Source organism: Microbacterium oleivorans, assembly GCF_001644225.1.
Taxonomy (GTDB): domain Bacteria; phylum Actinomycetota; class Actinomycetes; order Actinomycetales; family Microbacteriaceae; genus Microbacterium; species Microbacterium gawkjiense.
Genome location: NZ_LSTV01000005.1, coordinates 512,713 through 568,712, shown reverse-complemented (window position 1 = coordinate 568,712; position 56,000 = coordinate 512,713). Strand labels below are relative to the sequence as shown.

54 protein-coding genes (1 of these 54 running past the window's edge) are annotated in these 56,000 nt (G+C 71.8%); 22 read left to right on the top strand and 32 right to left on the bottom strand.

Going from position 1 to position 56,000, the window contains the following annotated elements; translation table 11 throughout:
• Positions 1 to 31 precede the first annotated feature (31 nt).
• Complete coding sequence (locus AYL44_RS14255; RefSeq protein ID WP_064003926.1) at positions 32 to 445, top strand: hypothetical protein; 414 nt, start codon at positions 32 to 34, stop codon at positions 443 to 445.
• Between the two features lie 7 nt (positions 446 to 452).
• On the opposite strand, the gene AYL44_RS14250 is transcribed toward AYL44_RS14255, so the two are convergent.
• Positions 453 to 1,208, bottom strand: coding sequence for a hypothetical protein (locus AYL44_RS14250; protein ID WP_157532705.1), 756 nt, complete (start codon positions 1,206 to 1,208; stop codon positions 453 to 455).
• A gap of 2 nt (positions 1,209 to 1,210) precedes the next feature.
• Complete coding sequence (locus AYL44_RS14245; protein ID WP_157532693.1) at positions 1,211 to 1,999, bottom strand: hypothetical protein; 789 nt, start codon at positions 1,997 to 1,999, stop codon at positions 1,211 to 1,213.
• Positions 2,000 to 2,043: 44 nt separating this feature from the next.
• Between AYL44_RS14245 and AYL44_RS14240 the strand changes: the two genes are divergently transcribed.
• On the top strand, positions 2,044 to 2,937 hold the full coding sequence (locus AYL44_RS14240; RefSeq protein WP_064003924.1) for a zinc-ribbon domain-containing protein: 894 nt from the start codon (positions 2,044 to 2,046) through the stop codon (positions 2,935 to 2,937).
• Position 2,938: 1 nt separating this feature from the next.
• Here AYL44_RS14240 and AYL44_RS14235 read toward each other — a convergent pair whose 3' ends face one another.
• The 4 genes from AYL44_RS14235 to AYL44_RS14220 all read right to left on the bottom strand — a co-directional run bounded on the left by AYL44_RS14235 (position 2,939) and on the right by AYL44_RS14220 (position 6,540).
• Positions 2,939 to 3,484, bottom strand: coding sequence for a hypothetical protein (locus AYL44_RS14235; protein ID WP_064003923.1), 546 nt, complete (start codon positions 3,482 to 3,484; stop codon positions 2,939 to 2,941).
• On the bottom strand, positions 3,481 to 3,900 hold the full coding sequence (locus AYL44_RS14230; protein WP_064003922.1) for a hypothetical protein: 420 nt from the start codon (positions 3,898 to 3,900) through the stop codon (positions 3,481 to 3,483). Before AYL44_RS14230 ends, AYL44_RS14235 begins: the two co-directional genes overlap by 4 nt.
• A gap of 43 nt (positions 3,901 to 3,943) precedes the next feature.
• A complete protein-coding gene (locus AYL44_RS14225; protein ID WP_064003921.1) occupies positions 3,944 to 5,455 on the bottom strand; it encodes an alpha-N-arabinofuranosidase in 1,512 nt (503 codons plus the stop codon).
• A gap of 83 nt (positions 5,456 to 5,538) precedes the next feature.
• Positions 5,539 to 6,540: a LacI family DNA-binding transcriptional regulator gene (locus tag AYL44_RS14220; protein ID WP_064003920.1), complete on the bottom strand. Its 1,002-nt coding sequence runs from the start codon at positions 6,538 to 6,540 to the stop codon at positions 5,539 to 5,541.
• Between the two features lie 75 nt (positions 6,541 to 6,615).
• Here AYL44_RS14220 and AYL44_RS14215 point away from each other — a divergent pair, with 75 nt between their 5' ends.
• The gene (locus AYL44_RS14215) at positions 6,616 to 7,428 is read left to right on the top strand and encodes a DUF1206 domain-containing protein (RefSeq protein WP_064003919.1); all 813 of its coding nucleotides are present in this window, start codon (positions 6,616 to 6,618) and stop codon (positions 7,426 to 7,428) included.
• 4 nt (positions 7,429 to 7,432) lie between these two features.
• Here the strand turns inward: AYL44_RS14215 and metH are convergent, their stop codons facing one another.
• Entirely contained in the window at positions 7,433 to 11,059 is a 3,627-nt protein-coding gene (metH, locus tag AYL44_RS14210) for a methionine synthase (protein WP_064003918.1), read from the bottom strand.
• An 86-nt stretch (positions 11,060 to 11,145) separates the two neighbouring features.
• Here metH and AYL44_RS14205 point away from each other — a divergent pair, with 86 nt between their 5' ends.
• Positions 11,146 to 12,153, top strand: a complete 1,008-nt coding sequence (locus AYL44_RS14205; RefSeq protein ID WP_064003917.1) for an o-succinylbenzoate synthase — start codon at positions 11,146 to 11,148, stop codon at positions 12,151 to 12,153.
• On the opposite strand, the gene AYL44_RS14200 is transcribed toward AYL44_RS14205, so the two are convergent.
• A complete protein-coding gene (locus AYL44_RS14200; RefSeq protein WP_064003916.1) occupies positions 12,133 to 12,729 on the bottom strand; it encodes a TetR/AcrR family transcriptional regulator in 597 nt (198 codons plus the stop codon). The genes AYL44_RS14205 and AYL44_RS14200 overlap by 21 nt on opposite strands.
• A gap of 106 nt (positions 12,730 to 12,835) precedes the next feature.
• Between AYL44_RS14200 and AYL44_RS14195 the strand changes: the two genes are divergently transcribed.
• Together AYL44_RS14195 and AYL44_RS14190 are read left to right on the top strand one after the other, a co-directional pair.
• Entirely contained in the window at positions 12,836 to 15,700 is a 2,865-nt protein-coding gene (locus tag AYL44_RS14195; RefSeq protein WP_064003915.1) for an MMPL family transporter, read from the top strand.
• Positions 15,697 to 17,790, top strand: a complete 2,094-nt coding sequence (locus tag AYL44_RS14190) for a YhgE/Pip domain-containing protein (RefSeq protein WP_064003914.1) — start codon at positions 15,697 to 15,699, stop codon at positions 17,788 to 17,790. Before AYL44_RS14195 ends, AYL44_RS14190 begins: the two co-directional genes overlap by 4 nt.
• Positions 17,791 to 18,012: 222 nt before the next feature.
• Here the strand turns inward: AYL44_RS14190 and AYL44_RS14185 are convergent, their stop codons facing one another.
• Genes AYL44_RS14185 through AYL44_RS14155 form a run of 7 tightly spaced genes read right to left on the bottom strand, consistent with a single transcriptional unit; the run spans position 18,013 to position 24,414 of the window.
• On the bottom strand, positions 18,013 to 18,882 hold the full coding sequence (locus tag AYL44_RS14185) for a hypothetical protein (protein ID WP_064003913.1): 870 nt from the start codon (positions 18,880 to 18,882) through the stop codon (positions 18,013 to 18,015).
• A 4-nt stretch (positions 18,883 to 18,886) separates the two neighbouring features.
• Complete coding sequence (gene ccsB, locus AYL44_RS14180) at positions 18,887 to 19,915, bottom strand: c-type cytochrome biogenesis protein CcsB (RefSeq protein ID WP_064003912.1); 1,029 nt, start codon at positions 19,913 to 19,915, stop codon at positions 18,887 to 18,889.
• A 27-nt stretch (positions 19,916 to 19,942) separates the two neighbouring features.
• Entirely contained in the window at positions 19,943 to 21,691 is a 1,749-nt protein-coding gene (gene resB / locus AYL44_RS14175; protein WP_064003911.1) for a cytochrome c biogenesis protein ResB, read from the bottom strand.
• Positions 21,672 to 22,487: a cytochrome c biogenesis CcdA family protein gene (locus AYL44_RS14170; protein ID WP_064003910.1), complete on the bottom strand. Its 816-nt coding sequence runs from the start codon at positions 22,485 to 22,487 to the stop codon at positions 21,672 to 21,674. The genes resB and AYL44_RS14170 overlap by 20 nt, the downstream gene beginning before the upstream one ends.
• A complete protein-coding gene (locus AYL44_RS14165; protein ID WP_064003909.1) occupies positions 22,484 to 23,083 on the bottom strand; it encodes a TlpA family protein disulfide reductase in 600 nt (199 codons plus the stop codon). Before AYL44_RS14165 ends, AYL44_RS14170 begins: the two co-directional genes overlap by 4 nt.
• Positions 23,080 to 23,709 carry a histidine phosphatase family protein gene (locus AYL44_RS14160; RefSeq protein ID WP_064003908.1) on the bottom strand — a complete coding sequence of 210 codons (630 nt, stop codon included), beginning with the start codon at positions 23,707 to 23,709 and terminating at the stop codon, positions 23,080 to 23,082. Before AYL44_RS14160 ends, AYL44_RS14165 begins: the two co-directional genes overlap by 4 nt.
• Positions 23,710 to 23,733: 24 nt before the next feature.
• Positions 23,734 to 24,414, bottom strand: a complete 681-nt coding sequence (locus tag AYL44_RS14155; protein WP_064003907.1) for a DedA family protein — start codon at positions 24,412 to 24,414, stop codon at positions 23,734 to 23,736.
• 111 nt (positions 24,415 to 24,525) lie between these two features.
• On the opposite strand from AYL44_RS14155, the gene aspS reads away from it, so the two are divergent.
• Both aspS and AYL44_RS14145 read left to right on the top strand, forming a co-directional pair.
• Complete coding sequence (aspS, locus tag AYL44_RS14150) at positions 24,526 to 25,866, top strand: aspartate--tRNA(Asn) ligase (RefSeq protein WP_064003906.1); 1,341 nt, start codon at positions 24,526 to 24,528, stop codon at positions 25,864 to 25,866.
• A gap of 87 nt (positions 25,867 to 25,953) precedes the next feature.
• On the top strand, positions 25,954 to 27,117 hold the full coding sequence (locus tag AYL44_RS14145; protein WP_064003905.1) for a mechanosensitive ion channel family protein: 1,164 nt from the start codon (positions 25,954 to 25,956) through the stop codon (positions 27,115 to 27,117).
• A 5-nt stretch (positions 27,118 to 27,122) separates the two neighbouring features.
• On the opposite strand, the gene AYL44_RS14140 is transcribed toward AYL44_RS14145, so the two are convergent.
• From AYL44_RS14140 to AYL44_RS14125, 5 genes are all read right to left on the bottom strand, one after another.
• Entirely contained in the window at positions 27,123 to 27,422 is a 300-nt protein-coding gene (locus AYL44_RS14140) for a Dabb family protein (RefSeq protein ID WP_064003904.1), read from the bottom strand.
• Positions 27,419 to 27,676: a glutaredoxin family protein gene (locus AYL44_RS14135; protein WP_197471660.1), complete on the bottom strand. Its 258-nt coding sequence runs from the start codon at positions 27,674 to 27,676 to the stop codon at positions 27,419 to 27,421. The genes AYL44_RS14140 and AYL44_RS14135 overlap by 4 nt, the downstream gene beginning before the upstream one ends.
• A gap of 96 nt (positions 27,677 to 27,772) precedes the next feature.
• Positions 27,773 to 27,871 carry a 30S ribosomal protein bS22 gene (locus AYL44_RS14480; protein ID WP_003792170.1) on the bottom strand — a complete coding sequence of 33 codons (99 nt, stop codon included), beginning with the start codon at positions 27,869 to 27,871 and terminating at the stop codon, positions 27,773 to 27,775.
• Positions 27,872 to 27,952: 81 nt separating this feature from the next.
• Positions 27,953 to 28,144: a helix-turn-helix domain-containing protein gene (locus tag AYL44_RS14130; protein WP_018186843.1), complete on the bottom strand. Its 192-nt coding sequence runs from the start codon at positions 28,142 to 28,144 to the stop codon at positions 27,953 to 27,955.
• Between the two features lie 99 nt (positions 28,145 to 28,243).
• Positions 28,244 to 28,648 carry an ArsR/SmtB family transcription factor gene (locus AYL44_RS14125; RefSeq protein ID WP_064003902.1) on the bottom strand — a complete coding sequence of 135 codons (405 nt, stop codon included), beginning with the start codon at positions 28,646 to 28,648 and terminating at the stop codon, positions 28,244 to 28,246.
• 67 nt (positions 28,649 to 28,715) lie between these two features.
• On the opposite strand from AYL44_RS14125, the gene AYL44_RS14120 reads away from it, so the two are divergent.
• The 3 genes from AYL44_RS14120 to AYL44_RS14110 are packed head-to-tail and all read left to right on the top strand — an operon-like array spanning position 28,716 to position 31,952.
• Positions 28,716 to 30,158, top strand: coding sequence for a TrkH family potassium uptake protein (locus tag AYL44_RS14120; protein ID WP_064003901.1), 1,443 nt, complete (start codon positions 28,716 to 28,718; stop codon positions 30,156 to 30,158).
• Positions 30,151 to 30,822 carry a potassium channel family protein gene (locus tag AYL44_RS14115; RefSeq protein ID WP_064003900.1) on the top strand — a complete coding sequence of 224 codons (672 nt, stop codon included), beginning with the start codon at positions 30,151 to 30,153 and terminating at the stop codon, positions 30,820 to 30,822. The genes AYL44_RS14120 and AYL44_RS14115 overlap by 8 nt, the downstream gene beginning before the upstream one ends.
• 29 nt (positions 30,823 to 30,851) lie before the next feature.
• The gene (locus AYL44_RS14110) at positions 30,852 to 31,952 is read left to right on the top strand and encodes an ECF transporter S component (RefSeq protein ID WP_064003899.1); all 1,101 of its coding nucleotides are present in this window, start codon (positions 30,852 to 30,854) and stop codon (positions 31,950 to 31,952) included.
• A gap of 28 nt (positions 31,953 to 31,980) precedes the next feature.
• On the opposite strand, the gene AYL44_RS14105 is transcribed toward AYL44_RS14110, so the two are convergent.
• Positions 31,981 to 32,478 carry a MarR family winged helix-turn-helix transcriptional regulator gene (locus AYL44_RS14105; protein ID WP_064003898.1) on the bottom strand — a complete coding sequence of 166 codons (498 nt, stop codon included), beginning with the start codon at positions 32,476 to 32,478 and terminating at the stop codon, positions 31,981 to 31,983.
• Positions 32,479 to 32,542: 64 nt separating this feature from the next.
• Between AYL44_RS14105 and AYL44_RS14100 the strand changes: the two genes are divergently transcribed.
• A complete protein-coding gene (locus AYL44_RS14100) occupies positions 32,543 to 33,805 on the top strand; it encodes an MFS transporter (RefSeq protein WP_064003897.1) in 1,263 nt (420 codons plus the stop codon).
• Positions 33,806 to 33,814: 9 nt separating this feature from the next.
• Here AYL44_RS14100 and proC read toward each other — a convergent pair whose 3' ends face one another.
• Positions 33,815 to 34,648, bottom strand: coding sequence for a pyrroline-5-carboxylate reductase (proC, locus tag AYL44_RS14095; protein ID WP_064003896.1), 834 nt, complete (start codon positions 34,646 to 34,648; stop codon positions 33,815 to 33,817).
• A gap of 42 nt (positions 34,649 to 34,690) precedes the next feature.
• Here proC and AYL44_RS14090 point away from each other — a divergent pair, with 42 nt between their 5' ends.
• A complete protein-coding gene (locus AYL44_RS14090; protein ID WP_064003895.1) occupies positions 34,691 to 35,803 on the top strand; it encodes an alpha/beta fold hydrolase in 1,113 nt (370 codons plus the stop codon).
• A gap of 15 nt (positions 35,804 to 35,818) precedes the next feature.
• Here AYL44_RS14090 and AYL44_RS14085 read toward each other — a convergent pair whose 3' ends face one another.
• Positions 35,819 to 36,247 (bottom strand): nucleoside deaminase, encoded by a 429-nt coding sequence (locus AYL44_RS14085; RefSeq protein WP_064003988.1) that lies wholly within the window; start codon positions 36,245 to 36,247, stop codon positions 35,819 to 35,821.
• Between the two features lie 67 nt (positions 36,248 to 36,314).
• Between AYL44_RS14085 and upp the strand changes: the two genes are divergently transcribed.
• Complete coding sequence (gene upp / locus AYL44_RS14080; RefSeq protein WP_064003894.1) at positions 36,315 to 36,947, top strand: uracil phosphoribosyltransferase; 633 nt, start codon at positions 36,315 to 36,317, stop codon at positions 36,945 to 36,947.
• A gap of 11 nt (positions 36,948 to 36,958) precedes the next feature.
• Here the strand turns inward: upp and AYL44_RS14075 are convergent, their stop codons facing one another.
• Complete coding sequence (locus AYL44_RS14075) at positions 36,959 to 40,462, bottom strand: TM0106 family RecB-like putative nuclease (RefSeq protein WP_064003893.1); 3,504 nt, start codon at positions 40,460 to 40,462, stop codon at positions 36,959 to 36,961.
• A 100-nt stretch (positions 40,463 to 40,562) separates the two neighbouring features.
• On the opposite strand from AYL44_RS14075, the gene AYL44_RS14070 reads away from it, so the two are divergent.
• Positions 40,563 to 42,629: an NAD(+) synthase gene (locus AYL44_RS14070; protein ID WP_064003892.1), complete on the top strand. Its 2,067-nt coding sequence runs from the start codon at positions 40,563 to 40,565 to the stop codon at positions 42,627 to 42,629.
• Positions 42,630 to 42,652: 23 nt separating this feature from the next.
• A complete protein-coding gene (locus tag AYL44_RS14065; protein WP_064003891.1) occupies positions 42,653 to 43,210 on the top strand; it encodes a nucleosidase in 558 nt (185 codons plus the stop codon).
• Positions 43,211 to 43,222: 12 nt separating this feature from the next.
• On the opposite strand, the gene AYL44_RS14060 is transcribed toward AYL44_RS14065, so the two are convergent.
• Genes AYL44_RS14060 through AYL44_RS14035 form a run of 6 tightly spaced genes read right to left on the bottom strand, consistent with a single transcriptional unit; the run spans position 43,223 to position 49,773 of the window.
• Positions 43,223 to 43,402, bottom strand: a complete 180-nt coding sequence (locus AYL44_RS14060) for a hypothetical protein (RefSeq protein WP_064003890.1) — start codon at positions 43,400 to 43,402, stop codon at positions 43,223 to 43,225.
• 25 nt (positions 43,403 to 43,427) lie between these two features.
• On the bottom strand, positions 43,428 to 46,430 hold the full coding sequence (locus tag AYL44_RS14055; RefSeq protein WP_064003889.1) for an AAA family ATPase: 3,003 nt from the start codon (positions 46,428 to 46,430) through the stop codon (positions 43,428 to 43,430).
• Entirely contained in the window at positions 46,427 to 47,575 is a 1,149-nt protein-coding gene (locus AYL44_RS14050; protein WP_064003987.1) for an exonuclease SbcCD subunit D, read from the bottom strand. The genes AYL44_RS14055 and AYL44_RS14050 overlap by 4 nt, the downstream gene beginning before the upstream one ends.
• A gap of 55 nt (positions 47,576 to 47,630) precedes the next feature.
• Positions 47,631 to 49,112 (bottom strand): MFS transporter, encoded by a 1,482-nt coding sequence (locus tag AYL44_RS14045; RefSeq protein ID WP_064003888.1) that lies wholly within the window; start codon positions 49,110 to 49,112, stop codon positions 47,631 to 47,633.
• Positions 49,113 to 49,158: 46 nt separating this feature from the next.
• On the bottom strand, positions 49,159 to 49,476 hold the full coding sequence (locus AYL44_RS14040) for a DUF2277 domain-containing protein (protein ID WP_064003986.1): 318 nt from the start codon (positions 49,474 to 49,476) through the stop codon (positions 49,159 to 49,161).
• A gap of 39 nt (positions 49,477 to 49,515) precedes the next feature.
• Positions 49,516 to 49,773, bottom strand: coding sequence for a hypothetical protein (locus tag AYL44_RS14035; protein WP_064003985.1), 258 nt, complete (start codon positions 49,771 to 49,773; stop codon positions 49,516 to 49,518).
• Between the two features lie 118 nt (positions 49,774 to 49,891).
• Between AYL44_RS14035 and AYL44_RS14030 the strand changes: the two genes are divergently transcribed.
• Positions 49,892 to 50,224 carry a hypothetical protein gene (locus tag AYL44_RS14030; protein WP_064003887.1) on the top strand — a complete coding sequence of 111 codons (333 nt, stop codon included), beginning with the start codon at positions 49,892 to 49,894 and terminating at the stop codon, positions 50,222 to 50,224.
• Between the two features lie 5 nt (positions 50,225 to 50,229).
• Here the strand turns inward: AYL44_RS14030 and AYL44_RS14025 are convergent, their stop codons facing one another.
• Positions 50,230 to 50,529 carry a GNAT family N-acetyltransferase gene (locus tag AYL44_RS14025; RefSeq protein ID WP_064003886.1) on the bottom strand — a complete coding sequence of 100 codons (300 nt, stop codon included), beginning with the start codon at positions 50,527 to 50,529 and terminating at the stop codon, positions 50,230 to 50,232.
• A 423-nt stretch (positions 50,530 to 50,952) separates the two neighbouring features.
• On the opposite strand from AYL44_RS14025, the gene AYL44_RS14020 reads away from it, so the two are divergent.
• The 4 genes from AYL44_RS14020 to AYL44_RS14000 all read left to right on the top strand — a co-directional run bounded on the left by AYL44_RS14020 (position 50,953) and on the right by AYL44_RS14000 (position 54,610).
• On the top strand, positions 50,953 to 51,678 hold the full coding sequence (locus AYL44_RS14020) for a winged helix-turn-helix domain-containing protein (RefSeq protein WP_064003885.1): 726 nt from the start codon (positions 50,953 to 50,955) through the stop codon (positions 51,676 to 51,678).
• Between the two features lie 70 nt (positions 51,679 to 51,748).
• Positions 51,749 to 52,684 (top strand): DNA-3-methyladenine glycosylase family protein, encoded by a 936-nt coding sequence (locus tag AYL44_RS14015; protein WP_064003884.1) that lies wholly within the window; start codon positions 51,749 to 51,751, stop codon positions 52,682 to 52,684.
• A 23-nt stretch (positions 52,685 to 52,707) separates the two neighbouring features.
• Positions 52,708 to 52,920 (top strand): hypothetical protein, encoded by a 213-nt coding sequence (locus AYL44_RS14010; RefSeq protein WP_064003883.1) that lies wholly within the window; start codon positions 52,708 to 52,710, stop codon positions 52,918 to 52,920.
• A gap of 520 nt (positions 52,921 to 53,440) precedes the next feature.
• On the top strand, positions 53,441 to 54,610 hold the full coding sequence (locus AYL44_RS14000; protein WP_064003881.1) for an RtcB family protein: 1,170 nt from the start codon (positions 53,441 to 53,443) through the stop codon (positions 54,608 to 54,610).
• Positions 54,611 to 54,636: 26 nt separating this feature from the next.
• On the opposite strand, the gene AYL44_RS13995 is transcribed toward AYL44_RS14000, so the two are convergent.
• A complete protein-coding gene (locus AYL44_RS13995) occupies positions 54,637 to 55,467 on the bottom strand; it encodes an aldo/keto reductase (protein WP_064003880.1) in 831 nt (276 codons plus the stop codon).
• A 103-nt stretch (positions 55,468 to 55,570) separates the two neighbouring features.
• On the opposite strand from AYL44_RS13995, the gene AYL44_RS13990 reads away from it, so the two are divergent.
• On the top strand, positions 55,571 to 56,000 hold the beginning of the coding sequence (locus AYL44_RS13990) for a sensor histidine kinase (RefSeq protein ID WP_064003879.1). 842 nt of this gene lie beyond the right edge of the window; the window shows 430 of its 1,272 coding nt (coding positions 1-430); its start codon is at positions 55,571 to 55,573; its stop codon lies off the right edge, out of view.

The following is a 56,000-nucleotide window of genomic DNA, read 5'->3' as shown; positions in this document are numbered from 1 at the left end:
ACCCCCGACGAGCGCCGCGGAGGGACCCCGCATGAAGATCACGAGATCCTCCGATTGGCGGGACGCTCTTCCGTTCGAGACGCCCGTCCTCGCCGCCGACGCGGTGCCCGGCGAACCGACCCGCTGCGTGAGCTGCCCCGCCGGCAGCGAGCCGCGCGAGCGCACCGAACTGTGGGTCGTCAAGCACCGGCATCCGAACAATCACGCCGGCTTCGTGCGGTACTACTGCGCCGAGCACGCCCCGAAGACCGCCCCGCCGCCCCCGCCGTCGGTCGCCCGGCCCGGCAAGGCGCGCGGCACCGCCCCGAAGCCGCGCCCCGAGCGCACCGTCGCCCCGAAGCGCCCCGCGGCCTCGCTCGACGTCGTGCGCGCGATGTGCCCGGACTGCTTCGTCGAGGTCTCCGCGACCGGCGTCTGCGGAATGTGCGGCCAGCAGGTCGCCTGAGCCCGGGTCAGGGCTCGCCGGGCGCGGTGTTCGACAGCCACCACTCCTCGAGGTCGTCGACCGCCGCGAGCGACAGCAGACCCGAGCGGGTGGACGGGAGACCGATGATCTCACCCTCCTCGCCCTCGGCGGCGACGGAGAGGCTCCGGAACAGCAGGACGTCGGCGCCGTCGACGGTCAGTCGGAGGTGCGGCTCGTCGCCGTCGTACAGCTCCCATCGGCGACGGTCGTCGTCCGTCGATGTGGCGACGTCGTCGCACGCGGCGATCAGGCCCACGAACGGTGCAGCAGCGGCATCCGCCGCCGAGGGGAACCGCCAGGTCGACGCGGCATAGGCGAACTCCGCGCCGGTCGTCATGTCGACCCGCACGCGAGCCGAGGTCTGGCGGAGCGCCCCCGCCGCGAACATGTCATCGAGAGGTGCCGACAACGCCGGGGAGTCCCCGATCACGGGCGAGCAGACGGTCGTCGCGCTCTCTGAGGTCCCCTCCGGGACACACGCTCCCTCACCTCGCTCGTATCCCGCCAGGCTCCACTCCATCGACGCCACCTCATCGACGCCCGGCAACCCGTCCGTCGAGTCCGCGACCGGGAGATCGACGCTGCGTTCGCGCGTGCAGGATGCGGGCTCCGCGGGCGGGCGGTCGATCGTCCGTGTCGGCGTCGGCGACGTCTCGGATTCCAGCTCCGCCGTCGAGACGCACCCGGTGAAAGCGAGGAGGGCGACGGCGGCGATGACGGACAGCCCCCGGAACGGCCGCATGGTCACCCTCGAGGCTCGCGGCTCAACGCTGCGGCAGCCTGCGCCTGCCACCACTCCTCGGCCGCGTTCACGCTCGCTTCGGGGAGCAGCGACGATTCCGTGGCCGTCAGCCCCGCGTCCTCGCCCTCCGTGGTGACCGGCCGCGCGCTGCGGACGACGAAGACATCCCGGCCTTCGACCGACGCCACGACCGCAGGCTCGGCCCCTTCGAACACCCGCACGCGACCGTCGCCGGCCTGCGAGCCGTCGCACGCGGCGAGCGCGTCGAGGATCGGCGCTGCCTGAGCGTCTGCGGGCGTCGCGAACCGCCACGCCTGCATCCCGAGGATCATGTACTCCCCATCGGCCGTGCGCCCTTCGACATAGCCCGCGATCTGGCGCTCCGCTTCGGCGGCGAACATGTACTCGACGGGAGCGCTGGAGACGGCCCGCGACACGTCGTCGAGCGGGGCATCCGGCGCGGTGCAGGTCTCGACGGTGCCGACCGGCTGCGTGGAAACCGGCGCGCACGCGCCCTCACCCCTCACGAGGTCGTCGCCGCCCGCGAGCCACCCCGCCATCGGGTCCGCCGGCTCGATCACACCGAGCACCTCGTCGAGGTTGATGAGCATCGTCGTGTCGCCGGCCCACTCCGCGCACCGCGGCGGCTCGGCGACCTCCTCCGCCGCCGCGGCGGGTGTCCGCTCAGCGGTGGGCGCCGGGGTCTGCTCCGACTCGAGGCTCGAGGTGGAGACGCACCCGGTGAGCGCGACCGAGGCGAGCAGCACGAGCGCGAGGCGAAGGGGACGCATCCTCGCAGTATGCCGTGTCCGAGCCCCCGCCTACCGTCGGCACGGTGACGGAACCGGTGCGGTGGTGGTGGCAGCGCCGCCAGTTCTCGCGCGGCGTCGAGGTGCCCTACCCCGTCGGCACCTACCGGTCGGCGTGGGCCGCGTACCCCGAGCTCGTGCGGCAGTACCACCCCGACCTCAACGAGGGGATCTCGCTGTCCCAGATCCCGCCGGCGGCCGACGTGCTGCTGTGCTGGGAGTGTTCGGCCGGCCACCGGTTCGCGGCGACACCCACCGAGCAGCGCGAGCGGCCGGGACGCATCCGGCGGAGGTCGGCCTGGTGCCCGGAGTGCTCGGCCCTCGCGGCGCCGCGACCGGTCAAGGTCGTCGAGCGCGTCGATGCTGCTCAGGTGCTGGCCGCCGTGGAGCGCGCCAAGGCGGTGCGGATGCCGGTGGCCCCGGCTTCGGCGCCGCGTCCGAAGCGTGCGGTGCCGACCGTTTGCGAGAAGACCCCCGACCTGCCCGTGGGCGAGCCGTTCGTCAGCGCGTGCGCGCCGCGACCGGCATCCGCTGCCGAAGGGCGACTGCGCCTGCAGCTCACCAAAGCCCTGCTCTTCACCGAGGGGATGACGGCGGTGCGGGTGGGGCGGCCGTTCTTCCGGCACCGCGAGGTGTGGCCCGACATCCTGCTGCCCGAACTGCGAGTCGCGATCGAGTACGACACCCCGGGGCGCCACGGGCTCGAGCACGTGGGGAAGCGGGAGGCATCCGACCGGCGCAAGGATGCGCTGCTGCGCGCCGCCGGCTGGGAGGTCGTGCGGGTCCGCACCGGCGGGCTCGAGCCCCTGGGTCCGCACGACCTCGTCCTGCGGACCGCCGGCGCGAAGACGGTGCCGGCGATCCTCGACGCGCTGCGGGGGATCCGCGGCGACCTCGTCGTCGACGCCTACCGGCGGTGACTCAGATCGGCTGCTCCCAGCCGATCACCTGCGCGTTGCCGAGCGGCACCGCGCCCGGCGCGAGCACGTGCGGGATGCCGTGGAACCACGCTCCGCTCACGCCGCGCCGCACCATCTCCTCGAGCCACGCCCGGTTGGCCGCGGGGGCCTCGGTCGCCGTGACGAATGATGCCGGGTGGAACGCCGCCACCTCCGACGCGTCGATCGGATCCCCCGTCGAAGTGACCGTCCGATCGAGGGCGACGGTGCCCGCGGGCAGGTCGTCGACCGGAATCGCCCAGAACTCCGCGCGCGGAAGCTCCTTGCCGCGGACCTCCCGCCACGCCCGCCAGATCGCGTGCGGGTGCACCGGGCTGAGGAACACGACCTCGGTCCACGTGCGCGCGAGCCCCGGGATCTCCGTCGCCCGCAGCCGCTGCCGCTCCGGAGTGTCGTCGTACTTCGCCATCGCTCGCGCATACCCCGCCGGGTCGAGCGCAGCCAGATCGGATGCCGGGACGAGCGCGTCCCCGACGAGGTCGACCCGCTGGTGGAAGACGAACTTCACGACGCGGGGCGCACGCCGTCGAAGGGCGACAGAGTGATCCACTGGTCGTGGTCGAAGCTCAGATACAGGCAGAGAGGCGCGTCCTGGAGCATCGGGTCCCCCTCTGCATAGACCGGCGACGCGCAGTTGTCCGCGGTCGAGGCGACCCGGAGCTCTGACCCGTCGGTGAGGTCGCCCTTGATGACGGTCAACCCCGACACGAGGTACGCGTTGGCGGGGTATCCGTAGACGGCGCTGGTTCCGTCCGGCCGGACCGACTCGACCTCGACGACAAGGTCAGCGGCTTCGAGCCGGTCCTCGTCGGACGCGTAGGTCGCCCACGACACGCAGGTGACCGACTGTTCATCGCTCGGCGCGCACCCCGCGACGCCCGCCGCGAGTGCAACGAGCCCGACGACCGCCACCGCACGCCTCATGCCGACCCCCTCACCCGAGAGTTTCGCACCTGCGGCATCCGTCTCAGCCCAGCGCGACCGCCGTCCACGACACCGGGGGCAGCGTGATCGTAAGCGTGCCGCCGTCGAGGACGGCGGACTCGTTGGCGCGCGGCGCGACGCGCTCGCGATCGGCGAGCGTGTTCTTCGCGTAGACGTCGTCGTCCGAGAGCGTGTGCGTCTCGGCGATCGAGGTGGCCCCGAGGCCCGACACGTCGACGGTGACCTCGATCGACTCGGTCGTGCTGCGGTTGACGAGGAACACGGCGCTCCGGCCCGTGGCGTCGTCGTGCGTGGCGACGGCGTCGACGAGCGGCACCTCGCCGAACACGGCGGTCTCGTACGACGGCGCGTCGACGAGCACCCGCATCGCCTCGCCCTGCGCGAGGCGCGACGTGAGCGAGAACGGGAAGAACGTCGTCTGGCGCCAGGCCGGTCCGCCGGGCTCGGTCATGATCGGCGCAATGACGTTCACGAGCTGCGCGAGCGACGCGCTCGCGACGCGGTCGGCGTGCTTGAGCAGCGAGATCATGAGGCTGCCGAACACCACGGCATCCACCACCGAGTAGACGTCCTCGAGCAGTCGCGGCGCGACCGGCCAGTTGTCGATGCCGTCGATCTTCTCGACGTTCTCCCACCGCGAGAGGTACCAGACGTTCCACTCGTCGAACGAGATGTCGATCTTCTTCGACGACCGCTTGACGGCCGCGACGTGGTCGGCGGTCGCGACGACCGTCTCGATGAAGCGGTCCATGTCGACCGCCGAGGCGAGGAAGCTGCCGATGTCGCCGTCCTTCTCCTCGTAGTAGGCGTGGCACGAGATCAGGTCGACGTCGTCGTACGTGTGGGTGAGGACGACCCGCTCCCATTCGCCGAACGTCGGCATCGTCGCACCCGACGAGCCGCAGACGACGAGCTGGATCGACGGGTCGAGCTGCCGCATCCCCTTCGCCGTCCGCGACGCGAGCTTTCCGTAGTCCTCCGCGGAGCGGTGACCCAGCTGCCACGGGCCGTCCATCTCGTTGCCGAGGCACCACATGCGCACGTCGAAGGGCTCGGTCGCGCCGTTCGCGACGCGCTGGTCGCTGAGGGTCGTGCCCGAGCGGACGTTGCAGTACTCGAGCAGGTCGATCGCCTCGAGCGTGCCGCGCGTGCCGAGGTTCACGGCCATCATCAGGTCGCTGCCGACCTTGTCGAGCCACGACGAGAACTCGTGCAGGCCGACCTCGTTGGTCTCGGTCGAGTGCCAGGCCAGGTCGAGGCGGCGCGGGCGCTCGGTGACGGGACCGACCGAGTCCTCCCAGCGGAAGCCCGACACGAAGTTGCCGCCCGGGTAGCGGATCGTGTCGACCCCGAGCTCCTTGACGAGGTCGATGACGTCGGTGCGGAACCCCTCGGCATCCGCCGTCTCATGACCCGGCTCGAAGATGCCGTCGTAGATGTGCCGGCCGAGGTGCTCGACGAAGCCGCCGAAGATCTTGCGGCGGACCTCGCCGATGGGGGCTGCGGCGTCGACGATGAGGCGTGCGGAGGTCATGTAGGACTTTCTTGGTCAGACCGGTAAACGTTGTAATTCATGATGGCGGCGCGGATGCCGGGCGTCAAGGTCTCAGCCGGTCGTCAGCGCCTCGGCGCCGACTCCCGCACGCGCACCTCGAAGGGTGCCGACACCACGCGCGCCTCGCCCGCGGCATCCCCCACCCGGCCCAGCAGCGTGTCGACCGCGGTCTGCGCGATCCACCGCCGACCCGGGTCGATCGTCGTGAGCGACGGGATCGCGTACGCCGCCTCGTCGAGGTCGTCGAACCCGACGACGGCCACCTCGTCGGGCACGCGTCGCCCCGCTTCCTGCAGCGCGCGGATCGCGCCGAGCGCGAGGGTGTCGTTCAGCCCGAACACCGCGTCGAAGTCCACGCCGCGCGCGAGGAGCCCCCGGACGGCGTCTGCGCCGCCCGCACGGTCCCAGAACCGCGTCGCGACGATCAGGTCCGGATCGTGAGCGACGCCCGCGTCGGCGAGCGCGACGCGGTGGCCCCGCAGGCGCAGCCCTGCCGCGCCGTCGCCGTCGTGCGCGCCGAGGACGGCGATGCGCCGGCGTCCGGCCGCGAGCAGATGCTCCGTCGCGGCCCGCGCCGCGTCGACGTTCTGCATCGTCACGTGGTCGACGGGCGCGTCGTACACCCGCTCGCCGAGCAGCACCGTCGGATACGTCCGCGGGCGGTCGGCGAGGTCGGATGCCTCCAGGCCCAGCGGACTGAGGATGAGGCCGTCGGTCAGCCCGAGCCGGGGACTGCGCAGCAGCTCGCGTTCCCGATCGCGCTCTCCGCCGGTCTGCTCGACGAGCACGACGACACCGCGCTCCTCGGCGCGGGCGATGACCATTCCGGCGAGCTCGGCGAAGTAACTGAACGACAGATCCGGCACAGCCAGCGCGATCACCCCGGTCCGCCCGTTGCGCAGGTTCCGCGCCGTCAGGTTCGGGGTGTACCCGAGCGCCGCGATCGCCTGCTGCACCTTCTCCCGCGTCGACGCCCGCACGTGCGGGTGGCCGTTGATGACGTTCGACACCGTCTTGATCGAGACGCCGGCCAGCCGCGCCACGTCGTGCACCGTCGGTGTCATCCGCCCTCCCGGCGTCACTGTACAGCGCAGCGCAACCCCTCCGTCGTCGGCGGTCGCGGTGCCTAGGCTGACGCCATGACCTCGACAGCCAAGAGCGCGGCCCACGACGCCAAGAACAGCCGGGCGGTCCATGTCCTCGCCCGGGCGGGCTTCGCCGCGAGCGGGATCGTCCACATCCTCATCGGCGTCATCGCGATCTCGATCGCCCTCGGCGGCGCCGGTGGGCAGGAGGCCGACCAGTCGGGCGCCCTCGCGCAGCTCGCCGCAGCCCCCGGTGGCATCTTCCTGCTGTGGGCCGTGACGATCGGGCTGGCCGCCCTCGGGCTGTGGCATCTGCTGAGCGCCGTCCTCGACCGCAGCGCCGACTCCGGCAAGGACCGCGCCGTGCACATCGTCAAGAACGGCGCGAAGGGGCTCGTCTACCTCGCCCTCGCCGTCACGGCGGGCACGTTCGCCGCCGGCGGGTCGTCGAGCTCGTCAGGCTCGACGACCTCGCTCACCGCGGGCCTGCTCTCGACGCCCGGCGGTGTGTTCGTCGTCGTCGCCATCGGGATCGTGCTGATCGCCATCGCGGGGTACCTCGTGGTCAAGGGCGTCACGCGACGCTTCGAGCGCGACCTGAGCATGCCGGGCGGGACCGCGGGCCGCGGCGTGCGGATCCTCGGCACCGTCGGCTACATCGCGCGCGGCATCGCGATGGCGGGTGTCGGCGTCCTGTTCCTCTTCGCCGCGGCGACCAACGACCCCGAGAAGTCCAGTGGACTCGACGGAGCCCTGCGCACGATCGCCGACCTCCCCGCCGGCAAGATCCTGCTCGTCCTCGTGGGCGCCGGCTGGATCGCGTACGGCGTCTACGCCTTCTTCCGCGCCCGCTACACGCGACTCTGAGGCGTCACACCGAGAAGTACTTCGCCTCGGGGTGGTGGAACACGAAGGCATCCGTCGACTGCTCGGGATGCAGCTGCAGTTCCTCGCTGAGCTCGACCCCCATCCGCTCGGGATGCAAGAGCTCGACGACCTTGCGCCGGTCCTCCATGTCGGGGCACGCCGGGTACCCCAGCGAGAAGCGCGCGCCGCGGTACTCGAGCTTGAAGAGGCCGGCCGTGTCGGCGGGATCCTCGCCGGCGAAGCCGAGCTCGGCGCGGATGCGGGCGTGCCAGAACTCCGCGAGCGCCTCGGTCAGCTGCATCACGAGCCCGTTGAGCTCGTAGTAGTCGCGGTACCGGTCCTCGGCGAACAACTTCGCGGTGACCTGGTCGATCCGGGCGCCCGCCGTCACGAGCTGCACGGGCAACACGTCCACCTGCCCCGACTCGCGGGAGCGCACGAAGTCCGCGAGGCAGAGGTGCCGGTCGCGGCGCTGGCGCGGGAACGAGAACCGGAGCCGCTCGGTGCCGACCTCGCCCCCGGATCCGCCGTCGGGCGCGAGCAGCCCCGGCACGCCGAGGCGACCGGCGGCATCCGCGCCGTGGTGCAGCACGACGACGTCGTCGCCCTCGCTGACGACGGGGAAGTAGCCGTAGGCGACCGATGCGTCGAGCATGCCCTCGGCGAGGATGCGGTCGAGCCAGTACCGCAGCCGCGGCCGCCCCTCGGTCTCGACGAGCTGCTCGTACGTGAGGCCGTCGTCGCCGCGCCCGGGTTTGAGCCCCCACTGCCCCATGAACGTCGCGCGTTCGTCGAGGAAGGCGGCGTAGTCGGCGAGCGCGACACCGCGCACGATCCGGGTGCCCCAGAATGGCGGGGCCGGGACGGGGTTGTCGGATGCCGCGTCCGACCGCCCGGGCATCGCCTCGGGCTCGGTCAGGGTGAGCTTCGACCCCGCCGAGTGGATGCGCTTCTTCAGCGGCGGGAGACCGACGGATGCCGGGTCCGCCCCGCGCGCGATCTTCACGAGGGGCTCCATGAGCGCGAGGCCCTCGAAGGCGTCCTTCGCGTAGCGGACCTCGCCCGGGAAGATCCCGGCGAGGTCGTCCTCAACGTACGCGCGGGTCAGCGCCGCGCCGCCGAGGATCACGGGCCACCGGCCGGCGAGCCCGCGCGACGCGAGCTCCTCGAGGTTCTCCTTCATGACGACCGTGGACTTCACGAGCAGGCCGCTCATGCCGATGACGTCGGCGTCGTGCTCCTCGGCGGCGGCGATGATGTCGGCGATGGGCTGCTTGATGCCGAGGTTCACGACGGTGTAGCCGTTGTTGGTCAGGATGATGTCGACGAGGTTCTTGCCGATGTCGTGCACGTCGCCGCGGACGGTCGCGAGCACGATCGTGCCCTTGCCCGACGCACCGGTGCGCTCCATGTGCGGCTCGAGGAGCGCGACCGCCGTCTTCATGACCTCGGCGGACTGCAGCACGAACGGCAGTTGCATCTGGCCCGCGCCGAACCGCTCGCCGACGACCTTCATGCCCTCCAGCAGGTGGTCGTTGATGATCTCGAGCGGGGCGATGCCGACCTCGCGCGCGAGGTCGAGGTCGGCCTCGAGGCCCTTGAGCTCGCCGTCGATGATGCGGCGCTCGAGCCGCTCCCCCACGGGCAGGGCGGCGAGCTCGGCGGCGCGCTGATCGCGCAGGGCGGCCGTGTCGACCCCGGCGAACATGTCGAGCATGACGGCGAGCGGGTCGTAGGTGACGTTCCCCTCGGCATCCGTCTCGCGCCGGTCCCACACGAGGTCGAGCGCGGCCTTCCGCTGCTCCTCGGGGATCGAGGCGAGCGGGACGATCTTGGCCGCATCGACGATCGCCGACGTGAGACCCGCCTGCGTCGCCTCGTGCAGGAAGACCGAGTTGAGCACCGACCGCGCCGCCGGGTTCAGCCCGAACGACACGTTCGAGACGCCGAGGGTCGTGTTGATGCCCGGGTACTTCTCGACGAGTCCGCGGATCGCCTCGATCGTCTCGATCGCGTCGCGCCGCGTCTCCTCCTGACCGGTCGCGATCGGGAAGGTGAGGCAGTCCACGACGATGTCCGAGACCCGCATCCCCCACTCGCCGACCAGCTCGTCGACGAGCCGCGACGCGATCCGCAGTTTGTCGAGTGCGGTGCGCGCCTGCCCCTGCTCGTCGATCGTGAGGGCGATGACGGCGCTGCCGTGCTCCTTCACGAGCGGCATGATCCGCCCGAACCGGCTGGTCGGCCCGTCGCCGTCCTCGTAGTTCACCGAGTTCACGACCGGACGCCCGCCGATCAGTTCGAGACCCGCCTGCAGGACGGCGGGCTCGGTCGAGTCGATGACGAGCGGAAGAGTGGATGCCGAGGCGAACCGCGACACGATCTCGCGCACGTCCGCTACCCCGTCGCGACCGACGTAGTCGACGCAGACGTCGAGCAGGTGCGCGCCGACGCGGATCTGGTTCCGCGCGATCTCGACGCAGTCGTCCCACCGCCCCTCGAGCATCGCCTCGCGGAACGCCTTCGACCCGTTCGCGTTCGTGCGCTCCCCGATCGCGAGGTAGGCGGTGTCCTGGTCGAACGGCACGTGCTGGTACAGCGACGCGACCCCCGGCTCGGTGACGGGCGACCGCGGTGCCGGCGCCGCGACCGGGCGCAGGCGCTCGACGACGGCGGCCATGTGCTCGGGGGTCGTGCCGCAGCATCCGCCGACCAGTCCCAACCCGAACTCGCGGACGAACTGCTCGTGCGCCGTCGCCAGCTCGTCGGGGGTGAGCGGGTAGTGCGCCCCGTCGGCGGTCAGCACCGGGAGTCCGGCGTTCGGCATGCACACGACCGGCACCGTCGCGTGCTTCGACAGGTGCCGCAGGTGCTCGCTCATCTCGGTGGGACCGGTCGCGCAGTTGAGACCGATCGCGTCGACACCGAGGGGCTCGAGCGCCGTGAGCGCCGCACCGATCTCCGACCCCATGAGCATCGTGCCGGTCGTCTCGACCGTCACCTCGACGAGGATCGGCAGACGGATGCCGCGACTCACGATCGCCTGCTTGCAACCGTTGACGGCGGCCTTGGTCTGCAGGAGGTCCTGCGACGTCTCGATCAACAGTGCGTCGGCGCCGCCGTCGATGAGACCCTCCGCCTGCAGCGCGAACGTCTGCTTGAGGTGGTCGTAGGTCGTGTGACCGAGGCTCGGGAGCTTCGTGCCGGGGCCCAGGGATCCGAGCACCCAGCGGAGGCGGCCGTCGCGCGCCTCGGCGGCGTCGACGCGTTCCCGCGCGATGCGCGCCCCGGCGGCGGCGAGCTCGTGGATGCGGTCGTCGATGCCGTAGTCCGACAGGTTCGACCAGTTCGCCCCGAACGTGTTGGTCTCGATGGCGTCGATCCCGGTGGCGAGGTACTCGTCGTGGATGGCGGCGATCATGTCGGGGCGCGAGACGTTGAGGATCTCGTTGCAGCCCTCGAGCTGCCGGTAGTCCTCGAGCGTCGGGTCGTGCCGCTGCAGCATCGTGCCCATCGCGCCGTCGGCGATCACGACCCGCCCGGCGAGCGCGTCCAGCAGCGCCTGCGCCCGGGCGGGGCGCGGGACGGACTCGACGTCGAGCGGGTGACGGAGGGCGAGGGGGCTGCTCACCCGCGCGAGTCTACTTCCGGCGCGGCGTCGCGGACCCGCCCGCCGACCGCGGGCGTCACGACCGCGACGAGGGCCAGGATGGGGGCATGCACCTGCCTCCGCTGGCCGACCTGCGCGCGAGCGCGCGGGTGATCGCCCTCCCGCTCCACACCCGCTTCCGCGGCATCGACGTCCGCGAGGCGCTGCTGCTCGAGGGACCGGAGGGGTGGGCCGAGTTCTCGCCCTTCGTCGAGTACGACGACCGCGAGTCGGCGGCGTGGCTCGCGGCCGCGATCGAGTACGGCTGGGAGCGCACGACCGCGGCGGTGCGCGACACGGTCCCGGTGAACGCGACGGTGCCGGCGGTGGCCGCGGCATCCGTCCCCGAGGTGCTCGCCCGGTTCGACGGATGCCGCACCGCGAAGGTCAAGGTCGCCGAGCCCGGGCAGACCCTCGCCGACGACGTGGCGCGCGTGCGGGAGGTGCGCGCCGCGATGGGACCCGAGGGCCGCATCCGCATCGACGCCAACGGCGCGTGGAACGTCGACGAGGCCGAGCACGCCGTGCACGCCCTCGCCGGGTTCGACCTCGAGTACGTCGAGCAGCCGTGCGCGACGGTGCCCGAGCTCGCCGAGCTGCGCACCCGCATCCGCTGGATGGACATCCCGATCGCCGCCGACGAGAGCGTACGCAAGGCGGACGACCCGGTCGCCGTCGCCCGCGCGGGCGCGGCGGACCTGCTCGTGATCAAGGTGCAGCCCCTCGGCGGCGTGCGACGTGCGCTCGAGATCGTCGCCGACGCGGGGCTGCCCGCCGTCGTCTCGAGCGCCCTCGACACCTCGGTGGGCCTGGCGATGGGCACCGCCCTCGCCGCGGCCCTCCCCGACCTCGCGTTCGACTGCGGGCTCGGCACCGCGTCGCTGCTCGCCGCCGACGTCGCGGCGGAGCCGCTGCGGCCGCGGTCCGGTGCGCTGCCGGTGGGTCGCGTCACCCCCGACGCCGCGCTGCTCGACGCCCACGCCGCAGCGCCCGAGCGCCGGGATTGGTGGCTCGCGCGCCTCGAACGCTGCCACGCGATCCTCGCGGCGGAGGGGTCAGGGCTCGCCGACCAGTAGCGGCACGAGCTGCTCGAGGCGCGACTGCATCGCCCGGTTGGCCTGCCGTTCCGACAGCCGCTCGAGGGCCGCCTGCACGCTGCACTGCTCCGACACGTCCAGCAGCAGCGACGCCGCGTCGGCGACCGGCATCCGCAGCGGCAAGCCGTGGCGCTCGCTCACGTCCCGGACGATCGTCTCGATCCGGCCCAGCATCTGCGCCCGCCACGCGAGGAACGCCTCGGCCAGGCGCGGGTCGCGGAGCGCCTGCGTCCGCACCTCGCTGAGCAGCTGCGGCTCCATCCGCTCCGCGAGCGACATGTCGGCGATCTGGCGGACGAGGTCGAGCGGGCTGTCGGTGCCGGAGAGCCGCCGGACGCGCACCGACACCTCGTCGAGTTTGTCCTCGGAGAGCCGCGTGATGAGGGCGAGGAACAGCTCGTCCTTCGACTCGAAGTTCGAGTAGAACGCGCCGCGGGTGAACCCGGCGCGCTCGCAGATGGCCTCGACGGATGCCGCATCCAGCCCGACCTCGGCGAACACTTCGTGGGCCGCCTCGAGCAGGCGCGCTCGCGTGTTCTCGCGGCTTCGCGTCATCTCACACCCACCCTTCAGGCTCGGCACCGGCGTGCGGGTCTACGATACACATGTGTATCGGATACAGCGCTGTATCGAACCCCTCCGACTCTGACCAGGAGCGCCCGTGTCCACCATCCTCTTCACCCTCGGCCGATGGGCCTACCGCCACTCGTGGCGCGTGCTCATCGCGTGGATCGTCCTGCTCGGGATCGTCGGCGGCGGTGTCGCCCTCTTCGCCAAGAGCACCGACAACTCCTTCACGATCCCGGGCACCGAAGCGCAGCAGGGTCTCGAGCTGCTGAACCGCACGTTCCCGCAGGCGAGCGGCGCGAGCGCGCAGCTCATCGTCGTCGCGCCCGAGGGCGAGACCGTCGAGGACCAGCCGCTCCGGGGAGAGATCGACGACCTGGTGACGACGCTCGGCGACATCGACGGTGTCACCTCGGCGACCTCGCCGTTCGACGAGATGGTCGACGGCCTCGTCTCCGACGACGCCCGCGCGGCGCTCGTCCAGATGCAGTTCGACGGTCAGTCCACCGAGGTGTCCGACGCGACGATCGCCGCGGTCGAGAAGGCCGCGACCGACTTCCACGACCAGCTGCCCGCCGGGGCGCAGTCCGCGCTCGGCGGAGACCTGTTCGCGGCGTCGATCCCCGCCCTATCGATCGTCGAGGTGATCGGTGTGCTCGTCGCGCTGTTCGTCCTCATCGTGACGTTCCGCTCGTTCGCCGTCGCCTGGTTCCCGCTCGTCAGCGCACTCATCGGCGTCGCCCTTGCGATCGCCCTCATCTTCCTCTCGACCGCCGTCACGACGATCTCGTCGACCACCCCCATGCTCGCCGTGATGCTCGGGCTCGCGGTGGGCATCGACTACGCCCTGTTCATCGTGTCGCGCCACCAGGATCAGGTGCGCGCGGGCATGGACCCCGAGGAGTCCGCCGCCCGCGCCGTGGGCACCGCGGGCTCGGCGGTCGTGTTCGCCGGCGTGACGGTCATGATCGCCCTCGTGGGCCTCAGCATCGCCGGCATCCCGTTCCTGTCGACCATGGGCATCGCCGCCGCCGTCGCCGTGGCGGTGGCCGTCGCGGTCGCCGTCAGCCTGACACCGGCCCTCCTCGGGTTCGCGAAGGGCCGCGTGGTCGGCTGGGGCGGACGGATGCTGCAGCGCGGCGTCCCGACGCGACGCCGCAAGAAGGAGGCCGACGAGACCGAGGCCGAGGCCGACACGACGGATGCCGCGCCCGCGGCCCCGGCCGTCATGCCGCCCAACCGCTGGGTGATGCTCGTGACGCGGCATCCGATCATCGCGACCGTCGCCGTCATCGTCGGACTCGGCGTGATGGCGATCCCCTCGGCGAGCCTGCACCTCGCCCTGCCCAACGCGGGCGTCCAGCCGCCGTCGAGCCAGGCGCGACAGGCCTACGACCTCAACGCCGAGTACTTCGGCGCCGGGTCGAACGGCCCCCTCGTCATGACCGGCACGATCGTCACCTCGACCGATCCGCTCGGCCTCATGGAAGACCTGAAGAAGGAGGTCGAGGCGATCCCCGGCGTCGAGCGGGTCGCGCTCGCAACGCCGAACGAGACCGCCGACACGGGCCTCATCCAGATCGTTCCGACGACGGCTCCCGACGACCCCGCGACCGCCGACCTCGTGCGCGAACTGCGGTCTCACCACGACGAGTGGGAGAAGGAGTACGGCGTCGACCTCAAGGTGACCGGCTTCACCGCCGTCGGCATCGACGTCTCCGACCGGCTCGGCGCGGCGCTGCTGCCCTTCGGGATCTTCGTCGTCGGCCTCTCCTTCATCCTCCTGATGATCGTCTTCCGGTCGATCTGGGTGCCGCTCAAGGCGACCCTCGGCTACCTGCTGTCGATCCTCGCCGCCTTCGGTGCGGTCGCCGCCGTGTTCGAGTGGGGCTGGCTCGCCGACCTCCTCCACGTCACGCGGACGGGCCCCGTCATCAGCTTCATGCCGATCATCCTCATGGGCGTGCTGTTCGGCCTGGCGATGGACTACGAGGTCTTCCTCGTCTCGCGCATGCGGGAGGACTTCGTCCACGCCGTGCGCGCCCGCGGGGGCCGCGCCGACCGCGCGACCGCCGTCGCCGCCGTCCGCTCCGGCTTCACCGCCTCGGCGCGCGTCGTCGTGGCCGCGGCCGTCATCATGTTCGCCGTCTTCGCGGCGTTCGTCCCCGAAGGCGACAGCTCGATCAAACCGATCGCCCTCGGGCTCGCCGTCGGCATCGCCGTCGACGCCTTCCTCGTGCGCATGACCCTCACCCCCGCCGTCATGGCCCTGCTGGGCGAGAAGGCGTGGTGGATGCCGCGCTGGCTCGAACGCCTGCTGCCCAAGGTCGACATCGAGGGCGAGGCGGTCGAGCACGAGCGCAGCCACGCCGACTGGCCCGAGCCGGACTACCGCGGCGCGCTGGCGGCCGACGACCTCGAGGTCCGCGCCGAGACCGCCGACACCGACCTCGTGCTGTTCTCGGGCGCGAGCGTCCGGCTCGACGACGGCGGCACGCTCCTCGTGACCGCCGACGACCCGCACGTCTCGCGGGCGTTCCTGCTGACCGTCGCCGGGCGCATCGAGCCGGCGGCCGGACTGCTCCGGGTCTCCGGGCACCTGCTGCCCGGGCGCGCGCCGTGGGTCCGCGCCCACGTCTCCGTCGCCGACCTCGCCGGCGCCGACGCCCCCCTCGGCGAGCTGCGCAGCGCCCTCGCCGGGCGCACGCGCTTCGTCGTGATCGCCGGGCTCGACACCCTGACCGGGGCATCGCGCGATCAGGCCGCCGCGCTCCTCCGCGACGCCGCCAACGCGATCGCCGCGAAGGCCGGTGCGCTGACGATCGTCGCCTCGGCGCGCGACCTCGACGCGGCGCGGACCCTCCTCGCCGACGCCTACCGGCCGAAGCCCGAGCTCCTGCGCCTCACCGCCCCCACCCTCCGCACGACCGACGCCGACACCCAGGTGATCCCCTCATGACTCTCCCCTTCGAACGCGCACAGACCCGACGGCCCGTTTCGTGGCTCACGCTGCTCGGCGTGCTCCTGCTGCCGGCCGTGATCGGCGGCATCCTCGTCGCGGCGCTCTACAACCCGACCGAGCGGCTCGACGCGATGAACACCGCCATCGTCAACAACGACGAACCGGTGGAGGTGAACGGGCAGACGACCCCGCTCGGGCGCCTCCTGACGGCCGGGCTCGTCGAGGGCTCCGACGACCTCGACAGCAACCTGACGTGGACGATCTCCAACGAGGACGACGCGACGGAGGGCCTCGAGGACGGCACGTACGACGCGATCGTCACCATCCCGAAGAACTTCTCGGCCGCCGCCACCTCGACCGCTCCCGGCGGCACGCCCGAGCGCGCGACGATCGAGCTGACGCCCTCCCCCGACGCGCGCATCGTCGACGACGCCATCACCAACCAGGTGACGAGCACCGCGGCATCCGTCCTCGGCGAACAGCTGACCACGACCTACCTCGAGAACGTGTTCCTCGGCTTCACCACTCTGAACGAGCAGCTCGGCAAGGCCGCCGACGGTGCGACCCAGCTCGCCGACGGCGCGACGAGCGCCGCCGACGGTGCCGCGCAGCTCGCCGACGGCGCGACGACCGCGGCCGACGGCGGCTACTCGCTCGCCGACGGCGTGCGACAGCTGTCGTCCGGTGCGTCCGGCATCTCGTCGGGCGCGGGGGCGCTCTCCACCGGCGCGAGCCGTCTCGCCGACGGCGTCGGCGAATGGGCCGACGGCGCACGGCCGATCGCCGAGGGCACACAGGACCTCGCGAACGGACTGGCCGAGGCGGCCGAGCAGACGGCGGCGATCCCGGCGGTGCCGAGCGACATCGTCGACGGACTCAAGGCGCTCACGGCTGACGGCGAACAGAATCGCGAGGCTGTGACGGCAGCCGTCAGCGCGATCTCGGCGGCCGCAGCAGCCTGCGACCCGGAGATCTCGGGTGCCGACCTCTGCGACTCGTTGTCTCGCGCGTCGACCCAAGCGCAAGCGGCCCTGCCTGGGCTCCAGGCCACCGTCGGTGACGCGGCGCAGCTGTCGAAGGACATCGACGCGCTCGCGAACTTCGGTCCGACGCTCACGGAGGGTCTGCAGACCTCTGCGGCGGCCGCTCAGCGACTCGCCGACGGCATGGGGCAGCTCGCGGACGGTGCCGACGAGCTGTCCGGCGGCGCGGGCGAACTCGCCTCGGGTGCCGAGCAGCTGTCGTCGGGTGCCGAGGCCCTCGCGGACGGCGCGGGCACGGCCGCGACCGGTGCCGACCAGCTCGCCGACGGCGTGGGCGCGCTGGCGACCGGGGCCGGCGAGCTGTCGACCGGTGTCGGCAAGCTCGCCGACGGTACTGGCGACCTCGCCGGCGGGCTCGACCAGGCAGTCGACGGCGTACCCTTCTACACCGACGCGCAGGCGAAGGACCTCGCCGCGGTCGTGGCCGAGCCCGTCGTCGCCGACGGCACCGGCACGTCGCTGTTCGGGGCCTCGGCCGTCCCGCTCCTCGCGACGCTCGCCCTCTGGTTCGGCGGTCTCGCATCCTTCGTCGTGCTGCAGGCGATCCCGCGCACGGCGCTCTCGTCGCGGCGGTCGTCCGCGGCCCTGGCGCTCCGCGCGCTCGCCCCGGGCGCCGCGGTCGGCGCGCTGCAGGGCGTGCTCGTCGCGGGTGTCGTCCAGCTCGCCGCCGGGTACGACCTCGGCGCGTGGGCGCTGTTCGCGGCGATGTGCGTGCTCGCCGGTGTCGCGTTCGCCGCGGTGAACCACGCGCTCGTCGCCCTCCTCGGCGGCATCGGACGCTGGATCTCGGTGCTCGTGGGCGTCCTGGCGGTCGCGACGGGCATCGTCTCCACCGTTCCGGGCACGCTCCTCGACGTGGCCGGGCTCCTGCCGACGGCCCCCGCCTACACGGCGATGCTGGCCGCATTGACGGATGCCGGGGGCGGCGCCCCCGCCGCGATCGCCCTCGTCGTCTGGACGGTGCTCGCGATCGCCGCGAGCGTGCTGGCCGTCACGCGGCACCGCTCCACGTCCGCCCGCGCGGTGCTCGCCCAGCCCGCCTGAGCGGCGGCGCTGCGCGCCTGCCGCTGCCACTGCCACTGCGACTGCGACTGCGACTGCGACTGCGACTGCGACTGGGAGCCTCCTCGCTCACATCCGCCGAATCACCAATCGGCTGCCGAATCGCCACCGGATTGCGGGCAGGCCGGTGGTGATTCGGCGCTGGAGTGGTGATTCGGCGCACAGGCCGGCTCGAGCGCGCGGGGCGCGGGCGCGACGCGCGGGTCAGCGGGCGAGGCGGATGCCGGTGGTCATCGTCAGCTCGACGCCACCGGGGACCTCTACCGAGGCCAGGGCGGCCGTGATGGCCTCGACCTCGGCGAGCGAGGTCAGGTGCGTGCCGCCGCACGGCAGCTCGACGGCGCCCTCGGGCAGCTCGCAGCGCCACGTGCGCCGCCCGGCGAGGGTGCGATCCTCGCGATGGATGCCGATGGCTCCGGGTGTCCCGGCCCAGCCGGCGAGCGTCGCGTTCGCGCGCTCCTCGACGGCGCGCAGGTCGTCGAGCGCAGCGGGGTCGAAGCCCTTCCGGCGCAGCGACTTGCCGATGCGGTAGACGTCGGTCGAGCCGTACGCGGTGATGCGGGAGGTCTGGATCGCGAGCATGTCGAACGCGGGGTGACCCGCGGCATCCGTCGGCGCGTCCTTCTTCCAGGCGTCCGCGAGGGCCGCGTCGAGCGCGAGCGAGGCGAGGTGGCACGCCGTGTGCCCGGCCGACAGGGCGGCGCGCACGTCGGCGTCGACCTCGGCCTGCACGTCGGTGCCGGGCGCGGGGGCGGGACCGTCGACGACGTGGACGACGACGAACGTCCAGCCCTCCGTCCCCATGCGCACAGGCAGATCCGCACCCACGACGAGATCGCCGTCGTGCACTCCCCCGGTCACCGTGTCGACGACGCGGAGCTCCCCGTCCGGGGTGCGCAGGATCCCGGTGTCGGCGGGCTGGTCGGGCCACGCCGTGTCGACGGGGTGGAACGGCGTGCTCTCGAGGACGACGCCGGCGCGGCCGCCTGCGAGGGTCGCGACGTGGGTGACGACCGAGGAACCGGTCAGGGCGCCGTCGGGGTAGGTGACGACGGTGGCGGCGAGCGGGGTCACGGGATCAGCTGGGCAGGCCGCTGTAGGAGTGCAGGCCCTGGAAGAACTGGTTCACGATCGTGAAGTTGAACAGCACCGCCGTGAAGCCCACGATCGACAGCCACGCCGACCGGGTGCCGCGCCAGCCGCGCGTCGCGCGGGCGTGGATGTACCCGGCGTAGACGACCCAGATCACGAAGGTCCAGACCTCCTTGGTGTCGAAGCCCCAGTAGCGGCCCCACGCGTCGTTGGCCCAGATCGCACCGGCGATGAGGGTGAAGGTCCAGAGCACGAACCCGATGATCGCGAAGCGGTAGGCGAGCGACTCGAGCACGTCGGCGCTCGGCAGGGTGCGCAGGAACGGCAGGCGGGTGCGGGGCGCGGCATCCGACCCCACCGCGGCCAGCGCGAGCCGCTCGCGGCGCGACTGCAGCAACTGCACGACCGAGAGCGCGAAGGCGATCGCGAGGAACGCCGACGCCAGCGACGCGACGAAGACGTGGATGACGAGCCAGACGCTCTTGAGCGGGTCGGACAGCGGCACGACCTCGACGTAGTACGCGAGGGCGGCGCCGCCGAGGAGGACGACGATGAGGCCGTTGATGAACGCGCCGAGGAAGCGCAGGTCGTACTTGACGAGCACGGTGAGGAAGACGGCGACGACGAGGAGCGTGCCGGTGAGGGCGAACTCGTAGTTGTTCGACCACGGCACCCGGCCCGCCGCGATGCCGCGCGTCACGTCGGCGCCGAGGTGGAACAGCCACGCGATCGTGGTGAGCACGACACCCAGTCGCGCGAACAGGTAGCGTCCGCGCTGCGACGGCGCGGCCTCGAGCGCGATCTTCGCGGCGGCCTCCTCCGCGCGGATCTCGTCGATCGTCTGCCCACCGCCGGCGGCGACGAGCGTGCGCGCCTGCGTCTTGGCCTTGGCGTCCTGGGCGGCGATCGCGAGCTCGGACCGGCGCGCGAGGTCGACGGTGAAGGCGAGGAAGCCGAGCGTGTAGATCGCGATCGCGGTCCACAACAGCAGGACGGAGATGTCATCGAACGACATGGGGTCCTCCGGAGGAGATGGGTGGTTTCAGTCTACGTTCGCCGGGCTGACCGGGGCGGATGCCGGTTGCTCGCCCAGCGCGGTGCCGTGGCGGCGGGCGAGGTCGGCGACCGCGACGGCGATCGCCGGGTCCTCGCCGCGGGCCAGGCCCGCGTACTCGATGCGCACCTCGTCGTCGCCGACGGGGGTCGCCTTCACCCACATCCGGCGGCGCGGCACGAACAGCGCCGTGAACAGCCCGAGCATGGCGAGGATCGCGAACACGAGCACCCATGTGGCGCTCGAGTCGTTGTGGATCGACAGCGAGACGTACCGCTTGACCGACTCGGATGCGCCGGCGCTGCGCTCGTCCTCGAAGGTCACCGTGCCGCGGCCGCCGGGCAGGTCGACCGTCTGCCCGGGCGAGAGCTCGAGCGAGGGGGCGTCGGCGTTGCGGCCGGCGATCTCGGTCATGCCGTCGGTGTCGAGCGCGTACACCGAGCGCGGCGTGCCGTCGTCGATGCCGAGGTCGCCCTCGTACACGAAGAAGGTCAGCCGCGGGTCGAGGAGGTCGCCGTACGCCGAGGTCAGCGCACCGGTGTCGAGCTCGGCGACCGTCGGGTAGAAGAAGCCGACCATGCCGAGCTGCTCGCCGCCCGTGTCGGGGATCTTCACGACGCCCTGCGAGGTCATCGTCGCGCTCTGCGGCAGGAACGGGACGGACTCGCTGAACACGACGTCGCCGGCACCGTTGCGCACCGTGATCGTCGGCGCATAGCCGTTGCCCATGAGGTAGACCCGGTCGCCGGCCATCGTGATCGGGTGGTTCACTTCGATCACCTGGTCCTCGGGCTCCTGACCCGGGAACCGCGTCGTGACGTGGGCGGCGAAGTCGCCCGCCTGCCCCGAGCCGGGCGCGTAGGTCACGTCGAACCGGTCGAGGGTGATCGAGTACGGCGTCAGCGCCTCGGTGTCGACGAACCGGCCGGGGTTGAACGACGTGTAGCCGAGGCCGAGCGAGTTGACGAAGCCGTCGCCCTCGGTGATCACGGTCTGTCCCGTGTAGGTGAAGCCGCCGCCGATGCCGACGGACAGGAGCACGCCGACGAGGGCGCCGTGGAAGATCAGGTTGCCCGTCTCGCGCAGGTAGCCGCGCTCGGCCGAGACCGACGCGACGCCGTTCCGGTCGTAGCGCTCGACGCGGTAGCGGGCCGAGCGCAGCTGCGCCTCGGCGAGGTCGACGGCGTGCGCGGCGTGCCCCGCGGCATCCTCTCCCTCGGGCACCGCAACCGTCGTCTCGCTGTGGTCGGCGAGGCGCGAGAGCCGCACGGGGGTCCGCGGCGGGCGGGCCCGCAGCGCCTTCCAGTGGTGCTTCGTGCGCGGGAGGACGCATCCGATCAGCGAGATGAACAGCAGGATGTAGATCGCCGAGAACCACACCGAGGTGTACACGTCGAACAGCTGCAGCGCGTCGAACGTCGGATACAGGTCGGGGTTCGTGGCGCGCCACTGCGTGACGCCGTTCGGGTCGGCGCTGCGCTGGGGCACGAGCGATCCGGGGATCGCGGCGATCGCGAGCAGCAGCAGGAGGACGAGCGCCGTCCGCATGCTGGTCAGCTGACGCCAGCCCCACCGGAGCCACCCGACGAACCCCAGCGCGGGCTGGGTGATGCCGTCGGACTCCTCGCGCCCGCGCACGGCGGGGTCGAGGCGGTCCTCGGTGCGGTCGAGGTGGTCGCCCGGTCGGAGCGGGCCGTCGACGACGTCGGCGCGCGGGTCAGAGGAACGTCGGGACACCGGCCACCACCCCCTGGAACGAGGCCATCAGGGTCGTCCAGATCCCCGTCACCATGAGGAGACCGAGGAGGACGAGCATCGCACCGCCGATGATGTTGACGACGCGGATGTGGCGGCGGATGAACGCGACCGACCGCGTGGCCCACGAGGCACCGAGGGCGAGCAGGACGAAGGGGATGCCGAGGCCGAGCGAGTACGCGACGGCGAGCAGGCCCGCGCGCGTCGGATCGGCCTGGCTGTAGGCCATGCTCAGGATCGTGGCGAGAGTCGGCCCGATGCACGGCGCCCAGCCGACGCCCATCGCGACGCCGAGCAGCGGCGCCCCGACGAGTCCGAGGTTCTGCGTGAGCTGCGGACGGTAGGTGCGCTGGGCGAGCCCGAACACCCCCACGAAGATCAGGCCCATGACGATCACGACGGCGCCGAGCACCCGCGTGATGACCTCTTCGTACTGCAGGAACAGGCGACCGAGGCTCCCCGCGAACACCCCCATCGACAGGAACACGACCGTGAACCCGGCGATGAACAGCAGCACCCCGACCAGCAGTCGGCCGCGTCCGACAGCGGGGCGGGCGGGTGCCGCGGTCGCCGTGGCGACGCCGGCACCGGATGCCGCATCCCGGGCCACCGGCATCCGTCGTCCCTCCTTCGGGGTCATCGCGCCGCCGAGGAAGCCGAGATAGCCGGGGACGAGCGGGAGGACGCAGGGCGAGAGGAACGAGACGAGACCGGCGAGCGCGGCGATCGGGATCGCGATCCAGAGCGCCCCGTCCGCGACGACCGCGCCGGGGTTCACGGCGTCTCCGCCAGGGTGTCCTCGACGAGGTCGCGGAGGGTCGTGGCATCCGGCAGCTGGCCGAACAGGCGCGCGGCCACGCGCCCCTCGCGGTCCACGACGAGGGTCGTCGGCGCCGCCTGGAGCGAGGTCCAGTCGGCGAACGCGAGCTTCAAATCGACGTCGCCGCGGGCGAGGATCGAGGGGTAGGTGATGCCGTAGGTCTCGTCGAACGAGGTGGCCTGCTCGGGGCCGTCGTAGATGTTGACGCCGAGGAACTGGGCGCCGCCTGCCTTCGTGTCCTGGAACGTCTCCTCGAGGACGGGCGCCTCGGCGCGGCAGGGGCCGCAGGCGGCATACCAGAAGTTCAGCACGACGACATCGCCCGCGAAGTCGTCGCTCGAGATCGTCGACCCGTCGACGGACGTCCCCGAGAACGAGAGGGCCTCGCCGCGCTTGTCGGCGGGGATCGTCTCGACCCGCCCGTCGCTGGAGATGAAGCCCTGCGTGTTGCCTTCGCGGTAAAGGTTCGCGAGGTCGTCGTTCTGCCCCGAGCAGGCGGCCAGGCCCGCGGTGAGCGCGATCGCCGCGACGGCGGCGAGGATGCGGCGCCTCATACGGCCCCCACGTCCACGGCGCCCGCGGTCGGGGCGGGCTCGACGTAGTCGACCTCGCGCCACACGTCGCCCGCGAGCTCGAAGCTCGTGATGCTCGACAGGTCGCACCGGCGTCGGCGCGGGTCGTGCCGCAGCGGCAGGCCCGCGACCGAGAGGTGCGTGATCCAGATCGGCAGCTGGTGCGAGACGATGACGGCGTCGCCCGACGGGGTCCGGTTCCACGCGTCGCGCATCGCGGCCTGCATGCGCTCGACCACGTCGAGGTAGGCCTCGCCCCAGCTGGGGAGGGCGGGGGTGCGCAGGTGCCACCAGTTGAGCGGGTTGCGCAGGGCACGCTGCATCCGCTTGCCCTCGAAGACGTTCGTGGGCTCGAGGACGCGGGCGTCGATGACGGGCGTGAGGCCGAACAGCTCCGCGATCGGCGCCGCGGACTCGCGTGCCCGTTCGAGGGGCGAGGACACGAGCGACTTGACCGGTCGCCCCTGCGCCTTGAGGTGCTCGGCGGCGGCGCGTGCCATGTCGCGGCCGTCGTCGCTCAGATGGAACCCCGGGAGGCGTCCGTACAGCACGCGCTCGGGGTTATGGACCTCCCCGTGGCGCACGAGATGGAGGCGGGCGGCGGGCACCCCTCCAGTCTACGTGCGGCCCTCCTATGCGGGGCCTGAGCGCCGGTCGCGCACGGCGGCGCGGATGCGGACGAACAGGAACCACGCCACCAGCAGGACGACGATGACGATGACGATGTTCTGGAACACCCCCGCGTACTGCTCGACGATGTGCCAGTTCTCGCCGAGGAAGAAGCCCGCCAGCACGAAGATCGAGTTCCAGATGAGGCTGCCCGCCGCGGTGAGGAGGCCGAACTTCCACCAGGGCATCTTCGAGACGCCCGCCGGGATCGAGATGAGGCTGCGGAAGAGGGGCACCATCCGGCCGAAGAAGACGGCCGCGGACCCGTGTCGGTCGAACCAGGCGACCGTCTTCGTGACGTCCTCGCCCTTCATGAGCGGCATCTTCTCGGCGACGCGCGTGAGGCGCTCGGCGCCGAGCACACGGCCGAGCCCGTACAAGAGGTAGGCGCCGGCGACCGACCCGAAGGTGGTCCACCCGATCGCCTCGGCCAGGGTGAACGAGCCGCGCGACGCGGCGAGACCGGCGACCGGCAGCACCGCTTCGCTCGGGATCGGCGGGAAGAGGCTCTCGAGACCGACCGCGATCGCCGCGCCGATCGGACCGATCGTCTCCATCAGCGTCACAAGCCAGTCGGCCAGGGCCGAGAGCCAGGAGCCGCCGCCGGAGCCGGAGCCGGACGCGGCGTGGAACATGTCGGTCATCGGGTGCTCTCTCGCGCTCGGTGATCGGATGCCCGGCCGGGCCCCCTGTGGTGCTCCAGCCTAAGCGGGCGGGCATGGGCGCCGGCTGGGTGCCGCGTAGACTCGTCCCTCGTGAGTGAACGCACCCTCGTCCAGCAGCTGCAGTCCCGTGAAGACGGTCCCGTCTCGGTCTCCGGATGGGTCGAGACCGTCCGTGATCAGAAGAAGGTGCAGTTCGTCATCCTCCGCGACGAGACCGGCGCGGTGCAGCTCGTGAACCCCGCGACCCGTCCGGCCGAGGACGGCACGGAACAGGATGCCGCGGCCCTGGCGCTCACCGACCTGATCTCGAACCTGTCGACCGGCACGTTCCTGACCGCGACGGGCGAGCTCAAGCACGACGAGCGGGTCAAGCTCGGCGGTGTCGAGATCAAGATCAGCGGACTCGAGATCGCGGCCGCCGCCCTCCCCGAGACGCCGATCGCGGCCGACTCGGGTCTCGACAAGCGCATGGACTGGCGCTTCATCGATCTGCGCCAGCGCCGCAACAACCTGGTGTTCCGCGTGCAGACGACCCTCGAGCACGCGATGCGCTCGTACTGGGTCGAGCGCGACTACATCGAGGTCCACTCCCCCAAGCTCATGGCGTCGCCCTCGGAGTCCAACGCCGAGCTGTTCGAGGTTCCCTACTTCGAGGAGAAGACGGCCTACCTCGCGCAGAGCCCGCAGTTCTTCAAGCAGATGGCCCAGGTCGCCGGGTTCGGCAAGATCTTCGAGATCGCCCCCGCGTTCCGCGCCGACCCCTCCTTCACCTCGCGCCACGCGACCGAGTTCACCTCGATCGACGCCGAGATCAGCTGGATCGACTCGCACGAGGACGTCGCGCGCATGCAGGAGGAGCTCCTGCAGACCGCGATCCGCGCCGTCGCCGACAAGCACGGCGACGAGATCAAGGCCCTCTTCGACATCGACGTGGTCGTGCCCGAGCTGCCCTTCCCCCGCATCCCGCTCGCCGAGGCGCGCGAGATCGTCGCGGCCCGCGGCTACGACATCCCCCGCACCGACGGCGACCTCGACCCCGAGGGCGAGCGCCAGATCGCCGCGCACGTGCAGGAGACCTACGGTCACCAGTTCGTGTTCATCACCGACTACCACCCCGAGATCCGCGCGTTCTACCACATGCGTGACGAGGAGACCGGGCTGACCAAGTCGTACGACCTGCTCTTCAACGGCGTCGAGATCACGACCGGCGCGCAGCGCGAGCACCGCGTCGACGTCCTCATCGAGCAGGCGAAGGAGAAGGGTCTCGACCCCGAGCACCTCGACTTCTACCTCGACTTCTTCCGCTTCGGCGCGCCGCCCCACGGCGGCTTCGGCATGGGCCTGGCCCGTGTCCTCATGCTGCTGCTCGGACAGGACTCGATCCGCGAGGTCACCTACCTCTTCCGCGGACCCACCCGTCTCGCGCCGTAAGGCGAGACCCGCACGTTCGGCAAGCGCTCGGCTTCGGCCGGGCGCTCGTCGTATCGTGGCTGATTCCCCGACGGAAGGATCAGCTGCATGTGGGATGGATGGATGGACTTCGCGATCGCGACCCTCGTGGGGATCGCGATCGGCATCGTCGTCGCCGTCGTCGCGACGATCGTCCTGGCGATCGTCGCGCGCCGTCGCCGGTGGGCGGGGGTCCTGAGCCGGCAGTCCCGGGCACCGTTCCGGATGCTGCTGCTCGTCGTCGCCCTCTGGGCCGCCGTGCGGGTGGCGTTCCCCGATGACACGTGGCGCGGCATCCTGAATCAGCTCCTGACGATCCTCATCATCGCGGCGAGCGCGTGGCTGCTGGCCTCGCTCGTCGTGGTCGCGACCGACGTCGCGCTCGGCCGCTACCGCATCGATGTGCCCGACAACCGGGTGGCCCGCCGCATCCGCACCCAGACCCTCGTCGTGCGGCGCCTCGCCATCGCGATCATCGTCATCATCGGCATCGGGGCGGTCCTCTTGACCTTCGACGCGGTCCGGGCGATCGGGGCGAGTGTGCTCGCATCGGCGGGGATCGCCTCGATCGTCGCGGGCCTCGCCGCGCAGTCCGTCCTCGCGAACGTTTTCGCGGGGCTGCAGATCGTCTTCAGCGACGCACTGCGGGTCGACGATGTCGTCGTCGCCGACGGCGAATGGGGGCGCGTGGGCGAGATCACCCTCAGCTACGTCGTGCTCGACCTGTGGGACGACCGCCGCCTCGTCCTGCCGTGCACCTATTTCACGACGACCCCGTTCGAGAACTGGACCCGGAGGGGCTCGGAGCTCCTCGGCGCCGTCGAGATGGACCTCGACTGGAACGTCTCCCCCGACCGGATGCGGGCGCACCTGCACGAGGTCGTGACGGCGACCGAGCTCTGGGACGGGCGCACGGCCGTGCTGCAGGTGACCGACGCGGTCGCCGGCTACGTGCGCGTCCGCATCCTCGTGACGGCGAAAGACGCTCCGACGCTCTTCGACCTGCGCTGCCTGGTCCGCGAGGCGATGGTCACCTGGGTGCAGCGCACCCTGCCCGACGCCGTGCCCGTGCAGCGGGTGCGGATGACGGATGCCGCCGGCGCGGCACCGGCCGACGACCCGGCGGCACGCCCCCACGACGGCCTTTTCACGGGCAGCGTCGAGGCCGAGCGCCGCGCATCGACATTCACGAACGCGATCCAGATCGTGCGCGAGTCCGACGCGGAGCGCTGAGGCCGTCAGACCTCGAAGTCGACGGCCATCCGGCCGCCGGCGACGCTGCGGATGTACGCCGCGACCTCCTGGTGGGCGGGGTGGGTCTGGTAGGCCTCGAGCGCGTCGAGGTCGTCGACGTCCATCACGAGCGAGACGTCGGCGTTGGCCTCGGGGACGGCGACGTTGGTCCCCACGCTGAGGGAGCGGATGACGGGCACGGCGGTCTCGAGACCCCGCAGCAGGCGCACCACCTCGGCGGCGTGCTCGGAACGGGTGTCCGCGTCGGCGGCCGCCATCTTCCAGATCACGACGTGGCGGATCATGCGGAGGCCTTCTCGACGAGCGCGGCGCGCAGCCGGTCGGCGGAGACGCGCCAGTGCGCGTGCAGGTCGCCGTCGATGAGGACCACGGGGATCTTCTCCCACCATGTCGCGTACAGGGCCGGGTCCTCGGTGATCGACAACTCCTCGACGTCGACCCGCCCCTCGGGGAGCTCGGCGACGACGGCGTCGACGATCTCGCGCGCGACGTCGCAGAGGTGGCAGTCGGGTTTGGAGATGAGGGTGAGTGCGGTCACGGCATCCATTCTCCCCGACGCATCTGCGTCACGGACGCAACACGAAGCGCCCCGACGCCCGGCGGACCGGACGGGGGCGCTTGTGTGCGATGCCGCTTACTTCTTGTTGCGGCGCTGGTGGCGAGTCTTGCGAAGCAGCTTGCGGTGCTTCTTCTTCGCCATGCGCTTGCGGCGCTTCTTGATGACTGAACCCACGGTAAACCTCACTAAGTCGGGGTCTGGACGCGCGGTGTCGGCGTCCGGGAACGGCAAGACGGAAAAATGCCTCGGATCAGTCTAGCCGACGTCGGCGATGGGACGTTGCAGAGCGGCTGTGACCGCCGTTTCGGGCACCCGGTAGCTGCGGCCGAAGCGCACGGCGGGGAGTTCCCCTGAGTGGACGAGACGATAGACGGTCATCTTCGAGACGCGCATGAGGTCGGCGACCTCCGCGACCGTGAGAAAGCGCACATCCGAGATGTCCGACATCGTGTCCCCTTTGTGGTTATCAGCCCCCGTGAATCCCTCCACATTAGGGGGTGGGTGAGACGCGTGTAAACCTGTGTGACTCGTGGGGCGGAAGGCGGGTCAGCGGCCCGGCAGTTTGTTGAACACGCTCGTCACGGCATGCTTCGCCGAGGCGGCCGCGCGACCCACGACCTCCGCGGCATGCGCTGCGCCGTCGGGCAGGGCGTGCGCCGCCGGTGCGTCGTCCTCGTCGACCGCGAAGAACGGGAACAGCCAGTCGTCCACCGCGTCCAGCGGCGCGGGCGACAGGCTGTAGTAGCGGTGCTGGCCCTCTTCGCGCACGGAGACGAGGGATGCCTCCCGCAGTACCTTCAGGTGCTTCGAGACCGTCGGCTGGCTGACCCCGAGGGCGGAGACGATCTGCGAGACGCTCGTCCCCTTCTCCCCCGACGCCCCTCGTTCACGGAGCAGCTGGAGGATGTCCCGACGGGTCCCGTCGGCGATCACGTCGAAGATGTCCGCCATGGCATTAGGTTAGCCCGCCCGCGCGCGGGAGTACCATGACAACGATCCGAACGAGGAAGGGGCGCGAATGACGGGCCTTGCCGTCGATGAGCGCGCCCCCCGGCGCGGACCGGCGTGGCATCGCCGCGCGTTCTCCGCGATGCGCGATCTCGCGACCGCGTCGCCCTCGCGCTTCGCCGTGCTCATCTTCTCGGCCCTCATCCTGCTGTTCACGGCGATCTTCTCGCTGCCGGTGATGGCCTCGGACGGGCAGGTGACGCCCCTGCCCGACGCCCTGTTCACGGCGGTCTCCACGATTTGCGTCACGGGCCTCGCGACGGTGGACATGGCCACGCACTGGTCGCCCCTCGGTCACGTGGTGGTGTTCATCGGTGTCAACGTCGGCGCCCTCGGCGTCCTGACCCTCGCCTCGATCCTCGGCCTCGTGATCTCCAAGCGCCTGGGGCTCCGCGCCAAGCTGCTCGCCGCCGGCGACAGCAACCCGATGCGCGCCCACGGCGGACCGGTCAACGAAGGCCAGGCCGTCCGGCTCGGCGAGGTGGGTCAGCTGCTGGCGACCGTCGCCCTGTCGACCCTCGTCATCGAGGCCGCCCTCGCCGTCCTGCTGTACCCCATGCTGCTCGCCAGCGGCATCGACCCCCTGACCGCGCTGTGGGAGGCCCCGTACTACGCGGCCATGGCGTTCACGAATACGGGCTTCGCGCCCAACTCCGAGGGCCTGGCGCCGTTCGCGCAGAACTACCTGCTGCTCAGCGTCCTCATGGCGGGCGTCTTCCTCGGCTCGATCGGCTTCCCCGTCATCTACGCCCTTTGGAAGCATCACTGGCACGTCCGCCGGTGGTCGATCCACGTCAAGCTGACGCTCATCACGACGGTCGTCCTGTTCTTCGCGGGCGCGATCGCGTTCGTGATCCTGGAGTACGGCAACCCCAAGACGTTCGGGACTATGGATGCCTGGGACACGACGTTCCAGGCCCTGTTCCTGTCCGCGATGACCCGTTCGGGCGGCTTCTCGATCATCGACATCGGCGAGCTGCACGAGTCCTCGATCGTCGTCGGGTCGATGCTCATGTTCGTCGGCGGCGGATCCGCCTCGACGGCGGGCGGCATCAAGGTCACGACCCTCGCCGTCCTCGCCCTCGCGGTGTGGTCCGAGGCGAAGGGCCGGCCGAGCGTCTCGGCGTTCGGGCGCCGCATCCCGAGCGACGTCCAGCGCGTCGCCCTCTCGGTCGTCGCGTGGGGCGCGACGATCGTGGCACTGTCGACCATCACGATCGCGCACCTGACGAAGGCGCCCCTCGACGAGGTCCTCTTCGACGTCGTGTCGGGCTTCGCCACCGTGGGGCTGTCGACCGGGCTGACGCAGGAGCTCCCCGACCCCGCCGTCTTCGTCATGGCCCTGACGATGTTCATGGGCCGCGTTGGTACAGTGACACTCGCCGCGGCGGTGGCCGCGACCAGCCGAACGCAGCACTACGCGCTGCCCGTGGAAAGGCCCATCGTTGGTTGAGCAGTTGCGCAGCGATTCGCCCGTCCTCGTCATCGGACTCGGTCGCTTCGGCGCCGCGTGCGCGGGCGAACTCGACCGCCTCGACCGCGACGTCCTCGCGATCGACGACAACCTCGACCTCGTGCAGAAATGGTCCGAGCGCGTCACGCACGCCGTCCAGGCCGATGCGCGCAACATCGAGGCGCTGAAGCAGATCGGTGCGCAGGACTTCCAGGTCGCCGTCGTGGCCGTGGGGTCCTCGATCGAGGCATCCGTCCTCATCACGGCCAACCTCGTGGACCTGAAGGTCCCGCAGATCTGGGCGAAGGCGGTCTCGCAGTCTCACGGCAAGATCCTCGCCCGCGTCGGCGCCAACCACGTCATCTACCCCGAGCGCGAAGCCGGCGAGCGCGTCGCGCACCTCGTCAGCGGGCGCATGCTCGACTTCATCCGCTTCGACGACGACTTCGTCCTCGCCAAGATGTACCCGCCGCGGTTCATCCGGGGCGTCGGCCTCAACGAGTCGGGCGTCCGCTCGAAGTACAACGTGACGGTCGTCGGCGTGAAGAGCCCCGGCAAGCCGTTCCGCTACGCCGAAGCGACGACCGTCGTGACCAACCACGACCTCATCATCGTGTCGGGGACGAACTCCGACATCGAACGCTTCGCCTCGCTCGACCGCTGAGCCCGCTCAGGCGACACCAGGACACATCGATGGCATCATCCGATGACGCCGAGCTGGCGACCCCGCCGCACGACGCGCGGCTCCATGAGGCGCTGCAGTCGATGCGATTCGCCGCCGGCGGGCCGTCGTACGCCGAGATCGCCGCACGGGTCACACGGCTGCGCGCGAGCCGCGTCGGCGGCGCCCGCAGCGTCACCGTCGCGCGTTCGACCGTCTACGACCTCTTCCGGCCCGACCGAACGAGAGTCGATCCGGCCCTCGTCGCCGACGTGATCCTCGCCCTCGGCGGATCGGAGCACGACGCCGCCCACTGGCGTCGCCACGCCGCGGTCGCGAACTCCCTCGGACACCGACCGGAGTCCGTCGCCGAGGCACCGGCCCCGCCCGCTGCCACCCCGGAGACCCCCGGGCCGCCGCCGCACGATCCCACACCCTCGCGCAGTCACACCGCGACGCGGCGCGACGCCGACGAGCCACGGACGCTCGATCCGCGCCCGCCGCGTACGAGGGCCTGGCGCGTCGGGGTGATGGCGATCATCATCGCCCTCTGCACCCTCGCGAACGTCGTCGGGGGCCAGCTCGTGCTCTGGTCGTCGCTCCCGCTGTTCCTCGACATGGTGGGCACGGCGGTCGCATCGATCGTCCTCGGCCCCTGGTACGGGGTGCTGGTCGCGATCGCCACCCAGCTGACCGGCGCGGCCTACCATTCGAGCCCGATCGGGCTGCCGTTCACCGCGGTCGGGATCGTCGGTGCGCTGCTGTGGGGGTACGGCACGCGCTCGTGGGGCCTCGGACGGACACCCGTGCGGTTCTTCGTCCTGACGGTGATGGTCGCGCTGGCCTGCACCCTGGTGGCGACACCGATCACCCTCGCCGTCTACGGCGGCTACTCCGCACATGTCGCGACCGTCACGTTCACGGACCAGCTGCTCCACCTCGGCGATGCCCTCTGGACCGCGGTGCTGTCCGCGAACCTGGTCTCCTCGCTCATCGACAAAATGATCTCCGGATTCATCGCGCTCACCGTGGGGTCGTCGCTCATCCACCGGATCGACTTGCGTCGCCGACGGCGCGGCGCCGACCCACTGCTGTTCGACCCGCCACGCCTGAACGTCCGCGCCTCCGCCTGAGGTCGCCCCGCCCGACCGCCGCGCGGCCTCAGGCCTCGCGCTGCGCGTTCGCCAGCAGCCGGGCGAGCAGGTCGGCGAGCGTCTGCTGCTCGGCCTCGCTGAGCCCGTCGAGCAGGCGGGCGTCGTGCGCAAGCGCGCGCGGCATCTCCCGCTCGACGACGGCACGACCGGCATCCGTCAACGAGAGCTCCACCGCCCGACCGTCGCGCGTCGACCGCTCCCGGTGCAGGAGCCCGGCGGATTCGAGCCGGCTCGTGAGCTTCGTGGTGGCCGCACCGCTGAGCATCGTCTCGGCGGTGACCTCGCTGGCCCGCAGGGGCCGGCCGGTGCGGGCCAGCGCGCAGAGGACGTCGAACTCCGAGCGCGAGACGCCGCTGTCGGCCAGCAGCCGCTCGATTTGCGCGGTCGCCACCACAGAGGCGCGGTTGAGCCTGCCCCACACGTCGATCGGCGACGTGTCGATCGCCGGCATCTGCTCCGCCCACGCGGCACGGATGCGGGCGATGAAGTCGGCGCGGTCGGTCACCACTCCACTGTAGCGAGGCGGACCTTTTAGTTCACGGGTGAAGTACCGGTGTATAATCGGACGAATGACCGCGCTCGACACCGGAACCCGCCCCACCGTCCCCGCCGCGACGCCACGCGGACCGCGGCTGCTCTCGCAGCCGCCCGCGGTCTGGGCCATCGCCTTCGCCGCGATGGTCGCGTTCATGGGGATCGGTCTCGTCGGTCCGATCCTTCCGACGGTCGCCGCCGCACTGCAGGCGACCCCCGTGCAGACCTCGCTGCTGTTCACGAGCTACCTGACGGTGACGGCCTCGGCGATGTTCTTCACGAGCTGGCTGTCCACCCGCATCGGCACCCGCGCGGTCATGATCCTCGGCCTCGCCGTCATCGCCCTCGCCGCAATCGGCTGCGCACTGTCCCCCAGCATCGGCGCCCTCATCGGCTTCCGCGCCGTTTGGGGCCTCGGGAACGCCCTGTTCCTCTCAACGGCGCTCGCCTCGATCGTGTCCGCCTCGGGCGGGCGCAGCGAGCACGCCGTGATCTTCTACGAGGCGGCGCTCGGGATCGGGCTGGCGGTCGGACCGCTGCTGGGCGGCCTGCTGGGCGAGATCGGGTGGTTCGCGCCCTTCTGGGGAACGGCGTCGCTGTTCGCCGTGGGGGTCGCCGCCCTCCTCACCCTCGTCCGCGATCCGGGTCACGCAGCGGAGCGCAGCCGGGTCAGCGCCCCCTTCCGCGCCTTCGCCGATCGCGGACTGCTCGCGATCAGCGTCGTGGCTTTCCTCTACAACGCCGGCTTCTTCGTGACGCTGTCGTACACGCCCTACGCCCTGGAACTGCCGGCGGTCGGCATCGGCCTCGTCATGATGGGCTTCGGCGTCGGTCTCGCGATCGCGGGCGTCCTCATCGCTCCGCGGCTGACCCGGCGCTTCTCGGTCGTGACCGTGCTGCTCTGGTTCCTCGTCGCGTTCGCCGTGACGCACGTGCTGGCGGCGCTGAGCGCCGGATCCCGGCCGCTGCTCGTGGTCTGCGTCGTGCTGCTCGGCATCGAGATCGGTGCCGTCAACACGATCCTCACCGAGGCCGCGATGGAGGCGACCGCGCTCCCCCGCGCCGTCGCCAGTTCCGCCTACTCCGGCTTCCGGTTCTTCGGCGGCGCGATCGGCGCCCCCGTCGGCACCGCGCTGGCCGTCTTCGGCGTCGGCGCACCGTACGCCGCCGCGGCCCTCTCGGCCGCCGCCGGCGCCGCGCTCCTGTTCGCGTTCCGGGGGCTCATCGGACGCGCCGACCACACCGCCCGGCTCACCGAACGGACGACCGCCGAGGACCTGACGCTCGGCGACGCCTGAGCGGATGGCTCAGACGCCGGTCGCGAGCTCGCGGGCGCGGGCCAGTGCGGCATCCGTCGCCTGCGAGAACAGCCCGTCGAGGTTCGCGGTCTGGAGGACGCCGATCGCGCGCTCGGTGGTGCCCTTGGGGCTGGTCACGCGGCGGCGGAGCTCGGCGGGGTCGTCGCCGGTCGCGGCGAGCAGAGCCGTCGCACCGATGAAGGTCTGCTCGGCCATGAGGCGCGCGTCGGCCTCGTCGAAGCCCTTGCCGCGGGCGGCCTCGGTCAGCGCCTCGACGAGCAGGAACACGTAGGCGGGGCCGGATCCCGAGATGGTCGAGAGCGCATCGATCTGCGCCTCGGGCACCTCGATGACGACGCCGCAGGTCTCGAACAGCGCCCGGACGAGCGCGACGTGCTCCGCGGTCGCGGTCGACCCGGCGGCGAGGCCGGTGACGGCCTTGCCGACCACGGCCGGCGTGTTCGGCATCGAGCGGATGACGGGGATCTCGGGGCCGACGATCGACTCGAACGTCTCGATCGTGACGCCCGCCGCCAGGCTGACGACGATCGTCCCGGGGCGCAGGGCACCGGCGATCTCGCGCAGCAGGTCGGGGACCATCGCCGGCTTGACGCCGATGAGGACGATGTCGGCGGATGCCGCGGCATCCGTATTCGCCGACGGCACCTCCGCGAGCGCCGCACTCGAGACGGCGTCCAGGCCACCGAGCTGGGCGGCCTTCGCGGCCGTGCGGTTGGTCACCACGACGGACGAGGCCCGACCCGAGCGGGAGATCCCCTGCGCGATCGCACCCCCCATCGAACCGGCTCCGAGGATGGCGACGGGAGGGAGGTGGTGCGTCATGCCCCCATCCTGTCATCCACCCCCGCGGCTTATCATCGGCTCATGACCCTCCTCGACGGAATCACGTCCCGCATCATCGACACGGACCGGCTGAGCGTCAACATCCTCGAGCGCGCCGGCGACACGGCCGACGCCGCCCCCGAGCGCACCGTCGTCCTGCTGCACGGCGCCCTGTCCTCCGCCCTCGTCTGGCAGGAGCTCATGCAGGACCTCCCCGCGGAGTTCCGGGTCGTCGCCGTCGATCTGCGCGGTTTCGGCGGTACCGAGCACATGCCCGTCGACGCCTCCCGCGGTGTTCGCGACCTGAGCGACGACGTGGCGCTCACGCTCACCGAGCTCGGCATCGAGGCGCCGCACCTCGTCGGATGGGACCTCGGCGGCGCGGTCGCCCTGCAGTTCGCGCTCGACCACCCGGTGCGCACGATCCTGCTCGAGTCCCCCGTCTCACCGTTCGGCCTCGGCGGCACGCGGCTCGACGGGTCGCGTCTGACAGACGACTACGCCGGCTGCGGCGCGGGCACCGCGAACCCCGAGTTCGTGCGCCGATTGACCGCGCGCGAGGCGGGCGCGGAGGCATCCACCTCGCCGCGGAGCGTCTTCCGGGCCTCCTTCGTCGCCGAGGGTTTCGAGACCGAGCACGAAGACCTCTGGGTCGAGGCCATGCTCTCCACCTCCACCGCGACCGGCAACTACCCGGGCGAATCCATCCCGAGCCCGCACTGGCCCGGCTACGCGCCCGGCCGGTTCGGTGTGCTCAACGCCCTTGCGCCGCGCAACTTCGACGTCTCGGGCATCGTCGACCTGCCCGAGAAGCCGTCGATCCTCTGGATCCGCGGCGTGCTTGACCCGCTCATCTCCGACACGTCCTTCTCGGACCCGGGTCACTTGGGGTCGCTCGGGATCCTCCCCGACTGGCCCGGCGCCGACGTCGCCCCGGCCCAGCCGATGGTGTCGCAGACCCGCGAGGTGCTCCGTCGCTACACGGATGCCGGGGGCATCGCGACCGAGCTCGCCCTGCCCGGCGTGGGGCACACCCCCCACCTCGAGCGGCCCGCCGTGTTCCGGCGCGCGCTGCTCGAACTGACGGGTTACATCGGTTCGCCCGCGTCCCCCGCGCCGCCCACCGAGGCGATCATCCTCAGCTCGTCCGACTGACGAGCGAGCGGCACCTCAGCGCTTCGCGTCGAAGAAGCCGCGCAGCAGGGTCGCGGCCTCGCCCGCACGGACCCCGCCGAGGACCTCGGCGCGGTGCGGCATCCGCCTGTCGCGGAGCAGGTCGTGGACGGAACCGCCCGCACCCGCCTTCTCGTCCCACGCGCCGAACACGACGCGCGCCACTCGCGTCTGCAGGATCGCGCCCGCACACATGACGCACGGCTCGAGGGTGACGACGAGGGTGCAGTCGTCGAGGTTCCACGATCCGAGGGCGGATGCCGCGGCTCGCAGCGCCACGACCTCCGCGTGCGCGAGGGGGTCGCCGTCGCGTTCGCGGAGGTTGCGTCCCTCGCCGACGATCCGGCCCGCCTGCGTGACGACCGCGCCGACGGGGACGTCGCCGTGCCCCGACGCGAGGGCGGCGAGCTCGAGCGCCCGCACCATCGCCGCGTCGTCGGCGGCGGGGACGGGCAGGCTCACGTCGTCAGCGTAGCCCCGGTAGCCTGGACCCATGCGTGTGCACGTCGCCGACCACCCCCTCATCACCCACAAGCTCACGGTGCTGCGCGACAAGCGCACGACGTCGCCGGTGTTCCGCCAGCTGACGGCCGAGCTCATCACCCTCCTCGCGTACGAGGCGACCCGCGGCGTGCGTGTCGAGGAGATCGAGATCGACACCCCCGTCACCCGCACGACCGGGCTCAAGATCAGCGAGCCGCGGCCGCTCGTCGTCCCGATCCTGCGCGCGGGCCTCGGCATGCTCGACGGCATGACGACGCTGCTGCCGACGGCCGAGGTCGGCTTCCTCGGCATGGCGCGCAACGAGGAGACCTTCGAGCCGTACACGTACGCCGAGCGTCTGCCCGAGGACCTCAGCGACCGCCAGTGCTTCGTCCTCGACCCGATGCTCGCCACGGGCGGCTCGCTCGGCGCGGCGATCGACTTCCTCTTCGCGCGCGGCGCGCAGGACGTCACGGCGGTCTGCATCCTCGCGGCGCCCGAGGGTCTCGCCGCGATCGAGAAGCAGGTCGGCGACCGCGACGTCACCCTCGTCCTGGGCGCTCTCGACGAGCGCCTGAACGAGAAGGGCTACATCGTCCCCGGTCTCGGCGACGCCGGCGACCGCCTGTACGGCACGGTCTGACGCGGCCCGACCTATCGCGGGACCGCGACGGCCTCCGATGGGATGCCGGTGGCTTCGACGAGGCGGGCGAAGGCGCTGAGCCGCGCGACGCCGTCGGGGGTGCGCGGCAGGTCGTCGAGCACGCCGGTGCCGTAGACGACGAACGCGGTGTGCATCGCGCGCGAGACCGCGACGTTGATGCGGTTCTGCAGCAGCAGGAACTCGAGCCCGCGTGGCGCATCCCGCCCCGACGAGGCGGCGAGCGAGACGATCACGACGGCCGCCTCCTGCCCCTGGAACCGGTCGACCGTGCCCACGCGGACGCCGGAGAACCCAGCGGCGGTGAGGACCTCCTCGACGAGCACCTGCTGCGCGTTGTACGGCGTCACGACGATGACGTCCTCCGGCCCGAGCGAGCGTGAGGTCGCGCCGTCGGTCCACGGGGTGCCGACGAGGTCACGGACGATCCGCAGGACCTCGTCCGCCTCCTCTGGCGACTGTGTCGCGTTGCGCGTGTGCGCGAGCGGCACGGGCACGACCCCGGCGGGGACGCCGTCGAGGCGGCGCAGCGCCGTGTCGGGGTGCGCCTCGAGTTGCCCCTCGTAGGCCAACTGCGACACCGGCTCGGCGACCTCCGGACGCATCCGGCGGGTGCGTGCGAGGAAGTAGCCGCGGTCGGCGGGGATCACCGCGTGGTTGTCCATCACCCAGCCGAGCGCCGACGTGTCGACCGGCTCGGGGTGGGTGCCCTGGCTGACCTGCGGCAACTGCTGCGGGTCGCCGAGCAGGAGCAGACGGCGAGCGGAGGCGGCGACGGCGATCGTGGAGGCGAGCGAGAACTGCCCCGCCTCGTCGATCACGAGCAGGTCGAGCGAGCGCCGGCCCACCCGCCCCGTGTGGGTCAGGTCCCACGCCGTACCGCCCACGACGAAGCCAGCGGGCTGCGACCCGATGTAGGCCGCGAGCTGGTTCTTGGCGATCGCGGTGAACCGCTCGGTCCCCGTCGCCGCACCCTTGGGTGCCTTGGCGACCTGGGCCGCATCCAGCCCCGCCTCGACGATGCGATCGAGCATGTGCTCGACGACGTTGTGCGACTGCGCGACGACGCCGACCCGGAACCCGCGCTCGCGGACCAGCCGCGCCACGACGTGGGACCCGACGTAGGTCTTGCCCGTACCGGGCGGGCCCTGCACGGCGAGGTAGCCGTCGTCGAGGCCGGCGAGCGCCGCCGCGATGTCGGCGACGTCGTCGCCCGTGCGCGGCAGCGGTGTCTCGCGCCGCGGCGGGCGACGCAGCAGGAGGTCGGTGGCGGGATCCGCGGGCAGCGCGGGGGCGGCGGCGAGGACCGCATCGGCCCACTCGTCGATCGCCGCCTGCTGACTGCCGGCGCGCGGCGGTGCGGGCGGCGTCAGGGCGACCGGGAGCTCCTGCCACGTGAAGCCCTGGAAGGCGTTCTCCTCGATCACGACGCCGTCGTCGAGGACGTCGACGACGGACACGGAGCGGGCCGCGTGGATCCACCGCGGGCTGGTCTCGATCGGGAACGGCGCCGGCAGCTCGTAGACGGCGTACGGGTTCTGCCCCACCGTCAGCCGGGTGCCGGGGGCGAACTCGCCGCGGATCTCGACGACCCGGCGGACGGCCGTGAGCCCCTCGGGGCGGTGCCAGTCCGACAGCACGCGGCACCGGTCGCGGTCGACGACGACGACGTCGCGGGTGTCCTCCCAGACCGACACCGGTTCGCGCAGGCGGAGGAAATGCGTCGCCCAGAAGGTCTTCGCCTCGCGCGGGTAGTAGTCGATGGCCGCCGCGCCCAGGCGCAGCGCCTGCGCGGTGGCCTCGTCCTCGGCATCCGCCGCGAACCGCGAGAGCGCCTCGGCGCGCGGCGACGGCTCGTACACGGCCTCGCCCGCCTCCGGCTCGCGCGAGGGCACGAGCTTCGCCTCGCGCGCGCGGTCGACGAGCCAGTCGCGCAGGCGCCGCGTCGACACGCAGTCGTACCGGTTGTAGTCGGCGAGGTCGTCGAGGATGCGGCGGGCCGCCGCGTCGTCGCCGGCGTCCTGCAGCGCCCGCGCCTCGACGTAGCGGACGATCGAGTCGTCGCCGCGCTGCACGTCGCTCGTGCGGACCTCGTCGCCCATGTACAGCGGCTCGAGCTTCTTGATCGAGTACGAGCGCGACCCGACCCGCAGCGCGCGGCGCACGATCGGGTAGAGGTCGACGAAGACGCCGTCGCGCAGCAGCCGGTCGACGGCGGCCTCGCCCACACCGTGCCGGGCCGCCATGGCGAGCAGGTGCGTGGGCTCGTAGGGGGCGTAGTGGTAGATGTGCAGGCCCGGGTGTGCTCGCCGGCGGACGGCGACGAACTCGAGGAACTCCTCGAGCGCCCGCTTCTCGTCGGCGAACGAGTGCGCCCAGAGCGCGGAGTACTGCTCGGTCTCGTCGACCCAGCCGAAGAGGTAGTCGATCCCCCACTGCACCGCCGCACCCTCGGTGTAGAGCGGATCGCCCTCGAAGTCGAAGAACAGGTCGCCGTGGTCGGGTCGGGGAAGGGCGCCCAGCGCCTTCGGGAAGACGACGTCGAAGGTCGGGATCGCGGGCCCCGTCTGCGCGGGGGCGTCGTCGACGCCGCCGGCGGGGCTCTCGAGCTGCAGCCGCGCCTGGGTGCGAAGGCCCGAGAAGGTGTCCCACGACATCCGCGGCGGCGCCTCGCGGGAGGCGGCGAGCGCGTCGATCGTCGTGACGCCGGCAGCCCGCAGCCGGTCGCGCTGGACCGGCCGCATCCCCGCCACCAGCAGCAGGTCGCGGTGCGCGACGACCTCGAGGTCGCACGTCGCGCACCGTCCGCACGCCACGACCCGCAGGTCGCCCCGGTCGTCGCCCCACGGGATGGGCGACCCCGCGGACCCGGCGGCGACGTCGCGGTCGGCGATGAGGGCCCACAGGCGGGCGCGGCGCAACCCGAACACGGGAAGGAGGTCGCGGACCGCGTGGGTCGACACGGTGCCGTCGCCCAGCAGCAGCTGCACCTCGTCCGCGCGGGAGACACCGAGCCGGTCGAGCTGATCCACGTATGCCGCCAGCTGCATGAGAGCGGTCACCCGGGCGTGCCGGGCGAGCTTCGTGTCCTGCACGATCCACCGGCCGTCGTCGGCACGCACGAGGAAGTCCGCGAATCCCACGAACTCGTCGGTCGAGAACGCCGCCTGGTAGACGACGTGCACGGCGGGGTCGGCGAGCGCCGCATCCGTCGCCGCCACCGCCGCGGCGAGGCCCTCGGCATCCGACGACCGCGTCTCGGGGATCTCGACCACCGCCCCGGGGTGCGCGGCACGGTACGCCTCGTACACGCGACGCTCGTGCTGCGTGCCCAGCCGACCCGCCCGCTCGAGCGTGAGGTCCTCGGGGTCCTCGACCGCCGCGATCCGGCCGAGCTTCGCGTCGATCGCCCGCAGCCAGGCGAACTCGCACTCGGCCGCGGCCTTCAGGTCGCTCGCGCTCCAGACGATCCGGCCGTCGTCTTCGATGTATCGCATGATCCCCTCTCGGAATCGACACTATCCGCGGTCACCGACACGCCTCCCGCACGCGCACAAGCCCCCTGGTGGCCGACGGGGCACCTGACAGACTGGACGCGTGACCCAGGACCTGCCCTTCGAGAACCCGTACCGGCACGGGTACGCGCGCGTCGCGGCGTGCACGGTGCCGGTCGTCATCGCCGACCCCGCCGCGAACGCCGACGCGATCCTGGCGAGCGCGCGCGCCTGCCACGACGACGGCGTCGCGGTCGCCGTCTTCCCCGAGCTGGGCCTCACCGGGTACGCGATCGAGGATCTCGTGATGCAGGACGTCGTCCTCGACGCGGTCCTGGTCGCGATCGAGCGGCTCGCCGCGGCATCCGCCGACCTCTCCCCCCTGCTCATCGTCGGCGCGCCCCTGCGGATCGAGAACCGGCTCTACAACTGCGCCATCGTCATCCACCGGGGCCGGGTGCTCGGCGTGGCCCCCAAATCCCACCTGCCCACCTACCGCGAGTTCTACGAGTCACGCTGGTACGCGCGCGGCGATGACGCGCCCGCGACCGTGACCCTGGCGGGCGACGCCGTGCCCGTCGGCACCGATCTGCTGTTCGAGGCGACCGACGTGCCCGGCCTCGTCGTGCACGCGGAGATCTGCGAGGACTTCTGGGTGCCCGTGCCGCCGTCCTCGCACGCGGCCCTCGCCGGGGCGACCGTGCTCGCCAACCTCTCGGGGAGCCCGATCACGATCGCCCGCGCCGAGGACCGCCGCATCCTCGTGCAGTCGCAGTCCTTCCGGTGCCTGGCCGCCTACGTGTACGCCGCCGCAGGACAGGGCGAATCGACCAACGACGTCTCGTGGGACGGGCAGACGCTCATCTACGAGAACGGCACCCTCCTCGCCGAGACCGAGCGTTTCCCCGACGGTCCGCGTCGGGCGATCGCCGACGTCGACCTCGACCGGCTGCGCCAGGACCGGCTGCGCCAGGGCACCTTCGAGGACAACGCGCGCACCGTCGGCTTCCCCGTGCGCCGCATCCCGTTCACCGTCGCCCCGCCGGCGTCGGTCCGGGGCCTGCGCCGCCCCCTGGACCGGTTCCCGTTCGTCCCCGACGACCCGGCCCGCCTCGACCTCGACTGCTATGAGGCGTTCAATATCCAGGTCTCCGGCCTCGAGCAGCGCCTGCGTGCGATCGGGCAGCCGAAGCCCGTCATCGGCGTCTCGGGCGGTCTCGACTCGACGCACGCGCTGCTCGTCACCGCGCGCGCGATGGACCGCATGGGACGCCCCCGCAGCGACATCCTCGCCTTCACGATGCCGGGCTTCGCGACCGGCGACCACACGAAGTCGAACGCGATCGCCCTCGCCGAGGCCATCGGCGCGACGATCGAGACGATCGACATCCGGCCGATGGCGACCGAGCTCCTGGCCGGCCTCGGTCACCCCTTCGCGAAGGGCGAGCCGGTGTACGACGTGACGTTCGAGAACGTGCAGGCGGGCGCCCGTACCGACTTCCTGTTCCGCCTCGCGAACCAGCGCGGCGGCATCGTCATCGGCACCTCCGACCTCTCCGAGCTCGCCCTCGGGTGGGCGACCTACGGCGTCGGCGACCACATGGCGCACTACGGCGTCAACGCCGGCGTGCCGAAGACCCTCATCCAGCACCTCATCCGGTGGGTCATCGCGCACAGCGACGAATCCGGTACGACCCTCACCGACCGGGCGAAGGAGGTGCTGCAGGCCGTCCTCGACACCGAGATCAGTCCCGAGCTGATACCGGCGGACGTCGACGGCAAGGTGCAGTCGACCGAGAGCACGATCGGACCGTACGCGCTGCACGACTTCACCCTGTTCCACGTGCTGCGCTACGGGTTCCGCCCCTCGAAGATCGTGTTCCTGGCCGAGCAGGCCTGGACGGACGCGGATGCCGGGGCGTGGCCGCCGGGCTTCCCCGAGGATGAGCGGTACGCCTTCGACCGCGAGACGATCGTGCGCTGGCTGCGGGTGTTCCTGCAGCGCTACTTCGGCTTCGCGCAGTTCAAGCGCAGCGCGGTGCCGAACGCGCCGAAGGTGTCGCCCGCGGGCTCGCTGTCGCCGCGCGGCGACTGGCGGGCGCCGTCCGACGGGAACGCCGCGGCCTGGCTCGCCGAGCTGGATGCCGCCTTCCCCCGCCCCTCGGACTGACCGCCGGATGGGATGATGGATCGGTGAAGCTCCTCGTCGCCGCCCTCGATTCCGAACTCGTCGCCTTCCCCGAGGAGCTCCCCGGCTTCGACCGGCTCGTGACGGGCCCCGGCAAGCTGCAGGCGACGTACGCCCTGACGCGCGCGCTCGACCGGGCCGACTACGACGAGATCGTCGTCGTGGGGACGGCGGGTTCGGTGGATGCCGCCGCCGTCGGCGTGCACGATGTGACCACCGCGCTGCAGCACGACGTGTCGGACGTCGACGGCATCGCCGGTCAGCACGTGTCGCTCCCGACGACGGTGTCGATCGCGGGGCGCGAGGGGACGACGATCGCCACGGGCGACCACTTCGTCGACGACGCCGACACGGTCGAGGCGATCCGCTCCCTCGGCGGCACGCTGGTCGACATGGAGGCCTACGCGTACATCTGGGTGGCGCAGCAGTTCGGCGTCCCGATCCGGGTGCTGAAGGCCGTGTCCGACAGCGCGCAGGACGACGCGATCACCGACTGGCGGGAGGCCGTCGCCGCGTGCAGCGTCCAGCTGCGCGAGCGCATCACCGAGCTCTACGGCGTCTGAGCCCCGCGGTCGTCAGGCGTCGCGGCGCGCGAAGAGCGAGCGCAGCACGAAGAAGACGATGAGCGCGACGATCGCCACGACGACCAGCTTCGCCGCGAAGAAGACGAGCTTCAGCACGACGTCGACGACGATCCACGCGATGACGATCGCGACGATGACGCCCAGGACCGTCCAGATCATGCCCTTCTTCATGGTTCCAGCCTAGGGGGCTCGGCGCTCATCCGGCGGCGGGGCTCAGCGCCTCCTGCCGCACGACGCTGGGTCCTTCCGATGTCGCCTCGACGACGAGTTGAGCGGGGATCTGGTCCTTCATCGCCTCGACGTGGCTGATGACCCCCACGACCCGCCCGCCGGCGCGCAGCTCGTCGAGCGTCCGCATCGCGAGCTCGAGGGTCTCGGGGTCGAGCGAGCCGAACCCCTCGTCGATGAACAGGGTATCGAGCCGGATGCCGCCGGCGCGCGAGGTGACCACCTCGGCGAGTCCCAGCGCGAGGGCGAGGGAGGCGAGGAAGGTCTCCCCGCCCGACAGCGACTGCGGCGAGCGGAGTCGACCGGTGTGCGCGTCGAGGACCTCGATGGACAGACCGGATGCCGCGCCCCGGGCCTGCTTGGCGTCGGAGTGCCGCAGCGTGTACCGGCCCGACGACATCTCGGCGAGCCGGAGGTTCGCGGCGGCGACGATCTCCTCGAGCTCCGCGGCCAGCACGAACGTCTCGAGGTCCATCTTCATCGTGTTCGGCGCGCGGCCCGCGACGGTGTCGGCCAGACGCGTGACCGCCGCGGCATCCTCGGCCTGCGTCGCGACGGCACCGATGGCCGTCTCGATGCGCTGGAGGAGGTCGCGCAGCCCTGTCGCGACGCTCGCAGCATCGGCCTCGGCGGCGATGGCGGCGGTGCGCGCCTCGTCGGCCCCCGCGGCCGCATCCGCTGCGGCCTCGACCGCCCCGGGGTCGAGGGTCTCGTCGACGGCGGCGAGCTCGAGCTCGAACGCGCGTGCCTTCGCGGCGGCGAGGGCGGCGGCGTGCGCGTCGATGCGCTCCGAGACCCGCGTCAGCTCGGCGGCGGGAAGGAGAGCGTCGAGGACGTCGGCCGGGCCGCTGAACGCGGAGTCCGCGAGACGTTCGTCGCGGTCGCGATCGGCGGCGTCCGCGGCCTCGCGACGCGTCTGCTCGTGGCGTCGGGCCTCGAGCAGACGACCGGCGAGCCGGCGGTGGTCGTCGTCCGCCGCGATCCGCGCGGCGACGCTGTCGTACTCGCCCCGGGCCGCGTCGACGGCCCGCCGTGCCGAGGACAGCGCGCCCTCGGCCGCGGCGATCTCCTCACGGAGTGCGCCGGCGCGCTGGCGCAGCTGCACCGCCTCGCCCTGGGCGGTGGCCTCGAGCTCATCGATCTCGGCGGCGGCCTTCTCGAGGCCGTCGAGACGGTCGCGTGCGGCACGGGCGGCGGTGAACTCGGCGTCGAGGTCGGCCAGCGCGGTCGCGAGGGCGTCGACACCCCGGTCGCCCGCGGTGGCCGCGGCGGCCGCGACGGCCTCCCGCGCGGCGGCGGCGGCCTGCGCGGCATCCCGCTCCGCTGCTGCAGCGTCGTCGCGAGCGCGCTCGGCGGCGGCGAGGTCGTCGTCGGTGACGTGCGCGAGGTCGTGGGCGGCGGGTCGGGGGTGCGCGGTGGCGCCGCAGACGGCGCACGGTTCGCCGTCGACGAGGGATGCCGCGAGCTCGCCCGCGTACCCGCGCAGGCGGCGGCGGAGCAGCTCGCCCACGTGCGCGGAGGCCGCCGCGGATCGCGCGTTGGCCTCGGCGTAGGCTGCGTCGGCGGCCGCAGCGCTGGGCGTCAATCGTTCGAGGGACCGTGCCGCGTCGAGGCGGGTCGCGAGCTCGGCCCGCGCTCCGGCGAGGTCGTCGTGCCGGCCCGCGACGGCACGGGTCTCTGCGAGGTCGGTGGCCACGCGCTGGCGGCGCTCGGGCACGGCGGCGAGCGCGGCGTCGAGCGCGTCGAGCGCCGCGTCGACCTCGGCCAGCTCCTCGCGGCGCAGCCGCTGCGTGTCGGCGAGAACCGCGGCATCCCGCTCTTCCTCGGCGGCGGCCTGCGCGCGGGCGATGCGGCCGGTGAGGTCCTCGATCACGGCGGGAAGGTCGTCGTCCGCGGAGCCGCCCGCGGCGACCCACTCCCCCTCGGCCGCACGGCGCGACTCCTGCGCGGCGGACCATTCGCCGGCGGCGCGAACGGCCGATTCGACGGGAGCCCGCAGCGCATCGGCGGCGCGGGCCCGCTCGACCCGGACGCGGAGGGCGGCGACCTCGGGGGTCTCCGCCTCGCGGGCGGCGAGGTCGTCCCGCGCGGTCTGCAAGTCGGCGAGCCGCCGGGCGACGTCGAGGAGTCGTCGGTGCTCGGCGACCGCGGCGTCGGCGCGTGTGGTCGCGAGCGCTCGTTCGTTGCCGCGCGCCTCGACCCGGTACTCCGCCCGGACGAGCGCGCGCTCGACCGCGGACGTCCGCGCGAGCACGTCCACCTCGGCCGGCGGCTCGCCACCGTCGGCGGGATGGAGTCCGTGCTCGGTGATCTCGCGCTCGGCGACGTCGAGCAGCGTCCGGACGCGGGTGCTGCCCTCGTCGAGCCGCTTCTGCGCGTCACGGCGGCGCTCCTCGAGCGCCTCCTTGCAGGCCTCGAAGCGCCTCGTACCGAAGAGGGTCCGCAGCAGCTGCTGCCGCTCGGCGTTCGGTGCGAGGAGGAATCGCGAGAACTTGTTCTGCGCGAGCAGGATCACCTGCTGGAACTGCTGCGCGCTGAGCCCGAGCACCTCGTCGAGGGCGATCCCGACCTCGCGCTGCTTCGCCGCGCGCCCCACCCACGCGCCGTCGACCCACTCCTCGAGCTCGGCTCGCGCGGGCTCGAGGGTGAGGCCGCCGCCGCGTTTGGCGGGACGCTCGTACTCCGGCGCGCGCGTGACTCGCCACCGCGTGCCACCGACGGTGAACTCGAGCCGCACCTCGGTCGGGTCGGTCAGGAAGCTGTGGTCGCTGCGCAGCCGCCGGTCGCCGCCGTCGTACCGGGGCACCGAGCCGTAGAGCGCGAAGCTGACCCCGTCGAGGATGCTGGACTTGCCGGCGCCGGTCCGCCCCGAGATGAGGAAGAGTCCGTCGTCGTCGAACGCGTCGAAGTCGACGCTCTGGCGCTCGCGGAACGGCCCGAAGCCGGTCAGTTCGAGGCGGTGCAGCTTCACGCGAGCGCCTCCTGGCGCACCCGCTCGTCGAGCACGTCTTCGAGGATCTCGGCCTCGCGTTCGGTCGCCCCCTGCCCCTCGCGCACGTGCGAGAGGAAGGCCTCGACGAGCTCGCGGTCGGTGCGCGCCGCGCGCACCCGCTCGACGTAACTCTGCCGGTCGCCCCGTCGAACCACGGCGGGGGCGTGCACGACCTTGGCGCAGAACGGGAAGCGCTGCTGCAGACGACGCAGCGGGTCGGCTTCGGGGAGGTCGTCGGTGTACTCGACGCACACCCAGGCGTCCTCGGCGTCGGCGTACGCCTTGTCCGCCAGGATGTCGGCGAACGGGCCGCGGAGGGTCACGAGCCGGCGCGGCACGGGCAGCGCCAGCCACTCGACGGTCGAGAGTCCGTCGGCGTCGAGGTCGACGAGCCACGACCCGCGGGGTTTGTCGCCCTCGCCGAAGCTGTAGTGCAGCGGCGCCCCGGCGTAGCGGACGTTGTCGGCCAGTCGTTGTCGTCCGTGGATGTGCCCCAGCGCCATGTAGTCGACCCCGTCGAAGGTCGACAGCGGCACGACGTCGAGCCCGCCCTGCTGGATGTCGCGCTCGAGGTGCGGCGTCGGCTCGACGCCCGCGGCGAAGCAGTGCGCGATCGCCACCGAGCGGCCACCCCGCTCGGCGAGGTCGGTGCGGACGAGGTCCATCGCCCGGCCGAGGACCGCAGCCTGGGTGCGGACCCCCTCCCACCGGTGCCGCAGCAGCGCGGGCTCGAGGTACGGGATGCCGTAGAAGTGCACCGGCCCGTGGGCGTCGTCGATCGTGAGCGGGGTGCCGACGGCATCCGGATCGGTCAGGACGTGGATGCCGTCGCGCAGCAGTCCCGCCTGGAAACCCAGCCGCGCGGCGGAGTCGTGGTTGCCGCTCGTGACGACGACCCGGGCGCCGGCGTCGGCGATGCCGCGAAGCGCGTCGGAGAGCAGGGTGTAGCACGCGGCCGCGGGGGTCGCGGAGTCGAACACGTCGCCCGCGACGACGACGACGTCGACGTCATGCGCGCGCACCTGGGCGGTCAGCTCGTCGAGCACTCCGCGGAGCGCGTCGAGCGTGGAGTGACCGTGGAAGGTCCGCCCGATGTGCCAGTCGGAGGTGTGCAGGATGCGCATGCTCACACGGTAGATCGGGCCTCGGACATCGCCTTCGAGGCGTGCCGGGACCGCGTCAGTCGGCGCCCGGAACGAGGGTGCCGCGACGTCGCAGCCCGATGAGGTCGACGACCGAGACGAGGGTCGCGATCGCCAGGAAGACGCCGACCGCGGCCATGCCGTAGGCGTACGCGTCGTGGTACACCGCGAGGGAGTCGAGCCCGGCATCCTTCTCGCGGTAGATCGACGCGTAGAACAGCGACAGACCGATCGCGGTGCCCACCGCCGTCCCGACGCGCTGCCCGAGCTGTCCGACCGAGCCGGCGAGGCCGCCCTCGCGCACGGCGATCTCGGACAGCGTCAACGTCTGGTTGGGCGAGACGACGAGCCCGCCGCCCGCCCCGGCGACGAGCAGCGCCGCGGCCATGCCGTAGGCGACGGTCTCGCGGGGCATCGTGTAGGCGACGATCGTCAGCGCGACGACGCTCACGAGCACCGTCACGAGTCCGATCGTCACGAGCTGCCGGCCGAGCCGGTTCACGAGCAGACCGCCGTAGTACGAGCTCGCGGCACTCGCGACGGCGAACCCGATGGAGACCATGCCGGCGAACACCGGCTCGAGGCCCACCCCGAGCTGCAGGAACAGCGTGCCGAGCAGGAACATGGGCGGGATCGCCGTGAAGTAGGCGACGACCACGAGCGTGCCGTTGCGGAACGACCGGATGCGGAACATCCGGAACGGGATGAGGGGCTGACGACCGGATGCCGCGTATCGCCGCTCCCACCAGAAGAACAGCGCCGCGAACAGGACGAACGCGGTCAGCAGCCACCACCGGTTCGGGTCGTCCTCGGGTGAGCCGGTCGTGAACAGGAACGGCCACATGAGCGAGACGATCATGAGGCCGAAGAGCACGATGCCGACGGGGTCGAGCTGGAGGGGCCGGCCGCTGGCCTGACGGGTCTGCGGCAGGATCCAGATCACCCCGGCGAGCACGAGGAGGCACAGCGGCACGTTGAACCAGAAGATGCCGCGCCAGCCGTCGGTCTCGCCGCCGATCGCGATCATGAGTCCGCCGAGCGTCGGCCCGAAGGCCGTCGCGATGCCGATCGTCGCGCCGAACAGACCGAACGCGCGGCCGCGCTCCTTGCCGGTGAAGAGCTGCTGGATCGTTCCCATCACCTGCGGCATCTGGATGCCGGCCGCGATGCCCTGGACGAGCCGCGCCGCCATGAGCACCTCGATGCTCGGAGCGAGCGCGCAGACCGCGCTCGTCACCGTGAACAGGCTCAGCCCGACGATGAACAGCACCTTGCGGGACCGCTGGTCGCCGAGCCGACCGAAGGGCACGAGCGCGAGACCGAACGTGAGGATGTAGCCCGAGACCACCAGCTGCAGCTGCGTGGACGTCGCGCCCAGCGATGCCTCGATCGCCGGGAGACCGACGTTGACCTTGCTGAGGTCGAGGATCGTGAACGCCGCCACCGAGACGCAGACCCAGAAGGCCCGCCAACGCTGCGAGGAGGAGAGGGGGATGCTGGCGGTGGCGGGGGATGTCATGACCGTCCCACGCTACCGGCCCCCTGCCGGGTCAGGGCGGGCGTGCTCAGGACGCCGCGGCGCGCTCGGCCTTCTTGCGCTCCTGGAACTCGCGCAGCGCCTCGTACCGGTCGGCCGAGCGCGCGCGGCGTTTCTCGGCCTCCTCGTCGCGGTCCTTCGGTGGCACGCTCGAGACCAACTCGTCGAGCAGGCGGCGCGTCGCGGCGGCGATCTGCTCGACGGCGCGGTCGAACGCTTCTTGGTTGGCACGCGAGGGTTTCGTCATCCCGCTGATCTTGCGGACGTACTGCAGGGCGGCGTCGTGGCATTCGGCGTCCGTCGCGGCGGGCTCGAAGTTGTGGAGCGGCACGATGTTGCGGCACATGGCCGCCACGGTACGCCGCGCACCACCCCGCCACCAGGGTCACTCGGCGCGACGCTCCGCCTGCTCGTCGGTCAGGACGTCGGGGTCGAGCCCCTGCTGGATCTCGGCGCTCTCGACGAACGGGTCGGGGGCGGCATCCGGCATCGGTGCACCCTCGCCGCGACCGCGGTCGGCGGCATCCTGCTGTTCCTTCTCCTCGTTCGTCACCGCGCCTGCGGCGATGATGGAGGACTCGTCCTCCGACCAGCCGCCGGCCGGGGCGGCCTCGCTCGTCCGGTCGTCCGCGTCGTGTTCCATGGCCGTCTCCTCCGTCATCTGTGCAGCCATCGTCCGGTGCGGCGGCGTCGCCGTCGACGGGCTTGACCGCGTCGCCGCGGGACGGCTACGAACGAGGAGGACACGGAAAGGGAGCAGGATGTCGGGACACGGGCGCGACACGGCGGGAGGGCCCTTCGTGGTGACCCTCGTCGTCGATCTACCGATCGCCAAGCCCGATGCGCTCGAGACGATCGCGTTCGCGTGCGACGGTGTCGTCGAGCATGCGCGCACCGCCTACCCGCGCGTCAGCCTGTCGCCGGGGGCGTGGGCCGAGGTGCAGATCCCGAAGTTCGGCGATCCGCCGCCCCTGGCGGTCGACGTCTGCTCGGACGAGTCGGGCGAGGTCGCACGGGTCGCGGCCGATCGCCTGAAGGGCGCACTCGAGCGGCTCGGGTGGCGGATCCGCGATCCGCGACCCGGCGAGGCCTGACCCGCTCAGGCGGTGCGGCGCTCCTGCAGGAGCGTTTCGTGTCCGGGGTTCGCCTCGAACCAGTCGGCGACGTACCAGCAGACCGGGATGACCCGCCGGTCTCCGCGTCGCTCCAGGTCGGCGACCGCGCGGCGCACGAGCTCGCCGGCGTAGCCCGCGCCCCGGAAGGTGGGGATCGTGTACGCGCGCGTGAGTGCCACGGTGCGGCCGTCGTCGTTGTAATCGAGGACGCTGACGAGGTCTTTGCCGCGGTGCAGGGTGTAGCGCGCGGCATCCTTCTCATCGGTGAAGATCAGGTCGCTCATGCGATCACGCTACGCCGATCCGGCGACGCGCGGACGACGCCCAGCGGATTGAGCAATCTGTCACATTCCGTCATGCGGACGCTGTCGAGGGCGGGCGGTTTGACACATGGCGACGCGCTTCGTCATAATCGGCCACATGACTGACTTCGCACGCACTCTGTCCGCCCGGGAGGCGAACGGAACTGCCGGCATCATGATGCCGCAGCGTGCTGTCATGTGTTGCCGAATGTGTCGCTGACACGGTGATCCCCGCCGGGTCGCGCCGCCGTTTCTGAACACGGCGTCGTCCGACCCCCGAGGCTCCGGCTCCTCCGCCCACAACGCGGATGCCGGTGGCCTCGCACATCGGCCCCAGTGAGGCCATCCGCGCAACACTCCCGAACCCGCGTCCCGCTCCGGGTTCCCCCTTCGAAGGACATCGCCATGTCGACCTCCGCTCTCCTCTCCGCTCCCACCGCCCCCCGCCACCTCCGCGCCGTCGAGGACATCGCGCCGGCCCGTCCCGCCGCTCCCCGCCCCGCGCCGTCCGCGAGCGGACTGCCCGCCGGCACCGCGCCGCGCGGCTTCGCCCTCTACGTCGGCCTCGACGAGCTGAAGGCCGCCGCCGACGGCGTCAGCCTCTCGGTGATCGTCGACGCGCTCCGCCGCACCATCGCCGAGCTCGCGCCCTCCGCCGAGACGCACGCGACCGTCGCCCTCGCCCCCGTCGGCGCCGGCGGCCGTGACGTCGACGTCGTACGGCTCGCGCTGCACGAGCCGGCCGCCGTGGCCCGCACGAAGCCCGAGGAGCCGCTCGACGAGCACGTCCCCGGTGGCGTCACGATCGACATCTCCCGCCGCCGTGTGCACATCGACGGCGAGACCGCGTCGCTCACCTTCAAGGAGTTCGAGCTGCTGCAGTACCTCGTGCTGCGCGAAGGTCGCACGATCGAGCGCACCGAGCTCGTCTCGTCGCTGTGGAGCCACGCCGACGGCGACGACGCGCCCGGCGAGCGCACGATCGACGTGCACGTGCGCCGCCTGCGCTCGAAGCTCGGCCGCTACGAGGACATCGTCCGCACCGTGCGCGGCATCGGCTACCGGTTCGACCGCCACGCCGACGTCGTCATCCGCTACGGCCACGGCACCCCTTCGCCCGACCGCTTCTGACCGTCGCGCCGGGTGCGCTGTCAGCACCCGGACGTAGGGTGTCGGCATGAGGACGGGACTGCGCGAACGGATGCCGCATCCGCCGCCACCCTCGTCGGTCAAGCCGCTCGAGGCCGAGTACCGACCGAAGGTCCCGACCGATGGGGCGGGCGCGATCCGCTATCAGCAGCGGGGCGCGCACGACCCGTCGCAGACCACGGTCGACGGCGTGATCTGGCGCGCGACGCGGACACCGGAGGGGATCGCCACGATCGCGATCCGGCCGGGGCTCCGGACGGTGCGTGCGGCGGCGTGGGGTCCTGGCGCGGCGTGGACGCTGGATCAGTTGCCGCGGCTGTGCGGCGCGGGCGACGACCCCGAGGGGTTCGATGCGTCGCGGCATCCGCTCATCGCGGCGACCCACCACCGGCGACCCGATCTGCGGATCGGCGCCACCGACCTCGTCTTCGACGCGCTCGCGAGCAGCGTCTTCGAGCAGAAGGTGACGGGGCTGCAGGCGTTCGGCGCGTGGCGCTGGATCCTGACGCACCACGGCGAGCCGGCCCCCGGCCCGACGCCGCGGCCGATGTACGCGCCCCCGGCGGACTGGCGGATGATCCCGAGCTGGTCGTGGCATCGTGCGGGGCTCGAGCCGCCGCAGTCACGCACGATCGTGGATGCCGCGCGCCGTCGCGCGTCGATCGAGCGCGCCGCCGAGTCCGCGACGACAGGGGATGACCGCGATCGAGTCTTCATGAGCCTGCCCGGCGTCGGCGTCTGGACGAGCGCCGAGACCCGCATCCGCGCCTTCGGCGACCCCGACGCCGTGAGCTTCGGGGACTATCACGTCGCCCACCAGGTCGGCTACGCGCTGACCGGATCACGCGTCGACGACGACGGGATGCGGGAGCTGCTCGAACCGTGGAAGGGTCACCGGCAGCGCGTGATCCGCCTGATCGGTGCGAGCGGCGTCGTGGAGCCGCGGCGCGGTCCGCGCCTCGCGCCGGAGGATCACCGGGCCCGCTGAGGACCCCGCCGTAGGCTGGGCGCATGGCGCAGCGGCAGCGGGGACGACGGTTCTGGGTGATCGGCACGGTGCTGCTGTTCGTCGGCGGCATCCTGTTCGGACTGATCCTGCAGAACGTGTGGATCGGCCTCGTCCTGGCCGCCGCGATCTCGATCGGCTGGCTGATCGCCTACGAGTCGCGCCGCGGGCGCAACGAGGGCATCTACGACCGCGACGACGACGGCGCGCAGCTCTGACGTGAGCACAGACATTCCGCTCGATCTGAGCGACGGCTGGTGGGGCTACCTCGCCTGAGACCTACCCACGCGGGAGCGACGGTCGGCGGCATCCTCGCTTCCGTGTCGTGCAGCCAGCCGCACGACCCAGTAGATCCCCCAGACGATCAACGCGATCATCAGGACCACTCCGAAAATGATCAGGAGATGCCAGCCGAGGAGTCCACCCATGCGGCCACCCTGCCACACGTCTCAGGCATGCGCACGATCGACCTTTGACGCGACACGCCCGGGCCGCTAACGTAGCAGGGCTGTGCCGACCGGCACGGCGAGAACCCGGAGGACGCGATGACCACGCAGCAGCGTGATCTGCTCCAGCGGAACGAGACCAAGGTCCCGTTCCGCTACGAGCCGTACCCTCCGGCGCGCGCCGTCTGACGCCATCACCGTCCGACGCCCCGCACCGCACAGGTCCGGGGCGTCTTCTCGTGTGTTCCTCTCCGCACGAAGGCTCCCGGGCCCTCCACGAAGGAAAGGAACCATGGAGAAGCTCTCGAACAGGCTGCTGTCGTGGGCGAGCATCATCGACGAGAAGACCGTCGAACAGGCTCGCACCTCGTCACGCATGCCGTTCATCCACCCGCACCTGGCGCTCATGCCGGATGCGCACCTCGGCAAGGGGGCGACCGTCGGCTCGGTCATCCCGACGCTGGGCGCCATCATGCCGGCGGCCGTCGGCGTCGACATCGGATGCGGCATGATCGCCGTCCGCACGCAGTTCACGAAGGCGCAGCTCGTGGAGCGCGACCTCGCGGCCCTGCGGGAGCAGATCGAACGCGCGATCCCGCTGTCGGCCGGCCGCGACAACCGCAAGATCGTCGCCACCGCTGAGCCGCGCGTCGCCGAGCTGGAGGAGCTCGCCGCGAAGAACGGGTTCGACCCGGCATCCTACGCGGGGCACTGGCGGAACCAGCTCGGGTCGCTCGGGTCGGGGAACCACTTCATCGAGATCTCGGTCGACGAGACCGACGCGGTGTGGATGTTCCTCCATTCCGGCTCGCGGGGCGTCGGCAACAAGATCGCCACGCATCACATCGCCGTCGCGCAGCGGCTGGCGACGCAGTGGTGGATCGAGTTGCCCGATCGCGACCTCGCCTACCTCGTGGAGGGGACGGACGAGTTCTGGGAGTACATCCGTCAGCTGCGGTGGGCTCAGCACTTCGCCCTCCTCAACCGGGAGGAGATGATGGACCGGGTCTCGCGTCAGCTCTCCGAGGTGATGGGAGAGGACGTCGTCGAGCACGAGCGGATCAACTGCCACCACAACTTCACCGAGCGCGAGAAGCACTTCGGCAAGGAGGTGTGGGTGTCGCGGAAGGGCGCCATCCAGGCGGACAAGGGACGGCCCGGGCTCATCCCCGGGTCGATGGGCACGGCCTCGTACGTCGTCTCCGGACTCGGCAACCCGCTCTCGCTGAACTCCTCACCGCACGGCGCGGGGCGGGAGTACTCGCGGTCGGCGGCGCGTCGGACGTTCACGCACGAGCAGCTGCGGGAGGCGATGTCGGGCATCGAGTTCCGTGACACGGACGCGTTCATCGACGAGATCCCGCAGGCGTACAAGCCGATCGACCGGGTCATGGCGGACGCCGCCGACCTCGTCGAGATCCGGCACACGCTGCGCCAGCTCGTCAATGTGAAGGGCGACTGACCGGCGCTCTCTCCGGGCGGCGGCCCCTACATCTCCTCGTGGGTGTCGGGGTCGCCGTCCCACAGCCGGCCGCGCTCGAGCGCGGAGATCGCGGCGACCTCGTCGTCCGTGAGCGAGAACCCGAAGACGTCGGCGTTCTCGGCCTGGCGTGCGGGATCGGCGGACTTCGGGATCGGGGTGGTCCCGAGCTGCACGTGCCAGCGGAGCACGACCTGGGTGGGCGTGACGCCGTGGGCGGCGGCGGCATCCGTCACCACCTGTTCGCTGAGGAGCTCCGACCGCCGCGCGAGGGGGCTCCAGCTCTCGGTGCGGATGCCCTGCGCGGCGTGGAAAGCGCGCAGGTGCGCCTGCGGGAAATACGGGTGCAGCTCGACCTGGTTCACCGCGGGCACGACGCCGGTCGCCTCGATGATGCGGGCGAGCATCGGCTCGGTGAAGTTCGAGACGCCGACCGATCCGACGCGTCCCTCCTTCTGCAGGTCGACCATCGCGCGGTAGGTGTCGACGTACTTGTCGACGCTCGGGTTGGGCCAGTGGATGAGGTACAGGTCGATGCGGTCTAGTCCGAGGCGTTCGAGCGAGCCCTCGGCGCTGCGACGCGTCTCGTCGTACCCGTGGTCGCGTCCGGGGACCTTCGTCGTGACGATCAGTTCGTCACGGATGCCGCTTCGCCGGACGGCCTCGCCGACCTCGCGCTCGTTCTCGTAGTTCACGGCCGAGTCGAGCAGCCGGTAGCCGCCCTCGATCGCCGCGACGATGGCATTCGTGCCGTCCTCGCCGCGGAGGTTGTACGTGCCGAGACCGAGCTGCGGGAACGCGGTGCCGTCGTTCAGGGAGACCGTGGGGATGCTGACCATTCCGCCACCGTACGCCCGATCCCGGCCTCTGGGGGATAACCCGAAGCGAGGTCTCCGGACGGCCCCGATGTGGGGGGCTGACCCCGCCCCTAGCGTGGGTGACATGACTTCCGACACCTCCTCGCCTCCCCGACGGCTCCGCCCGCTGCGGCGGCTCGGCGCGCTCGCGCAGCTCGCCGCCGTCGCTCTGGTGGGCATCGGCATCCTGACCACCGTGCTCACCCTGTTCGGCACGGGTGTCGGACTCGCGCTCGTGTTCGGCATCGGCATTCCTTTGATGATCGCCGCCGTCTACCTCGCGTGGGCCGGCGCTTGGCTCGAGCACGAGCGCGCCGAGGGGCTGTACGGTCACGGCATCCCCTCGCTGGCGATCCGCACGAGCGGCCAGCCGGGCTTCCGCGGATTCCTCCGCACACTGTGGCTCCAGTTCATCGACGGGGCGATGTGGCGCGGCATCGGCAGCTTCGCGATCGCCTCCGTGCTCGGCTGGATCGTCATCGGGGCCACGTCTGCCGGCGTGACCGGCATCGGAC

Bases quoted from the DNA above. Each gene is read 5' to 3' on its own strand.
- AYL44_RS14255 (WP_064003926.1), top strand. From the start codon at position 32: ATGAAGATCACGAGATCCTCCGATTGGCGGGACGCTCTTCCGTTCGAG.
- AYL44_RS14250 (WP_157532705.1), bottom strand. From the start codon at position 1,208: ATGCGGCCGTTCCGGGGGCTGTCCGTCATCGCCGCCGTCGCCCTCCTC.
- AYL44_RS14245 (WP_157532693.1), bottom strand. From the start codon at position 1,999: ATGCGTCCCCTTCGCCTCGCGCTCGTGCTGCTCGCCTCGGTCGCGCTC.
- AYL44_RS14230 (WP_064003922.1), bottom strand. From the start codon at position 3,900: ATGAGGCGTGCGGTGGCGGTCGTCGGGCTCGTTGCACTCGCGGCGGGC.
- AYL44_RS14225 (WP_064003921.1), bottom strand. From the start codon at position 5,455: ATGACCTCCGCACGCCTCATCGTCGACGCCGCAGCCCCCATCGGCGAG.
- AYL44_RS14220 (WP_064003920.1), bottom strand. From the start codon at position 6,540: ATGACACCGACGGTGCACGACGTGGCGCGGCTGGCCGGCGTCTCGATC.
- AYL44_RS14215 (WP_064003919.1), top strand. From the start codon at position 6,616: ATGACCTCGACAGCCAAGAGCGCGGCCCACGACGCCAAGAACAGCCGG.
- AYL44_RS14205 (WP_064003917.1), top strand. From the start codon at position 11,146: ATGCACCTGCCTCCGCTGGCCGACCTGCGCGCGAGCGCGCGGGTGATC.
- AYL44_RS14200 (WP_064003916.1), bottom strand. From the start codon at position 12,729: ATGACGCGAAGCCGCGAGAACACGCGAGCGCGCCTGCTCGAGGCGGCC.
- AYL44_RS14190 (WP_064003914.1), top strand. From the start codon at position 15,697: ATGACTCTCCCCTTCGAACGCGCACAGACCCGACGGCCCGTTTCGTGG.
- ccsB (WP_064003912.1), bottom strand. From the start codon at position 19,915: ATGTCGTTCGATGACATCTCCGTCCTGCTGTTGTGGACCGCGATCGCG.
- AYL44_RS14165 (WP_064003909.1), bottom strand. From the start codon at position 23,083: ATGAGGCGCCGCATCCTCGCCGCCGTCGCGGCGATCGCGCTCACCGCG.
- AYL44_RS14155 (WP_064003907.1), bottom strand. From the start codon at position 24,414: ATGACCGACATGTTCCACGCCGCGTCCGGCTCCGGCTCCGGCGGCGGC.
- AYL44_RS14145 (WP_064003905.1), top strand. From the start codon at position 25,954: ATGTGGGATGGATGGATGGACTTCGCGATCGCGACCCTCGTGGGGATC.
- AYL44_RS14140 (WP_064003904.1), bottom strand. From the start codon at position 27,422: ATGATCCGCCACGTCGTGATCTGGAAGATGGCGGCCGCCGACGCGGAC.
- AYL44_RS14130 (WP_018186843.1), bottom strand. From the start codon at position 28,144: ATGTCGGACATCTCGGATGTGCGCTTTCTCACGGTCGCGGAGGTCGCC.
- AYL44_RS14125 (WP_064003902.1), bottom strand. From the start codon at position 28,648: ATGGCGGACATCTTCGACGTGATCGCCGACGGGACCCGTCGGGACATC.
- AYL44_RS14120 (WP_064003901.1), top strand. From the start codon at position 28,716: ATGACGGGCCTTGCCGTCGATGAGCGCGCCCCCCGGCGCGGACCGGCG.
- AYL44_RS14110 (WP_064003899.1), top strand. From the start codon at position 30,852: ATGGCATCATCCGATGACGCCGAGCTGGCGACCCCGCCGCACGACGCG.
- AYL44_RS14100 (WP_064003897.1), top strand. From the start codon at position 32,543: ATGACCGCGCTCGACACCGGAACCCGCCCCACCGTCCCCGCCGCGACG.
- proC (WP_064003896.1), bottom strand. From the start codon at position 34,648: ATGACGCACCACCTCCCTCCCGTCGCCATCCTCGGAGCCGGTTCGATG.
- AYL44_RS14090 (WP_064003895.1), top strand. From the start codon at position 34,691: ATGACCCTCCTCGACGGAATCACGTCCCGCATCATCGACACGGACCGG.
- AYL44_RS14085 (WP_064003988.1), bottom strand. From the start codon at position 36,247: ATGGTGCGGGCGCTCGAGCTCGCCGCCCTCGCGTCGGGGCACGGCGAC.
- upp (WP_064003894.1), top strand. From the start codon at position 36,315: ATGCGTGTGCACGTCGCCGACCACCCCCTCATCACCCACAAGCTCACG.
- AYL44_RS14075 (WP_064003893.1), bottom strand. From the start codon at position 40,462: ATGCGATACATCGAAGACGACGGCCGGATCGTCTGGAGCGCGAGCGAC.
- AYL44_RS14060 (WP_064003890.1), bottom strand. From the start codon at position 43,402: ATGAAGAAGGGCATGATCTGGACGGTCCTGGGCGTCATCGTCGCGATC.
- AYL44_RS14050 (WP_064003987.1), bottom strand. From the start codon at position 47,575: ATGCGCATCCTGCACACCTCCGACTGGCACATCGGGCGGACCTTCCAC.
- AYL44_RS14045 (WP_064003888.1), bottom strand. From the start codon at position 49,112: ATGACATCCCCCGCCACCGCCAGCATCCCCCTCTCCTCCTCGCAGCGT.
- AYL44_RS14040 (WP_064003986.1), bottom strand. From the start codon at position 49,476: ATGTGCCGCAACATCGTGCCGCTCCACAACTTCGAGCCCGCCGCGACG.
- AYL44_RS14035 (WP_064003985.1), bottom strand. From the start codon at position 49,773: ATGGAACACGACGCGGACGACCGGACGAGCGAGGCCGCCCCGGCCGGC.
- AYL44_RS14030 (WP_064003887.1), top strand. From the start codon at position 49,892: ATGTCGGGACACGGGCGCGACACGGCGGGAGGGCCCTTCGTGGTGACC.
- AYL44_RS14025 (WP_064003886.1), bottom strand. From the start codon at position 50,529: ATGAGCGACCTGATCTTCACCGATGAGAAGGATGCCGCGCGCTACACC.
- AYL44_RS14020 (WP_064003885.1), top strand. From the start codon at position 50,953: ATGTCGACCTCCGCTCTCCTCTCCGCTCCCACCGCCCCCCGCCACCTC.
- AYL44_RS14015 (WP_064003884.1), top strand. From the start codon at position 51,749: ATGCCGCATCCGCCGCCACCCTCGTCGGTCAAGCCGCTCGAGGCCGAG.
- AYL44_RS14010 (WP_064003883.1), top strand. From the start codon at position 52,708: ATGGCGCAGCGGCAGCGGGGACGACGGTTCTGGGTGATCGGCACGGTG.
- AYL44_RS14000 (WP_064003881.1), top strand. From the start codon at position 53,441: ATGGAGAAGCTCTCGAACAGGCTGCTGTCGTGGGCGAGCATCATCGAC.
- AYL44_RS13995 (WP_064003880.1), bottom strand. From the start codon at position 55,467: ATGGTCAGCATCCCCACGGTCTCCCTGAACGACGGCACCGCGTTCCCG.